This is a genomic window from Subtercola sp. Z020, assembly GCF_002931235.1.
Lineage (GTDB): Bacteria > Actinomycetota > Actinomycetes > Actinomycetales > Microbacteriaceae > Subtercola.
This window is the reverse complement of record NZ_PSTT01000003.1, coordinates 1-42,680: the sequence shown is the minus strand read 5'-3', so window position 1 is coordinate 42,680 and position 42,680 is coordinate 1. Positions and strand designations below refer to the sequence as shown.

General features: G+C 68.3%; 43 protein-coding genes. 22 read left to right on the top strand and 21 right to left on the bottom strand.

Features of this window, described 5'->3' with window-relative positions; all coding sequences use genetic code 11:
• The first annotated feature begins 61 nt into the window (after positions 1 to 61).
• Complete coding sequence (locus C5B96_RS00295; protein ID WP_104241795.1) at positions 62 to 1,165, top strand: BMP family protein; 1,104 nt, start codon at positions 62 to 64, stop codon at positions 1,163 to 1,165.
• 64 nt (positions 1,166 to 1,229) lie between these two features.
• Positions 1,230 to 2,096, top strand: coding sequence for a helix-turn-helix transcriptional regulator (locus C5B96_RS00290; protein ID WP_104241793.1), 867 nt, complete (start codon positions 1,230 to 1,232; stop codon positions 2,094 to 2,096).
• Between the two features lie 45 nt (positions 2,097 to 2,141).
• On the opposite strand, the gene poxB is transcribed toward C5B96_RS00290, so the two are convergent.
• From poxB to alsS, 3 genes are read right to left on the bottom strand one after another with little or no spacing between them, the layout of a single operon-like run.
• Positions 2,142 to 3,866 (bottom strand): ubiquinone-dependent pyruvate dehydrogenase, encoded by a 1,725-nt coding sequence (gene poxB / locus C5B96_RS00285; RefSeq protein WP_104241791.1) that lies wholly within the window; start codon positions 3,864 to 3,866, stop codon positions 2,142 to 2,144.
• Between the two features lie 46 nt (positions 3,867 to 3,912).
• Positions 3,913 to 4,653 (bottom strand): acetolactate decarboxylase, encoded by a 741-nt coding sequence (budA, locus tag C5B96_RS00280; RefSeq protein ID WP_104241789.1) that lies wholly within the window; start codon positions 4,651 to 4,653, stop codon positions 3,913 to 3,915.
• Positions 4,650 to 6,329, bottom strand: a complete 1,680-nt coding sequence (gene alsS / locus C5B96_RS00275; RefSeq protein WP_104241787.1) for an acetolactate synthase AlsS — start codon at positions 6,327 to 6,329, stop codon at positions 4,650 to 4,652. The genes budA and alsS overlap by 4 nt, the downstream gene beginning before the upstream one ends.
• A gap of 214 nt (positions 6,330 to 6,543) precedes the next feature.
• Between alsS and C5B96_RS00270 the strand changes: the two genes are divergently transcribed.
• The 3 genes from C5B96_RS00270 (at position 6,544) to C5B96_RS00260 (ending at position 9,119) form a co-directional block, all read left to right on the top strand.
• Complete coding sequence (locus C5B96_RS00270) at positions 6,544 to 7,704, top strand: helix-turn-helix domain-containing protein (protein WP_146078044.1); 1,161 nt, start codon at positions 6,544 to 6,546, stop codon at positions 7,702 to 7,704.
• Positions 7,705 to 7,824: 120 nt separating this feature from the next.
• Positions 7,825 to 8,274 carry an alpha/beta fold hydrolase gene (locus C5B96_RS00265; RefSeq protein ID WP_104241783.1) on the top strand — a complete coding sequence of 150 codons (450 nt, stop codon included), beginning with the start codon at positions 7,825 to 7,827 and terminating at the stop codon, positions 8,272 to 8,274.
• The gene (locus tag C5B96_RS00260; RefSeq protein ID WP_104241781.1) at positions 8,271 to 9,119 is read left to right on the top strand and encodes an aquaporin; all 849 of its coding nucleotides are present in this window, start codon (positions 8,271 to 8,273) and stop codon (positions 9,117 to 9,119) included. Before C5B96_RS00265 ends, C5B96_RS00260 begins: the two co-directional genes overlap by 4 nt.
• A gap of 92 nt (positions 9,120 to 9,211) precedes the next feature.
• Here C5B96_RS00260 and C5B96_RS00255 read toward each other — a convergent pair whose 3' ends face one another.
• On the bottom strand, positions 9,212 to 9,637 hold the full coding sequence (locus C5B96_RS00255) for a VOC family protein (RefSeq protein ID WP_146078043.1): 426 nt from the start codon (positions 9,635 to 9,637) through the stop codon (positions 9,212 to 9,214).
• A complete protein-coding gene (locus C5B96_RS00250; protein WP_104241777.1) occupies positions 9,630 to 11,213 on the bottom strand; it encodes an MFS transporter in 1,584 nt (527 codons plus the stop codon). The genes C5B96_RS00255 and C5B96_RS00250 overlap by 8 nt, the downstream gene beginning before the upstream one ends.
• A gap of 145 nt (positions 11,214 to 11,358) precedes the next feature.
• Here C5B96_RS00250 and C5B96_RS00245 point away from each other — a divergent pair, with 145 nt between their 5' ends.
• Positions 11,359 to 12,066, top strand: a complete 708-nt coding sequence (locus C5B96_RS00245) for a YafY family protein (RefSeq protein ID WP_104241776.1) — start codon at positions 11,359 to 11,361, stop codon at positions 12,064 to 12,066.
• 76 nt (positions 12,067 to 12,142) lie between these two features.
• Positions 12,143 to 12,523: a VOC family protein gene (locus C5B96_RS00240; RefSeq protein ID WP_104241774.1), complete on the top strand. Its 381-nt coding sequence runs from the start codon at positions 12,143 to 12,145 to the stop codon at positions 12,521 to 12,523.
• A gap of 43 nt (positions 12,524 to 12,566) precedes the next feature.
• Here the strand turns inward: C5B96_RS00240 and C5B96_RS00235 are convergent, their stop codons facing one another.
• Positions 12,567 to 13,325, bottom strand: a complete 759-nt coding sequence (locus C5B96_RS00235) for an SDR family NAD(P)-dependent oxidoreductase (RefSeq protein WP_104241772.1) — start codon at positions 13,323 to 13,325, stop codon at positions 12,567 to 12,569.
• Positions 13,326 to 13,426: 101 nt separating this feature from the next.
• Here C5B96_RS00235 and C5B96_RS00230 point away from each other — a divergent pair, with 101 nt between their 5' ends.
• The gene (locus C5B96_RS00230) at positions 13,427 to 14,020 is read left to right on the top strand and encodes a TetR family transcriptional regulator (RefSeq protein ID WP_104241770.1); all 594 of its coding nucleotides are present in this window, start codon (positions 13,427 to 13,429) and stop codon (positions 14,018 to 14,020) included.
• A gap of 3 nt (positions 14,021 to 14,023) precedes the next feature.
• Here C5B96_RS00230 and C5B96_RS00225 read toward each other — a convergent pair whose 3' ends face one another.
• On the bottom strand, positions 14,024 to 16,279 hold the full coding sequence (locus C5B96_RS00225; RefSeq protein ID WP_104241768.1) for a lamin tail domain-containing protein: 2,256 nt from the start codon (positions 16,277 to 16,279) through the stop codon (positions 14,024 to 14,026).
• Positions 16,280 to 16,443: 164 nt separating this feature from the next.
• Here C5B96_RS00225 and C5B96_RS00220 point away from each other — a divergent pair, with 164 nt between their 5' ends.
• Complete coding sequence (locus C5B96_RS00220) at positions 16,444 to 17,214, top strand: hypothetical protein (RefSeq protein WP_104241766.1); 771 nt, start codon at positions 16,444 to 16,446, stop codon at positions 17,212 to 17,214.
• Positions 17,215 to 17,373: 159 nt separating this feature from the next.
• Positions 17,374 to 18,345: a hypothetical protein gene (locus tag C5B96_RS00215; RefSeq protein WP_104241764.1), complete on the top strand. Its 972-nt coding sequence runs from the start codon at positions 17,374 to 17,376 to the stop codon at positions 18,343 to 18,345.
• A 60-nt stretch (positions 18,346 to 18,405) separates the two neighbouring features.
• Here the strand turns inward: C5B96_RS00215 and C5B96_RS00210 are convergent, their stop codons facing one another.
• The 3 genes from C5B96_RS00210 to C5B96_RS00200 all read right to left on the bottom strand — a co-directional run bounded on the left by C5B96_RS00210 (position 18,406) and on the right by C5B96_RS00200 (position 21,086).
• Positions 18,406 to 19,182, bottom strand: coding sequence for an LppX_LprAFG lipoprotein (locus C5B96_RS00210; RefSeq protein ID WP_158507087.1), 777 nt, complete (start codon positions 19,180 to 19,182; stop codon positions 18,406 to 18,408).
• Between the two features lie 88 nt (positions 19,183 to 19,270).
• Positions 19,271 to 20,488: a hypothetical protein gene (locus tag C5B96_RS00205; RefSeq protein ID WP_104241760.1), complete on the bottom strand. Its 1,218-nt coding sequence runs from the start codon at positions 20,486 to 20,488 to the stop codon at positions 19,271 to 19,273.
• A gap of 70 nt (positions 20,489 to 20,558) precedes the next feature.
• The gene (locus tag C5B96_RS00200) at positions 20,559 to 21,086 is read right to left on the bottom strand and encodes a MarR family winged helix-turn-helix transcriptional regulator (protein WP_104241758.1); all 528 of its coding nucleotides are present in this window, start codon (positions 21,084 to 21,086) and stop codon (positions 20,559 to 20,561) included.
• Positions 21,087 to 21,131: 45 nt separating this feature from the next.
• Here C5B96_RS00200 and C5B96_RS00195 point away from each other — a divergent pair, with 45 nt between their 5' ends.
• The 4 genes from C5B96_RS00195 (at position 21,132) to C5B96_RS00180 (ending at position 23,357) form a co-directional block, all read left to right on the top strand.
• Positions 21,132 to 22,010: an EamA family transporter gene (locus C5B96_RS00195; protein ID WP_104241756.1), complete on the top strand. Its 879-nt coding sequence runs from the start codon at positions 21,132 to 21,134 to the stop codon at positions 22,008 to 22,010.
• Positions 22,011 to 22,051: 41 nt separating this feature from the next.
• Positions 22,052 to 22,372 (top strand): hypothetical protein, encoded by a 321-nt coding sequence (locus C5B96_RS00190; protein WP_104241754.1) that lies wholly within the window; start codon positions 22,052 to 22,054, stop codon positions 22,370 to 22,372.
• Positions 22,373 to 22,502: 130 nt separating this feature from the next.
• The gene (locus C5B96_RS00185; RefSeq protein WP_104241752.1) at positions 22,503 to 22,742 is read left to right on the top strand and encodes a hypothetical protein; all 240 of its coding nucleotides are present in this window, start codon (positions 22,503 to 22,505) and stop codon (positions 22,740 to 22,742) included.
• Between the two features lie 24 nt (positions 22,743 to 22,766).
• Positions 22,767 to 23,357: a cupin domain-containing protein gene (locus C5B96_RS00180; RefSeq protein ID WP_104241750.1), complete on the top strand. Its 591-nt coding sequence runs from the start codon at positions 22,767 to 22,769 to the stop codon at positions 23,355 to 23,357.
• A gap of 23 nt (positions 23,358 to 23,380) precedes the next feature.
• On the opposite strand, the gene C5B96_RS00175 is transcribed toward C5B96_RS00180, so the two are convergent.
• Positions 23,381 to 23,971: a TetR/AcrR family transcriptional regulator gene (locus C5B96_RS00175; protein WP_233188896.1), complete on the bottom strand. Its 591-nt coding sequence runs from the start codon at positions 23,969 to 23,971 to the stop codon at positions 23,381 to 23,383.
• A gap of 123 nt (positions 23,972 to 24,094) precedes the next feature.
• On the opposite strand from C5B96_RS00175, the gene C5B96_RS00170 reads away from it, so the two are divergent.
• The gene (locus C5B96_RS00170) at positions 24,095 to 25,165 is read left to right on the top strand and encodes a zinc-binding alcohol dehydrogenase family protein (RefSeq protein WP_233188895.1); all 1,071 of its coding nucleotides are present in this window, start codon (positions 24,095 to 24,097) and stop codon (positions 25,163 to 25,165) included.
• Positions 25,162 to 25,809, top strand: a complete 648-nt coding sequence (locus C5B96_RS00165) for an NAD(P)-dependent oxidoreductase (protein ID WP_104241746.1) — start codon at positions 25,162 to 25,164, stop codon at positions 25,807 to 25,809. Before C5B96_RS00170 ends, C5B96_RS00165 begins: the two co-directional genes overlap by 4 nt.
• A gap of 21 nt (positions 25,810 to 25,830) precedes the next feature.
• On the opposite strand, the gene C5B96_RS00160 is transcribed toward C5B96_RS00165, so the two are convergent.
• Entirely contained in the window at positions 25,831 to 26,550 is a 720-nt protein-coding gene (locus C5B96_RS00160) for an SDR family oxidoreductase (protein WP_104241744.1), read from the bottom strand.
• Positions 26,551 to 26,635: 85 nt separating this feature from the next.
• On the opposite strand from C5B96_RS00160, the gene C5B96_RS00155 reads away from it, so the two are divergent.
• Positions 26,636 to 27,199: a TetR/AcrR family transcriptional regulator gene (locus tag C5B96_RS00155; RefSeq protein ID WP_104241742.1), complete on the top strand. Its 564-nt coding sequence runs from the start codon at positions 26,636 to 26,638 to the stop codon at positions 27,197 to 27,199.
• Between the two features lie 44 nt (positions 27,200 to 27,243).
• On the opposite strand, the gene C5B96_RS00150 is transcribed toward C5B96_RS00155, so the two are convergent.
• Positions 27,244 to 27,966, bottom strand: coding sequence for an endonuclease/exonuclease/phosphatase family protein (locus tag C5B96_RS00150; RefSeq protein ID WP_104241740.1), 723 nt, complete (start codon positions 27,964 to 27,966; stop codon positions 27,244 to 27,246).
• 89 nt (positions 27,967 to 28,055) lie between these two features.
• Complete coding sequence (locus tag C5B96_RS00145) at positions 28,056 to 28,334, bottom strand: GlsB/YeaQ/YmgE family stress response membrane protein (protein ID WP_104241738.1); 279 nt, start codon at positions 28,332 to 28,334, stop codon at positions 28,056 to 28,058.
• Positions 28,335 to 28,476: 142 nt separating this feature from the next.
• On the opposite strand from C5B96_RS00145, the gene C5B96_RS00140 reads away from it, so the two are divergent.
• On the top strand, positions 28,477 to 29,154 hold the full coding sequence (locus C5B96_RS00140) for a response regulator transcription factor (RefSeq protein ID WP_104241736.1): 678 nt from the start codon (positions 28,477 to 28,479) through the stop codon (positions 29,152 to 29,154).
• 59 nt (positions 29,155 to 29,213) lie between these two features.
• Here the strand turns inward: C5B96_RS00140 and C5B96_RS00135 are convergent, their stop codons facing one another.
• From C5B96_RS00135 to C5B96_RS00120, 4 genes are all read right to left on the bottom strand, one after another.
• Positions 29,214 to 30,449 (bottom strand): EAL domain-containing protein, encoded by a 1,236-nt coding sequence (locus C5B96_RS00135; RefSeq protein ID WP_158507086.1) that lies wholly within the window; start codon positions 30,447 to 30,449, stop codon positions 29,214 to 29,216.
• Between the two features lie 26 nt (positions 30,450 to 30,475).
• Positions 30,476 to 31,387, bottom strand: a complete 912-nt coding sequence (locus tag C5B96_RS00130) for a formate/nitrite transporter family protein (protein ID WP_104241732.1) — start codon at positions 31,385 to 31,387, stop codon at positions 30,476 to 30,478.
• A gap of 94 nt (positions 31,388 to 31,481) precedes the next feature.
• Positions 31,482 to 32,267 carry a hypothetical protein gene (locus tag C5B96_RS00125; RefSeq protein WP_233188894.1) on the bottom strand — a complete coding sequence of 262 codons (786 nt, stop codon included), beginning with the start codon at positions 32,265 to 32,267 and terminating at the stop codon, positions 31,482 to 31,484.
• A 92-nt stretch (positions 32,268 to 32,359) separates the two neighbouring features.
• Complete coding sequence (locus C5B96_RS00120) at positions 32,360 to 32,929, bottom strand: TetR/AcrR family transcriptional regulator (RefSeq protein WP_104241730.1); 570 nt, start codon at positions 32,927 to 32,929, stop codon at positions 32,360 to 32,362.
• A gap of 120 nt (positions 32,930 to 33,049) precedes the next feature.
• Between C5B96_RS00120 and C5B96_RS00115 the strand changes: the two genes are divergently transcribed.
• Positions 33,050 to 33,934 (top strand): SDR family oxidoreductase, encoded by an 885-nt coding sequence (locus C5B96_RS00115; RefSeq protein WP_104241728.1) that lies wholly within the window; start codon positions 33,050 to 33,052, stop codon positions 33,932 to 33,934.
• Here C5B96_RS00115 and C5B96_RS00110 read toward each other — a convergent pair.
• From C5B96_RS00110 to C5B96_RS00100, 3 genes are all read right to left on the bottom strand, one after another.
• Positions 33,906 to 34,427, bottom strand: a complete 522-nt coding sequence (locus C5B96_RS00110) for a GNAT family N-acetyltransferase (protein WP_104241726.1) — start codon at positions 34,425 to 34,427, stop codon at positions 33,906 to 33,908. The genes C5B96_RS00115 and C5B96_RS00110 overlap by 29 nt on opposite strands.
• 41 nt (positions 34,428 to 34,468) lie before the next feature.
• Complete coding sequence (locus C5B96_RS00105) at positions 34,469 to 35,320, bottom strand: polysaccharide deacetylase family protein (protein ID WP_233188893.1); 852 nt, start codon at positions 35,318 to 35,320, stop codon at positions 34,469 to 34,471.
• A gap of 202 nt (positions 35,321 to 35,522) precedes the next feature.
• Complete coding sequence (locus C5B96_RS00100) at positions 35,523 to 36,389, bottom strand: AraC family transcriptional regulator (RefSeq protein WP_158507085.1); 867 nt, start codon at positions 36,387 to 36,389, stop codon at positions 35,523 to 35,525.
• A 92-nt stretch (positions 36,390 to 36,481) separates the two neighbouring features.
• On the opposite strand from C5B96_RS00100, the gene C5B96_RS00095 reads away from it, so the two are divergent.
• The 3 genes from C5B96_RS00095 (at position 36,482) to C5B96_RS00085 (ending at position 42,581) form a co-directional block, all read left to right on the top strand.
• The gene (locus C5B96_RS00095) at positions 36,482 to 39,922 is read left to right on the top strand and encodes a DUF5107 domain-containing protein (RefSeq protein ID WP_104241720.1); all 3,441 of its coding nucleotides are present in this window, start codon (positions 36,482 to 36,484) and stop codon (positions 39,920 to 39,922) included.
• On the top strand, positions 39,919 to 40,959 hold the full coding sequence (locus tag C5B96_RS00090; protein ID WP_104241718.1) for a substrate-binding domain-containing protein: 1,041 nt from the start codon (positions 39,919 to 39,921) through the stop codon (positions 40,957 to 40,959). The genes C5B96_RS00095 and C5B96_RS00090 overlap by 4 nt, the downstream gene beginning before the upstream one ends.
• A gap of 77 nt (positions 40,960 to 41,036) precedes the next feature.
• Complete coding sequence (locus C5B96_RS00085) at positions 41,037 to 42,581, top strand: sugar ABC transporter ATP-binding protein (RefSeq protein ID WP_199176502.1); 1,545 nt, start codon at positions 41,037 to 41,039, stop codon at positions 42,579 to 42,581.
• Positions 42,582 to 42,680: the final 99 nt, after the last annotated feature.

Below are 42,680 nucleotides of genomic sequence, written 5' to 3'. Positions count from 1 at the left end.
CCCGCACCCGCACCCGCATCCGCACCACCCGACCGCATCACTCACCCCCAGGAGGAATTCCATGCACCAGACCACCCGCCGTCTCACCGCCGGAGCCGCCACCCTCGCTGCCGTCTCCCTGCTTCTCGCCGGCTGCGCTTCGGCCCCCGCCTCGTCGAACACGACCGGCCCCGCCTCCGCCGGCGGTACGGCGCTCCCCGTCTCGAACGGTTTCAAGCCATGCATCGTCTCCGACTCGGGCGGGTTCGACGACAAGTCGTTCAACTCGCTCGGCCTGCAGGGCGTGACCGATGCGGCGACCGCTCTCGGTGTCGACTACGTGAAGGTGCAGTCGGAAGGCGAGAGCGACTACCAGCCCAACATGGACAGTCTCGTCGCCCAGGGCTGCACGACCATCGTCGCGACCGGTTACCTGCTCGCCGATGCGACGAAGGCGGCCGCAACAGCGAACCCCGGCGTGAACTTCCTGATGATCGACGACACCTCCATCAGCCTGCCGAATGTGAAGTCGATCGTCTTCGACACCTCTCAGTCCGGTTACCTCGTGGGGTACGCGGCGGCCAGCTACTCGAAGTCGGGCATCGTGGCGACCTACGGCGGGGCACAGATTCCGCCCGTGACGCTGTACATGGACGGGTTCGCTCTCGGCGTCGCCAAGTACAACGCCGACAAGAGCGCCGACGTGAAGCTCCTCGGGTGGAACTTCGACACGCAGCAGGGCAGCTTCACGGGCAACTTCACCGACACCAATGCCGCAAAGGTGCTCAGCCAGGGCTTCATCGAGCAGGGTGCCGACCTGATCCTGCCCGTCGGCGGGCCCATCTACCAGGGCACGGTCGCCGCCATCCGCGACTCGGGAAAAGGCGAGGCGCTGCTCGGCGTCGACACCGACATGGCGGTCTCCGACCCGACAGATGCAGACCTGTTCCTGACCTCGATCGCCCGCGACATGCCCCTCTCGATCTCGTCGGTGATCGAAGACGACGCGGCGGGCACCTTCGACAACGCCCCGTTCGTCGGTACGCTCGCCAACAAGGGAGTCGCGATCTCTCCCTTCCACGACTTCGCCGACAGGGTCGACCCTGCCCTGCAGAGCGAGATCGACGCCCTGCAGGCGCAGATCATCGACGGCACCGTCACCCTCGACAGCCCTTCCGCACCATGACGCCTGCGCAGAGAACGGTGTCGCGCATCCACACCCCGCCACTCGCTCGGGTAGGGGCCGTTCGATGACCTCCGGTTCGGAGACGATCGCGCAGTTCCTCCGGATGCGTCGCTCCCTGCTGGACCCGGCAGAGCTCGGCTACCCGAGCGAGAGAAGGCGGGTGAGCGGCCTCCGGCGGGATGAGCTCGCCGAGCTCGCGAGCATCAGTGCGGACTACTACATCAAGATCGAGCAGGGCAGAGGTCAGCGCATCTCCGACCAGGTACTGGCCTCTCTCGCGCGGGCTCTCGACCTCGACGACCACCTGCGCAACTACTTCTACCGGCTCGCCCGGCCGACCGCGACCCTGCCGGCGCAATCGTGGGAGGCGCGACCGGTGAGCGACATCGTGCTCTCTCTGCTCAAGGCCAACGTGCAACAGCCCGTGTTCGTCTTCGACAGCAATCAGGACATCGTCGCCATCAACGAGATGGCGGACTTCCTGCTCCCGCACTATGCGATGTGGGGAGACAACATCCTCCTGACGACCTTCGCCGTCCCCCGGGAACTTCAGCAGGCGTCCGAGAACTGGCAGGAGATCGCGCGGCGAGCTGTTGCTGCACTCCGCTTCCACGGCGACCCCGGGCATCCTCGGTTCCAACAGATCGTCAGTCAGCTCTCGAGCACCAGCGAATACTTCCGGCAACTCTGGGCCGAGCATGACGCACGCCCGCACACGTCGGGACCGACCTGGATCGGAGTGGACGGATTCGGGCCGGTGGAGTTCACGAGTGTGGCGCTCGACATCCCGGATGGGTTCTTCATGGTGGTACTGCCCGCCGAACCGGGTACTCCCGCATTCGACGTGCTCGAACACTTCCGCACGAACCGGGTGACCGGCCGAGCCGTTCGCGGTCCCCTCGCCGGCTGGCCCAGCACAGCGTCACGCTGAGCGAGGTGCCGATCGCGAACAGCGCTCTTCAGTGTTCCCCGGGTCTCAGATGAACTGGCGGAAGTTGGTCGACGCCAGGTCGAGCAGCTCGTCTCCACGGCCGCTCAGAACGGTGCGGATGGCGTAGAGCGTGAAACCCTTCGCCTGCTCCAGCGTCACGTTGGGCGGCATCGAGAGTTCCTGGCGGTCGGAGCGCACCGACACCAGAGCCGGCCCGTCGTGGGCGAGAGCCTTCGCCAGTGCATCCTCGAGTTCATCGGAGTGGTCGACCCGAAAACCCGCGATGCCGATGGCTTCGGCAACGGCTGCGAAGTCGGGGTTCTTCAGCTCGGTGCCGAAAGACACGAAGCCCGCCGCCTTCATCTCCAACTCGACGAAATTCAACGACGAGTTGTCGAACACCACGATCTTCACCGGCAAGTTGTTCTGCACAATCGTGATCAGTTCACCGAGCATCATCGTCAGGCCGCCGTCGCCGGCCATCGCGACGATCTGTCGATCAGGGAAGGCCGTCTGGGCACCGATCGCATGCGAGACCGCGTTCGCCATCGAACCGTGAACGAAAGAACCGATCAGGCGCCGCCTCCCATTCATCCGCAGATAGCGAGCCGCCCAGATCACGGGAGAGCCGACGTCAGGGATGAAGATCGCGTCGTCGTCGGCGAGACGGTCGAGCACCCGGGCGATGTACTGCGGATGCAACGGCTTCTGCCGCGAGGAGGGCACGGCCAGGTCGTCGAGCTTCTCGCGGGTCTTGCCGTAGTGCTTTCGGGCCTCTTCGAGGTGGTGACTGTGTCGTGAACCCTCCAGCAGCGGAATCAGGGCCAGGGCCGTGTCCTTCACGGTTCCGACCAGGCCGATGTCGACCGGGTGCCGCTTGCCGAGCTGTTCACCACGGATGTCGACCTGGATGTGTTTCGCCCGAGCGGGGTAGAACTGCTGGTACGGAAAGTCCGTGCCGAGCATGAGGACGACGTCCGCATCCTCCATCGCCCGATAGCCGGAGGTGAAGCCGAGAAGCCCCGTCATGCCGACGTCGTAGGGGTTGTCCCACTCGATGTGCTCCTTGCCGCGGAGGGTGTGCACGATCGGCGCCTGCAGGCGCTCAGCGAAAGCAACGACCTCGTCATGAGCCCCCTGAACTCCTGCGCCCGCCAGAATCGTCACCCTGCCTGCGTGATTGAGCAGGTCGGCGGTTCGCTGAAGCTCGTCTGCTGACGGGATGATACGAGGCAGAGCCTGCTCGATCAGAACGGTGCGGGGGTGTTCTGCCTCGGCGAGCAGAACATCACCGGGGATGACGAGCACCGCGACGCCCCTCTTCTCCACGGCTGCGCGCATCGCGATCTCGAGGAGCCGGGGCATCTGCGTTCTGTCGGCAACGTACTCGACGAAAACGGAACACTCGCGAAAGAACTCCTGCGGGTGGGTCTCCTGGAAGTAGCCGGAACCGATCTCGGCGGTCGGGATGTGCGCCGCGATCGCCAGCACCGGAACACGCGATCGGTTCGCGTCGTACAGGCCGTTGATCAGATGCAGGTTGCCCGGGCCGCAACTGCCCGCGCACACGGCCAGGTCGCCGGTGAGCTCTGCGGCCGCGGCGGCGGCGAAGGCGGCGGCCTCCTCGTGCCGCACGTGGACCCAGCTGATGGTGCCGTCTCTGCGCAACGCATCAGTGAACCCGTTCAGGGAATCGCCAGGCAGACCGTAGATCCGTTGAACGTCATTCGCTCGGAGAGTGGCGACGATCGTCTCTGCGACGGTGGACATCGGTTCCTTTCATCATGCTTGTCACTGGAGGGTCTCTGAGCCCTGCTCAGGAGGTGGTACCTTCGGCTCGCTGCTCCTGCTGGGCCAGGTCGGCGAGGTCGATGTCGGCTTTTCGGTACTCCGGGGTGTCGGGCAGCACGAGCCGCAACTGTGTGATCGGGGCGATCGAGACGCGGCCCGCCGCAACGGTGAGGTCGAGCACGTGGCCGCCATGCGCCCGGGCGTCGTCGACGTAGTGCAGGTGGTAGCCCGCGACCGAGATCGCAGCCTCGAACTGAGGTGTGCGGAATCCGGCCACGGTGCCCTGCGTGGTCTCGAGTGTGTTGATGGTCTCGTGCGCCGAAGCATCCGTCAGTGGGGGGTAGGGCTTCTGCTGCTCCCCCACTGTGCGGGTCTTCAGGCCCGAGAACGTTCCGTCGATCCGCACGGCGACCGGGAGGTTGTCGCCGCCGGTCACGTCGTCGATCTGCTTCGTGAGCTGCGCCAGGGTGACAGGTTCGGTGATGTCGAACCCTCGGGCGCTCCTGAAGTGCGTGACCGCTGCGAAGGGGGTCTTATCCGTTCCCGAAGCGATCCGCACGCTGCCGTCGTTCCGCAGGTGGTAGCAGACCCCCTCGAGTACGATCATTTCGCCATCGAGATGATTGAACGTACCCACCCCGAAGTCGCCGTGGGTGAGGAGCTGCTGCACGGTGACGTCGCCGTCGTAGAGTCCGGTGAGCAGCGCCGCCATCGTCGAGGTCTGGTAGACGGTGTAGTCGTCCCCGGTGTCGACCGATGCACTCATTCGAAGGACTCCTCGTCGAGGTGGGCGGCGATGTCGCCATTGCGGCTGTAGTCGACGGCGACATCGATGATGGAGACCCCGTCTTCGGCGAGGGATGCACGCAGGGCCGACTCGAATTCCTCGTACCCGGTGACGCGGCGGCCCTTCGCTCCGAACGCCTCGGCGAAGGCGACGGAGTCGTAGTCGCCGAGTTGGATGCCCGAGGTGCGGCCGTACTTCAGCTGCTCCTGGAAGGCCACCATGTTGTAGGTGTTGTCGCGCATGATGATGTGCGTGAACGAGACCCCGAGCCGCTTGGCGGTCTCGAGCTCCTGGGCTGAGAACAGGAACCCGCCGTCGCCCGACACCGACACGACCTGGGTGCCGGGCCGCACGAGAGCGGAAGCGATGCCCCAGGGAAGCGACACGCCGAGCGTCTGCTGCCCGTTGGAGAACAGGAGGTGACGCGGCTCGTACACGCGGAAGTGGCGGGCCATGAAGATGTAGTTCGAGCCGATGTCGCAGGCGACCGTCGCGTCGTCGTCGAGAATGTCGCGCATCAGGAGCACGAGGCGCGCAGGGTCGACAAGGCCCGGCGCAGCGTCGGCCGTTCGGGCGGCGTCGTCGATGCCGGCGAGGTCCTGGCGGCGCTTCGCCGCGCTGGCGGCAGCAGCCTCGGAGAGCTTCAGGCCGGAGATCGCGGGTCGGAGTGCGTCGACGGTCGAGGCGACGTCACCCCGCAGTTCGAGGGTGGGGCGGTAGTGGTTGTCGTACGCCGCGGGCACAGAATCGATGTGGATGACCCGGCGCTCGACGTCGGAGTTCCAGATGACGGGGTCGTATTCGACGGCGTCGTATCCCACTGCGATCACGAGATCGGATTCGTTGAGCGTGATGTCGGCGGGCTGGTTCTTGAAGAGTCCGACGCGACCGAGGTAGTGGTCTTCGAGCTCGCGAGAGATGAGGCCTGCGGCCTGGAATGTCTCGATCACCGGCAGTTCGGTCTCGCTGATCAGCGCACGCAGAGCGCGAGTGCTGTCGATGTCGGCGCCACGCAGACCGACGAGCAGAACGGGTCGCTCGGCGGTTCGGATGAGGCCGGCGGCGGCGTCGACGTCGGCCGGGGCGGCGGGCCCCAGTTTCGGCACGGCCAGTGCCCTGCCCCCGGCAGAGACGGCGGTGGTCGCTGCCGCCATGACGCTGGCGGAGAGAACCACGGCCGCGGCACCCTTGGGCTCGGTGGTCGCAGCTCGGAAGGCGTTGACGACGGCTTCGGACACGTCGTCGGGGTCGGTCGACTCGACGGTCGACTTCGTGACGGTCGCGAGGAAGGCGGCCGCATCCATGGACTGGTGGGTGCGCTTCAGGCGGTCGGACAGCTGAACGGCGCCGCAGAGGGCCACGACCGGATCCTGCTCGGTGTTGGCGGTGAGGAGGCCGGTCGCGAGATTCGTGGTGCCGGGGCCGGAGGTGACGAGTACCACTCCGGGCACCCCGGTCAGTCGACCGACCGCAGCGGCCATGAATGCTGCGTTCTGTTCGTGCCTGCACACGATGAGCTCGGGACCCTCGTCGTTGGTCGCATCGAAGATGGCGTCGACCTTCGCTCCCGGTATACCGAAGATGTACGGGACTCCGGCAGAGGACACGATGTCCAGAACGTGGTTGGCGCTTCGGGGCTGTTCGATCGCGGGCATCCGTTTCTCCTTGGTCGAAGGGGCGCCGGCTTCGCCCCTGTTGCCCCGAACCTACGCAGACGGATTCGAGTCGTCACTGAACCGGATGCGGAACCGGTTGCGCACTTTGTCGAACATCACGGTCTCGTCGTCACCCGAGCGCTGAGCGCTGCAGTGGGTGGGTGTGAAAGGGCTACGCGCCCACCGCATCCCTGCACCTAACGTGAGCCTCATCATGAACGTTCAGGACATCGTCGATGAGCTCGCCACGGTTCTCGGTCGATCAGTCGTCATCAACGACCTGCGCTACCGGCCGATTGCGGCGAGCGCTCAGGGCGAGGTGATCGACGCCCTTCGGGCAGCGAGTCTCCTGCAGCGAAAGACTCCCCCTGAAGCCCGTGCATTGGTCGAACGGCTGCAGATCGCCCAGGCACGGCAGCCAGTGCACGTCGACATGAGTGAACTGAATGCGCTCGATCGGCTGGCGATCCCCATCCGAGACGAAGGCGGCCCTCTCGCGATCATGTGGCTCATCACGGGCGGGCTACCACCTCTGACACCCGCTCATTTCAGCGCCATCGACGCAGCGGTTCTCCTCACGAAGGAGGAACTGTCCCGCCAGTCCCCCGGTGCAGGAGGATCAGCGCGGATCGCGGTGATGGGCCGACTGCTCGCCACCGACGCTGCCGTCTCCCGACGGGCGTTCAGCGACGCCGTCTCGAACCTCTGGCTGGAACGAGGCGACGGCACTCTCGTGATCGCCGTCAGGGTCGATCCGGACGTCGGTGCCATCCAGAGGGTGGCCTTCGGACGGTATTTGGATGCCCGCCGCACCAAGGGGATCTTCTATCTCGGGGAACGCGGCACCACCCAGCTCTTCGTCGTGCGCGCACCCGACACGGGGCCTGTGCTCGACGACATCCGAGCGGAGGCCCGGGACCACTCTGTCCCGATCTGCGCCATCGGCACCGCGCGGCAACAGCGCCATTCCGACGATCTGCACACCGCCGTCGAGCAGGCCGTGACCGCCGCCGAGACGGCGCTCCTCCTCCCCGATCTCGACGGGGTCGCCGACATCAGCGAGCTCGGAACCTGGTTGATGCTGTCGTCGGTGTTGGCGGACACGACGCAGATCGCCCTGTTCTCGCCGGCGGCGTACGCGCTCTGCGTCGACGGCGATACGACGCAGAGGTCGACGGTCGAGACCTACCTCGACGTGCGCTCCCAGGTGAAGGAAGCCTGCGACCTTCTGCACATCCACCGAACCACCCTCTACTACCGGCTCGAGAACATGCCGCCTGTCGTGAAGGCCGCTCTCGATGACGGGATAGCGCGGAGCACTCTGCACCTCTGTCTGAAACTGATGCGCCTCTGGCAGACGAAGGGCCGGCTCTGACCCCAGTGGCCCGGCCTTCGACAATGGTTGTACGAGGTATGGACGCATGGTCGTAGGCAACGTCGTCGCCGCGCCCGTACGGTCGGGGAACTGATCGCCCTGAACCGTGGAGGAGAACGCATGCCCTACATCACGACCCGCGACGGCACGGAGCTCTACTACACCGACCAGGGCGACGGTCAGCCCGTTCTTCTCAGCCACGGCTGGCCGTTGTGCTCGGATGCCTGGTCCCGCGAGCTCACGCTGATAGCCGACGCCGGCTTCCGGGCTGTCGCGTACGACCGCCGGGGGCACGGTCGATCGTCGAATACCTCCGACGACAACACCGTGGACACCTACGCCGCCGATCTGAACGAACTGGTTCTGACCCTCGATCTGAACGACCTCATCCTGATCGGGCATTCTGTCGGCGGCGCCGAGGTGGTGCGCTATTCCGCCCGCTACGGCAGGGAACGGGTCGCGAAGATCTTCACCATCGGGAGTTCTGCTCCCCAGCTGGTGAAAACGGAGGATTCGCAGGGAACCATGCAGGAGTTCTGGCGCGAAGCGCAGAGTGTGAGTGGCGCATGACGAATCCGCAGCAACATCCGTTCCCCGCACAGTCGCGACGTTCGTCGCGATCCGCCGCCGAATTCGCCGGCACGTTCCTGCTTGTCTTCGGGCTGATAGGTGCGGCCCTGCTGACCTCACCAGACGACAACGGGCGTGCCCCGCAACCCGGAACCGGCCTGCTCGGCGTCGCACTCGCCCTCGGCCTCGCCGTCACCGCGGGCGGGTTCGCGTTCGGCCCCGTCTCGGGCGGCCACTTCAACCCAGCGGTCACACTCGGAACAGCCATCGCTCGTCGACTCCCCTGGCGACTCGTGCCCCTCTACGTTCTCTCCCAGGCCCTCGGCGGCCTCGCGGGGGCAGCCGCCGTCTTCGGCCTGGTCTCCGGCGCCCCCGGCGACACCGTCGGCAAGGCGGTCGCTGCCGGCTTCGCCTCGAACGGATTCGACGGCCAATCGCCCGGACTCTACGGTCTGCTCCCGGTCGCCGCCGTCGAGACGGTCGCCACCGCCATCCTCGTTCTCGTCGTGCTCGCAACCACACACCCCACCAAAGGCACGCCCGTGGCGCCGCTGGTCATCGGGCTCACTCTCACGGTCATGTTGTTCGTCGCGCTGCCCATCGACAACGCATCGCTGAACCCTGCCCGCTCGCTCGCAACGGCTGCCTTCGGCGGGCCGCACTGGCTCGCGCAGCTGTGGGTCTTCATCGTCTTCCCTCTGCTGGGCGCGGCGATAGCCGCCCTGCTCTATCCGCGACTGTTCGCCCCTCACGATGACGCGCCCGCGCCAGCGGCCCCAGTCAGCCGGAGAACGTCGCCCGGGTCACGATCGCAGAAGTCTGTCGCACCGTCTCCCGACGAATGATGCAGGCTTCGACGGACCGTGTCTCGTTTCCCGAGAACGGAAGGCAAGTGGCTGATCGGTCGCCGCACGGTCCACGCCCCGGGCAGCAACCACTAGGCACCCTTCGGCGCCTCCCTCACGGAGAAGAGGTTGCCGAACGGGTCCCGCAGTTGGCAGAGCCGCTCGCCGGTGAACACGGTCTTCGGGCCGCGGTGGGCGACCGCACCGTTCGCCGTCCACTCCTCGACGAACCTGTCGACATCGGGGACGGTCCAGTACGGGCTCGTTCCGGCGGGCCCCGGCGTGTTGAAGTCGTCTGAGCGGTGTAGAGTGAGTCTCGTGCCGTTCAGATCGAACGCGACGAGAGCGCCTCCCCGCTGCACGGGCTGCCTCTGCAGCCTGGCCGTGTACCACTCGACGGCAGCATCCAGGTCGTCGATGAAGTAGAAGACGTTCCCGACGCCGGTGAACTCTGCCCCGGCCACGCCCGGGCTCTCGTGGGCGTCACGCGGGGGAACCGCAGACGTGGCGTCAGACAAAGTAGTGCTCCTCGGTCGGTTGGCCTGAAACGTGGGTGAGAGCCGCCGCCCGCATCTCGCGATCGCGGCCCGTCAGCCGCTGCGTCTGCTGCCGGCGGTACTCCCCCCACGACGCGACCATGAACGATTCCATGAGGAGGTTCTGGTCGTCGCCGCTCCGGAAGAGACCCCACCGGTACCCGCCGGTGCGCCGGCGCGACCCCTCGACGAGTCTCATCGCAGTGCGAAAGTCGGAGACGGATTCCGCCGGCACGGTATACGAGATCTGGATGAGCACGGGGCCGTCGGTCGGATCCGGATCGAACACCAGGGCAGGCGTGGCCCAGGTCGCCGTGACCGTTCGGTCCACCGTGCCCGTGCCGGCCAGGAGCGGCAGCAGACGCACACTCGACGCCACCACGAGCAGCAGCACGGCAGCTGCCGCCAGCGCAGCGGATGCTCCGAACGGCTGCGCCACGAGGCCCCAGCCCAGCGAACCGACGGCCATGGTTCCCATGAACACCAGGATGTAGACGGATGCTCCGCGCGAGCGCACCCACTGCGGAAGGGTGAGTTGCAGGGCTGCGTTCAGCACGGTGAGAGTGCCGATCCACGCCAACCCGGCCAGCACCAGCAGCACCAGCGTGGGGACGAACGGGAGGAAGGCGGCGGCCACCGTGCCGACGGCGAAGAGCACCGCACTGATGGCGATCACCACGTTGTCGGAGAGCCGCCGGCGGGCCACCGGCAGCAGGAAGATGCCCACGACCGCACCCACGCCGAGCGCGCCGAGGAGGAGCCCGTACCCGCTGGAGCTCAGCGAGAGCCGGCTGGCCGTGACCGGCAGAAGCGCCCACAGCGCACTCGCGGGCAGGGCGAAGAGGGCCGAGCGGAGCAGTATCCGGCGAATGAGATGGGCGGATGCCACGTACCGCACCCCCGCGCGGAGGGCCGGCGCGAAAGCCTCCCGGTCTGCGAGCCCGGGCTGCGGTGGCCGTTTCCACCACCACAGTGCGATCACGGCGCCGACGAAACTGAGGGCGTTGATGCCGAAGACGACGGGGGCTCCGGCCAGCGACAGAATCACCCCGGCGAGCGCAGGCCCCACGGCCCGGGCCCCGTTGACCGTCACCCCACCGAGGGCGGAGGAGGCGCCGATGAGGGCGCGGGGCACGAGTTCGGGTTGGATCGCCTGCCAGGCCGGTGAGGTCAGTGTCGACGTCGCGCCGAGGAAGAAGGTGAACGCGAGGATCGTCCACGGCGTGAGCGCGTTCAGTGCGGCGATCACGGTGAGCGCCCCGGCGATGACGGCGCTGACGGCGGAGCCCCAGATGAGCAGTTTGCGGCGATCGAGGGAATCGGCCAGCACGCCTGCGGGCAACGAGAACAGCATCGCCGGTGCAAGGCTCGCCGTCTGCACGAGAGCGATGACCGTCGCGCCGGCGGCGGCATCGACGAGATACCACTGCGCCCCGACGGTCTGCATCCAGGTGCCGATGTTGCTGCCGAGCTGGGCGAACCACAGCACGCGGAAGGCCGAGATGGCCATCGGCGCCCACGCTGACGCCGACGACGTCGGCGAGACGGTGGTTGCCATCGGACTCCTCCCGGGCTTGAAGCAGCTGACCCTCACCGTATGCGCAGCCGGAGACAGCGAAACAGACCCCGCCAGGGACAGGCACGCCGATCTCGTCGACACCGCCCGGGGCCGAGGCCACGCCTCGCAGAGCTAGTGTCGAGGGGTGACTCGAACCGACCGGCTCTACGCACTCGTCGAGGAGCTGCGCGCCGTGTCGCCTCGGCCGAGGAGTGCCCGGTGGCTCGCCGAGCGGTTCGGCGTCAGTTCGCGAACCATCGAACGCGACCTGTCGGCGCTGCAGCAGAATGGGGTGCCGATCTGGGCGGAACCGGGCCGCACCGGCGGCTACTGCCTCAACGCGGCGCACACACTCGCGCCTCTCGGCTTCACGGTCGATGAAGCCCTCGCCGTGACGGTCGCTCTCGGCACGCTCACGACGAGCCCATTCGGCGCCTCCGCGACATCCGCCCTGCGAAAGATCGTGGCGGTCTTGGATGCTCGGAGCCTCACGCAGACAGCAGAGCTCGCCACCCGCATCCACCTTCTCGAAGACGACGGATCGGGCGGCGCGACCGACAACCTGGCCGCCGCCCTGCGAACGGGCCGGGTTCTGCGCCTCTCGTACCTCGATCGCGAGGGAGCGGCGACCGTGCGGGATGTCGAGCCGATGGGGTTCGTCGGCAAGGGTGGCACCTGGTACCTGATCGGGTGGTGCCGGCTTCGAGATGGTCTGCGGGCGTTCCGCGGCGACCGCATCGCCCAAGCGGAACCGCTCGCAGAGCGCTCACCCCGTCGACCGCTCGAAGCCTCTGATCTCGGCATCGTCGAGGGGCGGATGCGCGCGGTCGGGCTGGGTGAGAACCCGCGGTAAACACCGACACGACGGTGTCGCCGGGTGGGTGCACCATGGAGTCGTCTGGCCGCGCGGCCAGACGGAAGGGAAGACCATGAACCTCGCATCGATCCGCATCATCACGAACGACGTAGACCGGCTCACCCGCTTCTACGAGCGGGTGCTGGTAATCACGGCCACGCGGCCTGCGCCGGTGTTCGCCGAACTGCGAACGGCCGCGGGCGAAGTGGCGGTCGCGGTCGCGAGCACCGAGACCGTCGCGATGCTCGGCGACTCCGCGCCGCGTCCGGCCAGCAACGATTCGATCATCATCGAGTTCGTCGTGACCGACGTCGACGCAGAATTCGCACGCCTGCAGAATGTGCTCGACGACATCGTGCTGCCGCCGACGACCATGCCGTGGGGAAACCGGTCGACACTCTTTCGCGACCCCGACGGCAACCTCGTCAACCTCTTCTCCCGTCCGGCCCCGTGACCGCTCATCGCCTTCGTGGCGATCGGCAGCGAGGTGAACGGGGTCACCAGGGTGCGCGGGTGCCATCCCAGGACCAGAGTGCTCCCGTGGGCCCGTCGTCGGGGAGGAGCGCGAGGCGAACGACGCCTGTGGCCGCCTCTGTCGGGTCTCCCCCGACGGTCATACCGGCGACGAGGTTGGTGCGGCGAAGGCCCGGGGCGAGGGCGTTGACCTTGAAGGCGCTGCCGAGCGCCTGAGCGGTGAGCAGGGTGACGGCGTTGACGGCGGTCTTCGAGCTGCGGTAGGCGAGTCCGCCGCCCTGTACGCGTTCCCAGTCGAACTGCGGGTTGGGGCCACTGTTCCAGGCCAGAGAGCCGGTGCCGCTCGACACGTTGACGATGCGGGGGTGGGTCGAGCGTCGCAGCGCAGGGAGGAAGCCCTGTGTCACGCCGATGAGGCCGAAGACGTTGGTCTCATAGGCGGCGCGCAGTTGCTCGAGCGATGTGGCGGTGATGTCTTCGCCGCCGGGGTTCACGCCCGCGTTGTTCACAAGAATGTCGAGCCGGCCGACTGTCGCTGCCGCCGCTGCCACGGATGACGGGTCGGTGACGTCGAGCTGCACGGCATGCGCGGCCGGGCCGAGGTCGCTGGCGGCACGCTCGCCGTTGGCGAGATCGCGCGAACCGATCCACACGGTCACCCCGTGTTCGAGCAGTTGCCGAGCGACGGCGAACCCGATGCCGCTGTTGGCCCCCGTGACCAAGGCAACCGTGCCGGGCTCGGGCGAGCGGGATTCTGCAGCGAGACGATCCGTCTGTTCCATGTGGATTCCACCTTTTCTCCAACTCCAACGATGTAGTTGGTAGCTGGTACCTTACTCCCCACGAAGCTGATTCCAACCGCAGCGTTGGTAACCTGTCTTGCATGGCATGGGATACCGAAGGAACGCGCCGCAGACTCCGCGAGGCGGCGCTGGCGGAGTTCGCCGCCCGGGGCCTCGACGGAACGACCGTGGGATCCATCGCCGAGCGCGCCGGAGTGAACAAGGAGCGGCTGTACAGCTACTTCGGCGACAAGAGAGCTCTCTGGGAGCTGGTGCTGGCCACCGAATTGGAGCGCCTCGCGTCTGCCGTGGCGCTCACCGGGGTGAGCCTGTCAGACATCGGCGAGTTCGCCGGTGCGACCTATGACTACCACGCCGCCCATCCCGAGCTCGGCCGCCTCCTGCAATGGGAGGGGCTGCAGGGCGGCCCGCCCGTTGACGCTCTAGGGCGCACAGCGCACTACCGCGAGAAGGTCTCCCGTTTCGCCGCCGCCCAGCTGGAGGGCCGCCTCGACGCCGACCTCGACCCGGCGCATCTCGTGTTCGCACTGATCGCCCTCGCCGCGTGGTGGCAGACCGTGCCCCAGCTCGCCGAGATGGTCACCGGTGCCGCACCAGACGACCTGCGGGAACGCGACCGGCGACGCCGGTTCGTCGTCGATGCGGCTCGGCGGCTGGCCTCGCCGACAGCCTGACGCTCAGGCTCGGCGGCGAGAGCGGCGGAGCAGCGCGGTGGCGGCGCCGAGCAGCATCAGCGCGGCTCCGAACGCGAGCCAGGGCAGCGGCGCCGTACCGGTCGAGGCGAGGCCGGCCGGTGACGAGCCGGTGCCAGCGGGGGCCGATCCGTTGCCCGCCGGGGCGGAACCGGCGCCCGGCGGGGTCGACCCGCCACCCGCCGGGGTCGAGGGGCCGGGCGTGGGCGTGGGGGTCGGCGTCGGCGTACCGGGCTGCGGGTCGACCGGCGGCACCGGTCCCTGCGCGCCGAGCGCGAGGTCGCACGAGAGGGTGCCCGACCAGAGCGAGTGACCGCCGTTGTTGCCGTCGTCGGAGCGGATGACCTCCCTGACACCGTCGACGCAGGTCGAACTCGGCGCGACGGCGAAGCCCTCGTTGTTGTTGTCGGGCAGACCGGTCGGCCGGTCGTAGATGCGGTCGACCACGATCGCGCCGTCGGCACTGATCTTCAGCAGGGTCGCCGAACCGGCCGAGGAATTGTCGGCCACGGCCCAGATGCGCTGCAGGTCGGCATCCCACTGCGTCTCCTGCACCATCGGCAGGCCGGTGTCGACCGAACCGACCCGGTGGAAGGTGCCGTCGGCGTTCAGGGCGTACGCGTAGAGGTGGCCGTTCTTCTCCAGCGCGGCGAAGTAGAGGCCCGTGCCGTGATCGGGGTAGTCGGTGGGATCGTAGGCCGAGCCAGTGCTCTGGTCGACGAAGGCATTCGCGGTGAGGTACGCGTCGGGAACCCACGTGATGCCCTCGAAGCCCAGGTTGGCGTCGGCGCTCCCCTCGGTGCTGATCACGTCGGAGAGGTCAGCCGTGAGCACCCACTGCGCGGTGGGGTGCAGGGTCGTTCCGGCTTCGCTCGGGTCGAAGCGCAGCACGCTGTCGAGCGGGATGCCGCTGGCCGCGTTGTCGCGCTCGGTGGTGACGTAGAGCGAACCGTCGGGGCCGACGGTCACACCCTCCGAGTCGGGCTGGCCGCCGCCATCCGGGAACACGAGCACCTTCCCGGCAGCCCAGTCGTTCGCGGTGTCGGGAACCCAGAGACCGGCATCCGTCTTGACGAGCCGGTAGAGGTGGCTCTTGTTCTTCACGGCCCACATCACCCTCGGTGCGCTCGGGTCGATGTCGAGGCCCGAGACATCCTGACCCGAGAGAGGCGTCACGAACTCGCACTCCTCGTCGGAGACGGTCGCGGTCTGGCTGCCGGGCCACGCCAGGCCGCCGGCGATCGCCGGGCCGCTGCCCGAGGGCAGCTCGGTCTGGCAGTCGACCGGGTCGACGGGCGTGCTCGGCGGGATGATCTGGCCGGCGCAGGCGGCGGCGTTCGACGCGCCCCAGCTGGCTTCGGCGGTGTGCACCCAGGTTCCGGTGGCGTCGGCGCAGCGCGACCACGATCCGGGTTGCGCGTCGTTGTCGCCCCAGCTGGCGGTGTCGACGATGGTGGAACCGTCGGCGAGGTAGAGCTTGACCGAGTCTCCGCCCGAGCTCAGCCCCTGGTTCGAGAGCAGCTCGAGGTAGCCGTGGGCGGGCACGACGGTGCCGTTCGGCGCATCGATCGGAGCCGGGTTGCTGCTGCTGTCGGTCTGCTGCCAGCCGGCCACGTCGACATCCACATCGCCCGTGTTCGCGAGCTCAAAGGCGTCGTGGTGGGGGTCGTCGTTCGCCGAGGTGATCTCGTTCAGCGTGATCGACTTCCACGCGTCGCCCGGGTCGGTGGGGTCGGTCGGGTCGGTGGGGTCGGTGGGGTCGGAGCTCGGCTCGGGGTTGAGCTCGCCCTTCGAGGGCGCGGCCTGCTGCACGAAGTCGCCGGTACCGTTCGGCTCGCGGCCGAAGGTGTCGAGGTGCGCGTCGCCCCACTCGTAGGAGTCGAGCAGCGTCGCTCCGTCTGCGGCGTACAGGCTCAGCAGGTCGTTCTTCTTCAGCTTGAAGTCGCCGCCCTCGGCCACGTACACGGCGCCCGCACCGATGACCGTGTCGCTCGGCAGGGTCATCGTGACCTCGTTCGCGCGACCGGTGAGCTTGTAGCCCGAGACGTCGAGCGACTCGGCGCCGATGTTGATCAGCTCGACCCAGTCGGGGCTGCCGTCGGTCTCGATCTCGTTGATGCGCAGCGAGGCGGGTGCCGGATCAGCGGCGGCAGTGGCAGCAGCCGGAACGGCGAACAGACCGACGAGCACGAGAGCGGATGCGGCGGCGAGAGCGAGCGGGCGTGGAGCGGACTTCATCATAGGGTTCAGCCTGCCCTCGTCAGGCGAACAGCAGATGACGGGGTCACTGCCGCGCGGTGAACTCGGGGAAGACCTAAGACCTGTCGCGCAGAAGACCCGCCTCGCGGATGCTCCGCGAGGCCTCCGTAGACTCGTCGGCAGGACGTCTGGGAGGGGGAGAGTCGGTGGAGGCGAACGATGAGGAGATCGAGGCCCTCCGCAGGAGGGCGTACGGCCCAGCTCCCGACCTGCACGACGATCCCGTCGCCTGGCGCCGACTTCGAGACCTCGAGGGGGCGAAGAAGCTCGCCCAGGCGCCGCCCCAGCCCGAAGCGACACCGCTCGCGGTAGCCGAGCATCCCGCACCGCCCACCGCGGCCGACACCGACCCGCGAACCGACCCGGTCGAGCAGGCCCCTAGCCGGCCGCTGAGGCTCTACCGGGCCACGCGCCGGGCTCGTCGGTCGAGCGTGCTCATCGGTGTCGGCGCGACACTCGTCGCGACGAGCGTGCTGGCGGCGGTCATCCTCGTTCCACGGGTGCAGGTCGATCCGTTCCAGGCCGGCGCCAGACAGGTGGCGCGGCTGTCTCTCGACAGCGACTTCACGACCCCCGCCTTCTTCGCCGGGACCGACGACGTGTTCGGTTTCGAGCAGTTCCACGGGCTGCGGGCGGTCGTGAGCAGAACGGGGTTCTTCGCGATGAGCAGCGACGAGAACGACGACTGCCTCAGCATCTACAGCGAAGCGAACATGGTGGCCGCCACCTCGGATTCGTTCTCCGGCCAGGCGGTCGGCGGGTGCGCCGCGGGAGGGTTCCCGGCGATCGTGCAGTTCAGGCCCGATGCCGAAGGCTCCCCCGACGAGCTGCGGTCGGCCTTCCCGGCTCCCGCAGCACTGCAGTTCGTCTACGACCGCACCAACCGGGAGGTCGTCGTCTTCGTCGCGGCCGGCTGACCGCTCCGCGACCGCGCGGCGCGCGGCATCCACTCCCCTTCCCCGAAGCCGATGAACTGCGCGACGCCGATGAACTGCGAGACGCCAGTGACCTGTGCGGAGCGGGTGAACGGTGCGCCGAAATGTACGCTGGTCAGGTGATACTCTCGAGGGCAGAACATGCTCGATGATGTTCTGGCCGCTATCTACCGAGGGCGCCCCGCGACCGTCGACGAGATGGGCACGCTGACGCATCTCAGCGTGCTAGAGACGCGCGCCACGGTGCACGACCTTCGCGCGCGAGGGATGCTCGGCGGTGAGGGCGACGATCTCACCTACGTGAACCCGTCGGTCTGGGTGGCCGGGTTCATCTCGCAGCGTTCGGCCGAGCTCAGACGCGACTCGCTCCGGGCGCTGAGCCAGATGGATGAGACCGTCGACGATCTCCCCGAAATGCTGCGACACTGGTCTGTCGGCGAGGCCACGACCGAGACCCTCCCGATGGTCAGGCGTCACGGGCGCTACGCCAGCGAAGATGTCTGGTACGAGATGGCACGCCAGGGCACGGGCACCCTGAACGGAGTACTGCCCGACGTCGACAGGTTCTCGCTCAGTGAACCCGACCGCGCCGAGCGGTTCGGCCGAGCCCTGGCCGCAAAAGACGCCGTGCGCGTCATCATCCCGACCGGCGCGGCCGACGACGCGCTCGTTCAGGCCCGGATGGATTACTACCGCCGATCCGGCGTGCAGTTTCGCCTGCTGGACTCCCCCGCGAGCTGGTTCTGGGTCGATGGCGACTTTCTCGGCGTGCCCTTCGCGTGGGGTGAGGGCCTGCCCACGGGGGCGCTCGGAGTGCAGAGCGCGGCTCTCGGGGCGATGGCCCTGTCGTACTTCGAATCGCTCTGGCAGCGGGCAGACCCGGCCGAGGACGTCGACACGGTCTGGAGCCCCCTGCTGACACTCATGCGGCAGGGCGTGACCCTCGACACCGCCTCCCGGCGCCTCGGCATCAACCCGCGAACGGGGCGCCGGCGCGTCGCAGCCGCGATGGAGCACTACGGCGTCTCGACGCTGTTCGCCCTCGGTGTCGCCTGGAGCGCCGACCCGCAGGCTCCCGCGCGCCGCGCGGAGGCCGGGAGAGCGGAGAACTAGGCAGGGCCGACGAGTGCCGGCTCTGAGGCGCGGTCAGGTGGCCGATGCAGCCGGTGGCGGCTAGAGACCGGCCATCTGGGTTATCTGGCCCGGGTCGGGTGCCTGCACGGAGACGGGCTCACCCCATTTGCTGTAGTCGAGTTCTTCAGACGTGCCGGCGAGAGTGAAGGTCTCTTTTCGAATGAGGTTGTCGGGGCCGATCCAGTACGTGTAGTCGATCTGGGGCGGCAGGGTCGACGTCGCGGTGGTCGGCAGACCGAGCGCCGAGAGAAGTCCGGAGGTCATGAGCGACACGGTGTACGGAGTGGCCTCGACTCCGTCGAGGGTGACGGGTGCCCCGGCAACCGTGACCGAACTGATCGCTGACTTCACGAGGTTGAAGGCCTTTCCCGGGTCGGCGCTGTCGGCGATGCTCGCAAAGCTCTTCGAGATGGCGTTCGAACCGTTCGCCGGATCGATGGCGACGTACTTGTTCTGCGTCTGCGCCCCGAGGTCGATGTAGATCTTGCCTCCGACGAACCTCATGTCGACGTTCGACATCGTCGGCAGGTTCATCGTCATGGCCATCACCGTGCCCGACGTGGCGTCTCCGTACGAGACGTCGCCGTCGGCCGTGATCGTGTTTCCCGAGGCCGTGATGGTCATGTCGACGTGGGCGGATCGGGCCGCCCCGACAGCGTCGCCGACCACCGAAGGGAACGATGCGGTGGTGAGCACGCTCGTCTGCTGAGACGCGGATGCCGTGGCGATCGCACCCTGGCCGGAACTCGAACATCCCGCCAGCGTCGCGACGGCGACAGCCGACAGGGTCACGGCTGCAAGAAGACGAGGTTTCATTGTGCCAACGTATCGGCACGGCATCCCGCCTTTCGCGGCGAAATGGTGAGCGTGTTGACAGACTGCGTGCCGGCAGAGTCGCGACGGGTCAGTAGGAGGTCGCGGTGATGCTGATTCCGCGCGGTCCGCCGCTGATGGCGAGGAGTTTCAGCGGGCCTCCGGTGCGCAGTTCGAGGGGGCCCGCACGATCCTTGCCGGTGTAGCCCTGACTGTTCCAGGATGCGACGATGCTGTTGCAGGCCGGGTCTGCGGTGTCGGCGATGTCGAAGATCGGAATGGTGACGCTGCCCTGCACCTGGGTTCCCGATCCCGCACCACAGGCCGACGACTCGATGACCGGCGTGCCGTGGATGCCGGCGAGGTCGCCGGCTTCGTCGAGGATCGCACGAACGAGATCCTCATTCCTCGCACAGACTGACGCCCGGATCGCGGGGTCGAGTTCCGGCCCGGGTACGGGCGCCAGGTCATCCGGTTCCGGGGCTCCGTGGGGCAGCCCGAGATAGCCGTCGATGGGCGACCCGGTCTCGTCTGCCTGCGAGAAGACCGTGTACGCCGCTCGTGGCGCGCCCGCGGCAGGAGCAGCGTCGGCGTCGGCAGAAAAGGCCGAGAGTAGCCGCGCGACCACATTCTTCGCGGCGGACTCGGTCGCGCTGACGGCGATGGTGGGGCGCCAGTCGCCTCCCGAGCCACGGGGGCGGAGGGGATCGTACGAGAAGGACGCCACACCGGGTTGACCGGCGATGGCCGCGAGCCCGGTCAGAGTGCCTTCATCCGGCGCCGTCTCGTCGACGACGATGGTGCTGAGAACCAGGTCGCCACCCACGGGATCCGAGGTGTTCAGGGTTACGGACTCGAGGGCACCGGTTCCGAATGCGGGCAGCGCCCGGAGGGAACGCGCGGTGCTGGCCCACTCGCCCGGTGAAGCGATCGTGACACTCGGCGGTGCGGTGAGCGACATGTCGACAGAATGCGCCCCGGGCACCGCCCTCAGCAGAAGGCCAGCCTCGACGAGAGCCGGTGTCGTGGTGCTGGCGTCTCGGTCGTCGAGGTCGAACGTCGTGTCGGCGTACCCATCGCCGGTGAGGGTGAGAACCGCCGTGGTGATCGCGACGTGATCAGCCGCGTCAAGCTCCCTCTGCAGAGTCTTCGCAGCGGTGCGGACTGTGTCGGCGCCGACGCCGGGCTCCGCCGTCACTGCGGCGGAGATGCGCCATGAGGTGCGGCTGTCATCCGATCCCCCGTCACCGTATCCGGCCGGGCGCACACTGACGGTGACGCCGGCGACTCCGTCAGTGTCGTCGAGCACGGCCTGAACGGTGGATGCCTCGTCGGTGACGGTCTGCGGCGGAGTCGGGTCGTCGAAGAGGGCGACCGGTCTAGGAGGTCGCCGCGGGGGCGGGTGTCGCGGAGGGGACGGGGGAGGGCGCCGCCCCCCGAAGCAGGCGGTCGAGCAGGGCGTTGAGCTGCGTTCGCTCTGTCGCATCCAGTGCCGCGAGGAAGTTCTCCTCAGCGGCGATGTGCGAGGGCAGGGCGCGGTTCGCGAGCTTCTTGCCCTGGGCCGTCAGCGTGACGATGCGGCCGCGACCGTCGACAGGGTTCGGTTCACGGCTCACCAGCCCGGCCTCGACCAGGCGATTGAGGCGCTGGGCGACGGCGGCGGTGCTCACCATGCTCGACGCGGCCAGCTCGGTCGGCGACAGCGCGTGCGGCACCCCGGCGCGCAGCAGCGTGAAGAGCACGTCGAATGACCCCCCGTCGAGGTTCCATTTCGCGTAGTCGGCAGCGAGCTGGGCGTCGAGGGCGACGGCGACGCGGGACAGCCGGCCGACGGTGGCCATCGGCGAGACATCCACATCGGGTCGCTCGCGATTCCAGGCCGAGAGGATGTCATCGATCGCGATCATGGGGCCAGCCTAGACGATGACTAAGCGCTTAGATAAGATGCCTAAGTGCTTAACCATCTGATCGTCCCGCGCACCGCGCTCGCCCCTGCCCTCTGGGGAACGACCTATCTCGTCACCTCGACGCTGCTTCCGGCCGACTCTCCGCTTCTGGCCGGAGTGCTGCGGGCGCTGCCGGCGGGGATGCTTCTGCTGCTCGTCACCCGCACGCTGCCGCACGGTTCGTGGTGGTGGCGATCGCTGGTGCTCGGCGCGCTGAACATCGGCGTGTTCTTCCCCCTTCTCTTCGTCGCGGCGTACCACCTTCCGGGCGGGGTCGCCGCGACCCTGGGTGCCGTACAGCCGCTCATCGTGCAGACCATCGCGGTGCGCCTCGTCGGCGAACGCCTCCGCCCCAGCGCGCTGATCGCGGGGGTCGTCGGGCTCGGAGGAGTCGCCCTGCTCGTTCTGCAGGCGCGTGCCGCGCTCGACCCCGTGGGAATCGCGGCGGCGCTCGGCGGAACGTGCTCGATGGCCTTCGGGATCGTGCTCAGCAAGCGCTGGGCGACGACCATCCCTCCGCTCGTGTCGACGGCCTGGCAACTCGTGTGGGGCGGGCTGCTGATCGTGCCCGTTCTCCTCCTCGTGGAGGGGCTGCCCGAACAGCTCACCTTGACCAACATCGCGGGGTTCGCGTACCTCGGCATCATCGGCGGCGCGATCGCCTACGCCCTCTGGTTCGCTGGCCTTCGTCGCCTCCCCACGGTCACGACTGCCTTTCTCGGCTTTCTCAGCCCCCTCGTCGCGACTCTGCTCGGCTGGCTGGTGCTCGCCCAGCAGTTCACTGTCGGCCAGGCGATCGGGGCGGCCCTGGTGCTCGGCGCCCTCGTTTCTGTCACCGTGCGCCGCCGGCGGCCCGAAGAAACGGCTCGGCCGTGGGGTGGGTAAGCACCCAACGCAGACCGCCCGCATCTGAGATGATTCCTTCCATGGGAAAGCTCTTCTACGGTTCGAACGGAACCTCAGCCACCTTCGACGATCGGTGCCTGGCGCACGTGCGAACGGTCATCGTCTCGAAACTCCGCCGCGATGAGAAGTTCATGTTCAGCTGGGAGCACGAGTCGGGCCGTGGGGAGGCCCGTTGCAGCGTGTGGTTGCATCCGGCCATCGAGATCCAGTTCGCGTTCGACAGCGCCGAGCGCATCCCGCTCAACCGGGCCTGGATCGAGGCGATGATGGATACGGCCAACAGCGGCGACGGGCTGCGTGTCGTACCCGAGCCCGTGCCGGTGGCGGCAGCTCGCCGCTGACGAATCGACGCGCCCCGCCTGGCCGTCGACACACCGAAGCCTCGGCGTCAACCCGGTGTCGCCACCCTCGTACTCCGCCGTAGGGTCAGGGTCACCCAACCATTGGAGAGTCGTGCCCTGCCGCCTGTCAGTGAACGTCCGTGAGTTCGTGCTCACCGACGAGCACGCCACCACCGTCTCCGACCAGATTCTCGATGCCACCCGCGCCGGCGGGGGGTACGTACATCTCCGGCCCATCAGCGCTCCCGAGGCCGACGTTCTCATCACGCCGGGCACGACCGTGACCTTCGAGCGGTTGAGCTCGGTGCGGCCGCAGATCACTGCGTCGGAGGAATCCTGGCTGATCGACGGCTGGCCTGACGAGTTCTAGCCCCGTGGCGGAGAGAATCGACAGATGACCGAACCCGTCGTGAGAGTCTCCCTCCTGCAGCAACCGCTCCCCGTGAGGGCCATCGGAGGCGTGCAGGTGCGGCGCATCACGCTGGCACCGGATGTCGCGGGCGGGCCGCACCATCACAATGGGGCTGTGTTTGGAGCCATCGAGGCCGGTTCTGTTCACTTCCAGGTCGACGGCGCACCCTCGACGGTTCTTCGCGCGGGCGACGTCTTCTACGAACCCGCGCATGTTCTGATCGACCGGTTCGACGCGACGTCGGAGGGCGTGACGTTCCTCGGCTATTTCCTGGTCGGTCCCGGCGAAGCCCCCGAACTGACTCCCGGACCGCCGGTCGTCGACGGCGGGGAGGCGTACGGACTCCCCCGGTTCGCCGGCGAGGAGGCGCTGACCGGCTGGACGGATCATTCGGACATCGCGCTCCGAACCGTACGCGTCTTCACCCGCGGCAGTGTCACCGCCACCGTCATCGCGCATCCCGGCGTCTGGGATCTCATCGTGAGCGATGGTCGCGGCTCGATTCGCTACTTCGCACTCGACCCGGCGGAGATCGCGCCGACGCTCGGCGGGCTCGATTCGCCGCTGCCCTGATTCTCCTGGTTTTCCGAGCGGGTTCAGCCGAGGGGCTCGGCAGCGCTCGGGCGGAGGGAGAGCGAGAGGTCGCCAAGGCGGTGCATCACCGCGTCGATGACAGCCGTCATCGGTGGGGCGTCGGGGTCGGCGGCCCATTCGTCGAGGGAGACCTGGAAGACGAGGATGCCGAGTTCGGCGACGACGGTGGCGGTGAGCGGGGGCTCGCCGCGCTCGATGAAGGCGGCGCGGACGGCGCGCACCATGTCGTCGCGTTTGCGAGCATCCCGGTCTCGCAGGGAGTCGTTCGCATGGATCAGGGTGCGGATCTCTGCTGTCTGCTCATGGTGCCCCTCGAACTGCTCCTGCGCGACGCGGTGCAGAACGAGGCGGATGACCTCCATGTGGGCGAGCTCGGCGGGGGCGGCGGCGATCATGCGGGCCGCCCGCTCCGGGATCTCGTCGCCTCCGAAGATCACTTCGCGCTTGTCGGCGAAATGACGGAAGAACGTGCGGGTCGTGAGCCCTGCGCGTGCCGTGATCTGCGGAACGGTCGTGGCCGCGTAGCCCTGCTCGGAGAACAGGTCGAGGGCCGCTCCCTGGAGTCGGCCGCGTGCATCCGGAGCCCATCGCATCTGCCCAGTGTATGCCATGACACGACGTGACATCAGATAGGATGACACGAAATGTCATGACGATGAGGAGTCGACAATGGGATCACCCACCAGCACCAGCCGAACGAAGACACCGGTGCGATCGTGAGCGGTACGAACGAGGCGCTCTGGCTTCTCGACAGCGGTGGGCGGTTCGAGGTGCGGAGCTCGGTGCGGCCGACACCAGCGACCGGCGAGGTCGTCATCGGCGTGCGGGCCGTGGCGGTCAACCCCGTCGACGCGATTACGGGCCCGCTTCGTCGACTGGTGACACCGTGGGTGCGATTCCCGACGGTGCTCGGTTCCGATGTCGCCGGCGTGGTCTCGGCGGTCGGTCCCGGGGTGACGCGGTTCGCGGTGGGCGACCGGGTCGTCGGGTTCGCCGCCGGTCAGGAGCGACTGCGGAACAGCCCGGAGGAAGGCGGCTTCCAGCGGTATGTGACGGTGCTCGAACGCGTGTGCGCAGAACTGCCCGACGCCGTGACGTTCGAGCAGGCCGCCGTTCTCCCACTCGGCGTGTCGACCGCAGCGGCAGGCCTCTACGAGAAGGACCAGCTCGCGCTGCCCCTCCCCACCTCGTCGCCTGTGGCGCGCCGGGAGGTCGTCATCGTCTGGGGCGGCTCGACGAGCGTCGGCAGCAACGCCGTGCAACTCGCCCGAGCGAGCGGTTTCAGTGTGATCGCCACGGCCGGCCGCCGCAATCACGACTACGTGCGTTCCCTCGGGGCGGAGGCGGTCTTCGACTACGCCGACCGCGACGTCGACCAGCAGATCGTCGAGGCTCTGGCGGGCCGCCACCTCGCCGGCACGCTGGCCATCGGAAGCGGCGCACTCGGCCACGCCCTCCGCATCGTGCGCCGAACCATCGGCTCGAAGCGCATCGCGTCGGCGTACCCCGACCCGCTCACCCGGATCCGGTCCGTCATGGCCCGCACCCGCGGCATCCGGATCAGCAGCATCTGGGGCGGAACCCCCGTGCAGACGGAGGTCGGGCCGGCCATCTTCCGGGACTACCTGCCGGCAGCCCTCGCCGGCGGTGGGTTCCGGCCGGCACCCGAACCGCGCGTCACAGGCGCCGGGCTGCAGCACATTCCCGACGCTCTCGCGACCCTTCGTGCAGGCGTCTCCGCAGCCAAGATCGTCGTCACCATCCCCGCAGAGAGCCGAGACCAGTGAACGCCCAGAAGACCTACCTCGTGTTCGGTGCGACCGGCCAGACCGGAAAGCACTTCACCGCGCGCGCCCTGAGCGACGGGCACCGGGTGCGGGTTCTCGCCCGCAACCCGGGGAAGCTCGACGGAACGACCCCGAACCTCGAGATCCACCAGGGCTCGATCACCGACTCGCCCGACCTCGACCGGCTGCTCGACGGTGCCGATTTCGTCGTCTCGCTCCTCGGCGACGCGGCGCAGCAGAAGACGCAGAAGATCAACACGGCGTTCGTGCAGAAGCTCGTGCCGGCGATGCGACGCAGCGGGGTGTCGCGATTCCTCTACCAGGCGGGCGGGCTGAGCGCCCCACCGAACCGGCGACTGTCACCGACCCTCTGGGCGATCAGGAACACCATCGCCCGCAGCTACATCGGCCAACACGAAGACAACGAGGCCGTGATGCGGTACCTCTCCGACGAGGCCAGGGACATCGAATGGATGGTGCACCGCGCCGGGATCGGCTCCGACGGCCCGTCGAAGGGTGAGCTCCAGCGTTCGAGCCGGGCCGTGAGCATCGCACCCTTCCGGGACTGCGCGGCCTACGACTACCGCCTCCTCTCCGACGCCTCCGCCATCCACACCTGCGATCTCAGTGCCTATCGCAGGTAGCGGCCGAGACGCCGGGCCCGGTCAGCTCGCCGACAGGGCGGAGAACAGCTGCGCATAGCGTTCGGTGGGGCCGAGCGGCAGCCCGGACTTCACCAGACGCGCCCAGTCGTCTGCCAGCACCTCATCGAGGCCTGACTCGATGGCATCCAGACCGGCGACAGCCAGTGCGGTCGGCGAGAGCTTCGGCGCCTGCATCCCTGCGGCCATGTCGGTGTCGACGAGGCCCATGTGCACGCCGACGACGTGGGTGCCCTGGTCGGCGAGTTCGAGGCGCGTGCTGTCGGTGAGCTGCCAGGCCGCTGCCTTCGACGCTGCGTAGGCACCGGCGCCCGGCATGGTGAACCAGGAGAGAGCCGAGACGACGTTCAGGATGGCGCCACCGCCGTTGGCCTTCAGGATGGGGGCGAAGGCCTGCGTCATGAGCAGGGGGCCGAAGAAGTTCGTCTCCATCTCCCGCCTGATGTCGGCAACGTCGCCCGAGACGAGCGATGTGCCCGTCGAGATGCCCGCGTTGTTGATCAGAACCTGCACGTCGCCGGCCTTCTCGGCGACGGCTCGCACCTGTGCGGGGTCGGTGATGTCGAGCGAGATCGGCTCGACGCCGGCCACATCGAGCTCGATCGGGGTACGCGAGGCCGCATAGATCTTTGCAGCCCCCCGCGCCTGGAGCTGTGCGACGAATTCTCTGCCGATGCCGCGATTGGCTCCGGTCACCAGCACGACGGCGTTCTTCAACTGCATGGGATTCTCTTTCTGTAGCGTTCACTATGGATTGCAGTCTGAAACGTATCACATTCCGTAGCGAGCGCTACGGTATGCTGGGAGCATGGCTGGCAGACCCCGGAGTTTCGATCGTGATGAGGCGCTGGCCGCCGCCGTCGAGCTCTTCTGGCGCGTCGGCTACGACGAGACGAGCATCTCGATGCTCACCTCGGCGATGGGTGTGACGCCGCCGAGCCTCTACGCGGCGTTCGGCGACAAGAGCACGCTGTTCGACGAGGCGTCGACGCTGTACTTCGACCGGATCTGCGAGGGCGTCGACTCCGCCGCCGCCCGTCCCACCGCGCGCGAGGCCATCACCGTGATGCTGAGCGAGACCGCCCGGGCCCACACCGACACGGGCACCCCGCTCGGCTGCCTCATGCTGACCGAACCGCGCCTCGCGGCCCAGCGGGAGGCCGTGAACGCCCGGCTGACGCGCCGCATCGAGCAGGGGGTCTCTGACGGAGACCTGCCGCCGACCATTCGACCGCACGAGCTGGCGTCGTTCCTGATGGCTGTGATGCGGGGCATGTCCGGATGCGCGCGCGACGGCGGCTCCCCGTCAGACGTCGCGGCGATCGCCCGCCTCGCCCTGGCCGCCATACCCGATCCGCCGGCCGCGACGTAGCAGCAGGCATCCCCCGGTTCCGCTTTCGTGCTACTGCTGCTGGCTCATCCGGAGTACTCGAAGGTGAAGAGCACGGGGCGATGGTCGGAAGCCCCGCGGGCGAGCACATCGGCGCGGCTGACGTCGAGCCCGGAGATGGTCGCGAGATCGAACTTGCCGCGCACCAGGCTGCGGTTCTTGTGAAACGTACTGGTGGCCGTGCGCGCGACCGTGAAACCGCGGCGCTTCAGGTGGCGACGGAGCATGCTGAGCAGAACGGGATGGTTGTAGTCGCCGGCCATCACCGTGGGCAGGCCCGGCCCGAGTCTGCGAAGCGCCTCGTGCGCGTCGTCGACCTGCAGGCGCCGGAACGCGTTGGAATCGGTGAACGGCGTGCCGTGGAACGACCCGAGCACGAGGCGCCGCCCGGTCTGCCTGTCGTTGACCCGTGCGGTCACCAGTCGGTGTTCGGTGCCGCCGACGAGTCGATCGTGCCGCGAGAGGGAGAGCCTGACCTTGCCCGACGCCTCGACCACGAAGCGCTCCGAGCGCACGTAGAGCGCCACAGCCAGACGGTTGCCGGTCGTACCGGAGGCCAGCACCAGGTCACCGAGCCGGTTCGGCAGGCTCGAGGAGTAGGCCTCCTGAACGCAGAGCACGTCGGGCGAGTGCGTCGTGATGAGCGACTCCAGTTCGCGCTGGGCACGACCGTGCCACAAGTTGTAGCTGAGCACCTTCAGCACAGCGAACCCCTGCCCATCCCGGTCTTCGTGACCCGTGTCGACCATCCCGCACGCGTCGGGCTCCTCCGAGCGTACGATATGGCGACGGTCACGGTGACAGGGCTGGCGTCAGAGCCGTTCGCTCTGGATGCCGATCAGCGGTTGACCGAGCGGCGACCGGTAACGCTGGTGTAGATGACGAGCACGATGATCGCACCGATGATCGAGCCGATGATGCCTGCAGGCTGAAAGAAGCCGTCCATCGGGTCGTGCTGGAAGAGCAGGAATCCGAGGAATCCGCCGACGAACGATCCGACGATGCCGAGCACGATGGTCATGACGATCGAGATGTTCTGCTTGCCGGGAACGATGAGCCGGGCGAGTGCGCCGGCGATCAGGCCGACGACGATGAGGCTGATGATGAGACCGAGCATGGGTGCATCCTTTGTTCTGGTCACGCGAGGCGTGCCTGCCGCCCCGGAGTGGGCGACTGGTGTCAGCTAAGCAGCCCCAGAGGTGTCGCGGGACACCCCTAGGGGTGGTATCTGGTTCGGTGCGGTGGTGTACTTTCGACACATGACCGTGAACGCGAAGACAGGCAGCGCACCGCTTCGCATCGCGCTCGTCGACGATTACGACGTCGTGCTCGCCGGCCTCGCGCACATGTTCGATCGCTACCGCGACCGCGTGCTGGTCTGCGAGATCGACGCTCAGACCCAGCTCAGCGACGAGGTGGACATCGTTCTCTACGACTCCTTCGCGCAGCCGGAATCCGACCAGCAGGAGCTCGCCGAACTCGTTCGCAACCCCCGGGCCAGCAAGGTGGTCGTCTACACCTGGAACTTCCAGCCCGAGCTGGTGCAGAGCGCCCAGCAGCAGGGCATCCACGGCTACCTGTCGAAGACGCTGCCCGCGCGCGAACTGGTGGCTGCCCTCGAGTCGGTGCACGCCGGCGAGACCATCATCAGCTCGGCGCCGAAACGGGCCGGCAGCGCGCTCGGGCTCGACTGGCCGGGCCGCCACGAAGGGTTCACCGACCGCGAGTCGGAGATTCTGGCGCTCATCACCCAGGGCAAGAACAACGCCGACGTCGCGACCCTCACCTATCTGAGCCCGAACACGGTGAAGTCGTACATCCGCAGCATCTACCGCAAGATCGACGTCGAGAGTCGCACGCAGGCTGTGCTCTGGGGCGTGGCGCACGGCTTCACGCCCGACCACCACCGCATCGACCACTGGCTCGGCGGGCCCTGACCCCCGCCAGGTGCTCTTCGCTCACCCGGGGTGGATGCCGCGCCGCGGCCGCTGAGGCGTCAGAGGCGGCCGGCGAGCGCGATGGCGGCGCGGGTGACGAGGCCGCGGTCGTGGGTGAGGATGTACTCGAACGAGTCCCCCGTCTCGCGGGCGTCGGGCGCATCGCCCGCGTCGGGCGTCTCGCGGGCGGAGAGCATCGCGCAGTAGCGCGAGTTGAGCACGATCACCGACCACTCGGCGGCGAGCGCGTCGTCGCTCTCGAACGTGACCATCCGAACGTCGCGCACCGATCCCAGACCGGCCTCCTGCTCGGTATCGGCCTGCACGAACGCGGCGACCAGGCCGGCGCGCGACGCGAGCATGGTGTAGCGGCCGAGCATCCGGGCGTTGAAGTTCGCGTTCTGCTGGAAGGTCGAGAAGACCAGGGTCGTCTCGTCGCAGTCGAGCGCCGAGGCCTCGAGGAACTTGCTCACTTCGATCAGCAGCAGTTTGTTCGACGGGGTCGGAAGGCGTTCGGCCGCCGCCACCGCGAACGGTGTCGCAGCGAGCGGCCGGCTCGTCGGAGCACGGAAAGGAGGGCGCACCGACGCCGCATCCGGCTGCGGGAGGGGGCGGCCGAAATACCAGCCCTGGCCGAGCGTCGCTCCCAGCGCCCGGGCTTTGACGAGGTCTTTGGCGGTCTCCACACCCTCCGCCAGAACCACTGTGGGGAAGTGTTCGGCGTAGGTGCTGACGGCATCCATCACCCGGGCCGCGTTCTGGCTCGGCCTGTTCCGCAACAGGCTCATGTCGAGCTTGATGATGTCGGGCTGCAGCAGGGGCATCAGCGCCAGCGAGGCGGGATCCGACCCGACGTCGTCCATCGCGATCAGCATCCCGGCCGCCCGGAGGGCCGCAACGGAGCGCAGCAGCTCTCCCGGGTCGGTCATCAGGTTGCGTTCGGTGACTTCGATCACGACCGGCCAGCTCGGCGGGGTCGACCCCAGGTGCCGGATGGTCTCGGCCTCGACGTTGAGGAACAGCGAGAACGGCGCCGTCAGACCGTGGCCGGTCGCGGCGCGGAGCGACGCCTCGATGCAGGCCCGATCCAGTTGCACGGTCAGGGCACTCTCGGCGGCGCTCGGGAAGAGGGCGTCGGGCATCTCCAGCGGCGACCCTGCCGGGCCCCGACTCAGGGCCTCGTAGGCCACGAGCTGCCCGGTGCGGAGGTCGACGATCGGCTGGAAGAGCGTGGAGACGTCGCGGTCGGCGATGATGCGCCTGAGCTCTGGCTCGACCGTGCCTGTTGCCGTCATCTGCATCCCCGCTGTCTCACGCGAGTCTACGGACCCTCGGAGCCGTCTGCGACGTCGCCGTCGGCAGCGCCCGCGGTGGGGCCGTCGGCAGCGCCTTCGCCCGTCTTGTCTGCGTCGCCGCTCGGACGGCGCCGGTTGCTGTCGGCGCGGGAGCTGAAGAGTTCCTTGGTGCGCAGCAGACGCAGGGCGGTGACGAGCACCAGGCCGCCCAGCATGTTGAACAGCAGGGTGTAGCCGAACCATCCCAGCCAGTCGAGGTAGCTGATCGGCCCGCCGGCCTGGATCGCCCCGAAGATGAGGAGCGAGTCGAGAATCGAATGGAACAGCTGCAGCCCGGCGAGCAGGAACCCGCCGATGACGGTGGCGACGATCTTCGCCGGGTCGGACTCGGTGCCCTGCTGCATGCGGGTCATCAGGGTGATCGTGCTGCCGCCCAGAACCGCGAGCACGACGCTCTGCAGCCCGAACGGCGCGTCGGTGTAGTGCAGCGCGGACTCGATGAGCGTGTCGTGCCACTGCGGGAACGCCTGAACGACCAGCCACATCAGAATCCACCCGCCGAGCAGGTTCGTGACGAGGGTGCCTCCCCAGAGCTTGGCGAGCTGCCCCACGTTCCCTTCGCGGGCGACGACGGCGGCGACGGGCATCAGGAAGTTCTCGGTGAACAGTTCGCTGTGCGCGAGGAACAGCGCGATGAGCCCGGCGCTGAAGGCGAGCCCGGCGAGCAGATGGTCACCGGTCTGGTGCAGCACCGCCAGATAGGCCATGACACCGAGCCCGACCTCGAGCCCGCCGAAGAAGCCGGTGATGAGGATGCCGCGCCACGTGCGGTGCAGGCGCTCGGCGCCTTCGGAGATGGTGGCGTCGAACGACTCGGCGAGTTCGTCTTCGACCGGTTCGTCGGTGTCGCCGATCTCCCGGCGGCGGCTGTCGCTCACCGGTGCCCCGCCAACAGCGCGAAGGAGCGCCTGCGGCCCATCGGCCCGTGATGCTGGTCGAACCCCATGTCGAACTCCTTCTCTCGTCTTCCCACTATCGCAGCCGGGCGGCCCGCCGAGTGCGTACACGGGCACCGGTCCCCGTGTGCCTGCGACTGAGCGCGAACACGCAGGCAGCGATCGCGAGGGCGAGCACGAGGCTCACCGGCCCTGTTCCGATTCCGACTCCGCCACGATCGGGGCCGACCCCCAGCCAGTCTGCGAACGATGCTCCGACAGGGCGGGTGAGAATGTACGCCGCCCAGAACGTGGCGACCGCGTTCGCACGGAAGACGACGTACGCTGCAGCAGGAATCAGGATCGCGGCGGTGAAGAGCAGCCCTGACGGCAGGTAGCCCAGCCCCAGCGTGGAGGCGGTGAGATCGCCCGTCGCGGTGCCGAGGGCGAAGGAGGTGAGCACGGTCAACCAGTAGAAGACCTCCCGCCGCGGGCTGTCGACGGCATGGATCGACAGCGTTCCCTCGACACGGCGCCAGACCACGAAGATCACGGCGAGAACCACGGCGAAACCGATCGCCGAGACCGCATAGGCGACCCCGAACTGCACGTGCACCACATCAGCCGCCATCGTGCCGAACACGCTGACGAGAACGACGCACATCCAGTACACCCACGGCGTGTACCGGGGCGACCGGAACTGCAACATCAACCCAGCCACCAGCAGCACGAAGGTGACACCCACCCCGATCACCGGATCGATCGTGGTCACGACGAAGTCGGAGGTCGTCTCCCCCATTCCGGTCGTCAACACCTTCGTCACCCAGAACAGTGCGGTGACCTGGGGAACCTTGCTGACTGCCGATCGGATGCTCGAGTGCACGTGGCTCCTTCAGGTCGCCTGTGCATCGTACTCGGAGCCTGCGGGCGTCTCGTTCGGCGATACGCACCCCGTCGAGTGGGATGTTCGGTGGGTCAGGTGAGCTGGGAGAGTGCCTCGCGCAGTCTGTCGAGAGCGGCCAGGGCCAGCGGGGCGAGCTCGTCGCCGTCGCCGTCGGACCAGGCGGCGAAGGCCTCCTTGAAGGCGAGGATGCCGAGTTCGGCCGCCGTGCTGGCGACAGCGTCGGCGACGCCTCTGCTGCGGAGGGCGTCAGCCAGCGCGGCAGCCATGCCCACCTTCTTCAGCAGGGCACGCTCCTGCAGTTCGGAGCTCGTCGCGATGACCGCCTCGAGCCGGGGCCCGAGGTCACGGTTGAAGGGGGTCATCGCCGCCGAGGCCGCAGTGAGGCCGGCGGCGACCGCTTCGAGCGGAGACGCGGTCGGTGGCGCCGCCGCGACGCCGGCGGCCAGGAGCGCCGAGAGCGTCTCCTGGCCGGCAGCCAGAACATCGCGCTTGTCGGGGAAGTACCGAAAGAAGGTGCTCCGGGTGAGCCCGGCCCGGCTGGCGATCTGGGCCACGGTCGTCTCGTCGTACCCCTGCTCGGTGAACAGGTGCAGAGCAGCGGAGACGAACCGCTCGCGGGCGTCGGGCTCCCAGCGTGGCATGCGTCGAGTCTACACGATGCGACATGAGTCCCATCGGAGTGCTACGGTGATGAGACAGTGATCGCATCACGTCGCCAGGCTGGCTTGACGTCGCCGATCCACGAGCGAAGGACTGAGCACATGCGCGTATTCATAACGGGAGCACCGGGCACCATCGGCCGGGCCGTCACCGAAGAGTTGGTCTCGCACGGTCACCGGGTGGTGGGGCTGGCGCGGTCCGAGGCATCCGCCCAGCGGGTCATGGATGCCGGCGGCGAGGCGGTTCGCGGAGACCTCGGCGACACCGCGTTGCTGGGCACCCTGGCCGGCGAGGCGGACGGCGTCATCCACCTGGCCTTCAGCAACGACTTCTCCGATCTGGAACGCAGCATCGCGGAGGAGGGTGCAGCGATGGATGCGATGGGCGGCGCTCTGGTCGGCACGGGAAAGCCCTTCGTCATCGTGTCGGGCACGACCTTCTCCGACGGGGCGGTGGCGACCGAGCAGGACGCCCTCTCCACCACCGGTCCGGTCGGCGGCCGCGGCATCAACGCCGCTCGCATCCTGGGCCTGGCGTCACGAGGCGTTCGAACCTCGGCGGTGCGGCTCCCCCGGTCGGTGCACGAACGGTACGTCGCCTACGGTTTCGCGGGCATCCTGATCCAGGCTGCCCAGGCCTCGGGAGTCTCGGCGTACGTGGGCGACGGCAGCCAGCGCTGGCCGGCGGTGCACCGCCGCGACGCCGCGTCGCTCTTCCGGCTCATGCTCGAGGAGGGTGAGGCAGGCTTCTCGGTGAACGCTGTCAACGACGAAGGTGACACGATGCTCGAGATCGCCACGGTGATCGGCGAGCAGCTCGGGCTGCCCGTCGAGCAGGTACCGACTGAGACCTTCGGGCCGCTCGGACAGATCTTCGCGATGGACCAGCCCGCGTCGAGCGCGTGGACGCGCGAGACCTACGGCTGGGAGCCCGCGCATCCCCGGCTTCTCGACGACCTCAGAGCGGGCGACTACCCCGCCCGATGAGCGCGACCATCTGCAGCCGCGGCCCGAGGCGGTCGAGCCCGGCAGCTGCCTCGGCGTCGACGAGCGAGCGGTGGAAGGCGGTCTGCGGAGCCTCTTCGACAAAGCCGGCGGTCTCGTAGAACGGCGCGTTCCACGGCACGTTCGCATAAGTGCGGAGAGAGATCCGGCGGTAGCCGCGTGAGGCCGCCTCCCGCTTGGCGGCCTCGACGAGCTTCCTCCCCCAGCCCTGTCGCGCTGCGTTCCGTGCCACCGATACCTGCTCGAGGTGGCAGAGGCCGTCGACCTCCAGCACGTGCACGAAGCCGGCGAGGCGGGCGTCGTCGAGTTCGGCGACGAGCAGAAAGCCGGGTTCGGATGCTCGAGCTGCCCCCGACGGCGCCGCCATCCACGAGTCGGGTTCGAGCTCGTCGATCAGGAGCTGGTCGGCATCGTTCTCGATGTGCTCGATGGCGTCGAGGTCAGACGACCGGGCGGGGCGGATGGATTCTGCCATGACAGAGAGCGTAAGGGTTGGGGCGGGCGGGCCGGCGGATGTCAGTGGGTGAAGACGTCGTTCAGGGTCACCGTCGTGAGGCCGCGGTCGATGATGAGGCGGTGCAGCTGGGGGAACACGTTCGTGACCGGCAGGTAGTTGAGGTGACCGATGACGATGTGTGCGGGCAGGAACCACTGCGTGGCGAAGTCGACGACCTGTTGCTCGGTGATCAGGCCCGAGTCGGAGAGCGACCCGTACCAGAGCACCGGCGTGGTGTACCCGATCGAGGCCGCGAGCGCGTCGGTGTGGTGGTCGCGGTAGCCGAACGGTGGCCGGTAGAAGGGCCGGGGGTCGACTCCGAAGGTGTCGACGATGAAGTCGTGGTTGCGCTGCAGCTCCTCGATCGCCTCGACATCGCTGAGCGAGGTGAGGTCGGCGTGCGACCAGGTGTGGTTGCCGAGCTGGATCTGCCCCGACTGCACGAGGGGCTTCAGCAGGTCTGCGTGGTCGGACCATCCCGGGTACGTCCCGTTCAGAAAGAACGTGAGCCGCGTGCCCGTGGCTTTCGCGAACTCGGCGTAGAGCCGGATGACCTCGCTGTTCGACCCGTCGTCGACCGTCCACGCCAGCAGGTTCGCCTCCCCCGGAAGGTCTGTCATGACGCCGCCCGGGATCGGCACCTTCGCCAGCTGCGGCAGCGGGAACGCGGGTGTCGGTGTGGGTGTGGATGTGGGGGTCGGGGTGGGCGAGGGTGTCGCCGTCGGCGTGGCTGTCACGGCGGGTGACGGTGCCGCGACCGCCGTGACCGGAGGGCCGACGGAGGCCGGCGAACTGCAGGCCTCGAGGCCGATGGTGGCACCGCCGGCGGCGATCAGGGCAAGAAAGGCACGGCGCTGCACAGAGTTCCTCACGGTTCGGGTGGAGCGTCGTTCACGACAGACCTCCCCCGTCTGGCGTGAACGACGCTGGCGGGCCCCCGATGACAGCGACCCGCGAGCACAGCTTGGCCTACCCGGCCCCACCCCCGCAGTCCACCAGAAAGAGGACATCCTCGCAGCAGGCGCAGGCGCAGGCGCCGCCTGAGCACGTTGGCCCGAGGGGCGGCCCGGCCCGCTAACCCTTGTGCTGGGCCCGGTAGCGCAGCGCGGTTGTTCCGTGCACCGCGCGGAACTGCCGCGAGAAGTAGAACTCGTCCCGGTAGCCGACCGTGTTGGCGATCGTGGCGACCGGCAGGTCGGTGGTGTCGAGCAGTTCGCGGGCCCGCGCCATGCGCAGCTGGGTCTGGTACTTCAGAACGGGAAAGCCGACCTGCTCCCGGAACAGAGCCGCGAAGTGCGAAGGGCTCAGCTTCGCCCTGTCGGCGAGGTGCGCCACGGTGATGCGCTCGGTGAGGTGCGAGCGCAGGTAGTCCCGTGCGTCGTCGATCACCGAGATTCGCGAGCGCCCCGAGGTCGCGCTCGAGGCGAGCACCGCGAGCAGGTGCCAGGCGGCACCGGATGCGGCGAGCAGGCTCGCCGTCGAGATGTCGCGTTCCATCTGCTGCAGCACCTCCTCGACGAGGGAGACGACCCGGTAGGTGTCGGCCAGGGTGCGAACGGGCGCCGAAGCGGTCATGCGGGCGGCGACCAGGAATTCGTGCAGATCGCGGCCGTCGACGTGCAGCCACCAGAGCGTCCACGGGTCGGCCGAATCGCTTCCGTACGCGTGCGACGTGCCGGGAGGGATGACCACGACCTGGTTCTGCTCGACGCTGTGGGTGGCGTCGTCGATGCGACACCAGCCGCGACCGCTCGTACAGATCAGCACCACGGCCTGGTCGATGGGCGCGGGACGCGACATGGCGTGTGCGCGGGCTTCGGGAAAGTAGCCGCAGTCGGTCGCCACGAGGTGGGAGGTGCCGGGCTGCGAGAGCGCCTCGACGATCATCGGCCGCGGCAGAACGCGCAGCCTCTGGCCCGGGAATCCTTCGGCGATCGCCATGGGCCCATCCTGCGGGCAAACCGTCGTTTTGTCCATTTTTCCCATGGGATCGGCCATTCCGGGGCGACCCGGTCGGCGCATACGGTTGCTCCATGCTCAATGACGAGGCTCCGGCCGCTTCCCGGATCGCACTCCCTCCCGTTCCGGAATCGCTCCGAGGCGACGGGGTGGCCTGCTGGAGCGAGCCGCTGAGCATCGACTCCTACCTCCCCGGCGACCCGGACCAGCTCCCCGCCTTTCTGGAGCAGCGCGTCTACCAGGGGTCGAGCGGACGGGTCTTTCCCCTGCCCTTCCACGAGCGCATCAGCCAGACCAAAGAGCCTCACGAATGGCAGGCCGTTCACCTCGAGAACCGCTGGTTGCGGGTCGTCGTGCTGCCCGAGCTCGGTGGCCGCATCCATATCGGCTACGACAAGGTGGCCGACTACGACTTCTTCTATCGCAACAACGTCATCAAGCCGGCGCTCGTCGGCCTCGCCGGCCCGTGGATCTCGGGCGGCGTGGAGTTCAACTGGCCCCAGCACCACCGGCCGGCGACCTTTCTGCCCACCGATGTCGAGATCGAGCACGAAGCCGACGGATCGGTCACCGTCTGGTGCTCCGACCACGATCCCTTCGCCCGAATGAAGGGGATGCACGGCATCCGCCTGCGCCCCGACAGCGCCGTGATCGAGGCCCGCGTCAGGCTCTACAACCGCACCCCCGAGACCCAGACCTTCCTGTGGTGGGCCAACGTCGCTGCGGCGGTCGACGACGAGTACCAGTCGTTCTTCCCGCGCGATGTGGAGTTCGTCGCCGATCACGCCAAGCGGGCGATCGCCACGTTCCCGGAGGTGGACGGCTCGTACTACGGCGTCGACTATCCGGCCCGCCGAACCGCGGAACGCCCCGACGGCGACCGGCTCGACTGGTACCGCAACATCCCTGTGCCCACGTCGTACATGGTCACCCGCACCTCCGACGACTTCTTCGGCGGGTACGACCACGGCCGCGAGGCCGGGTTCGTGCACTGGGCCGACCGCCACATCGCCCCGGGCAAGAAGCAGTGGACGTGGGGGAACGCCCCGTTCGGCTGGGCGTGGGATGCGAACCTCACCGACGACGACGGACCCTACGTCGAGCTCATGGCGGGCGCCTACACCGACAACCAGCCGGACTTCTCGTTCCTCGCCCCCGGCGAGACGAAGACGTTCAGCCAGTACTGGTACCCCATTCAGAGGATCGGGCCGGTCGACCAGGCCACACTCGACGCGGCAGGGCGGCTCGATTCCGCCGTCGATCCGGATTCCGGGACGACGTCGATCACCGTCGGCGTCGCTGTCACGGCACCCCACAGCACGCTGGCCGTGCGGGTCGAGACCCTCGGCGGCGAGGTGCTGTACTCGGGCACCTCCGCGCTCGAGCCCGGCGCACCGCTGCTTCAGACCGTGAGCGTTCCCGGCGTGCACGCGGCGGAGACGATGGTTCTCGTGGTCGCCTCCCCCGAGCGGGAACTGCTCCGCACCCGGCCCCACGCGGGCGCCGGGCTCTCGACTCCCCCGGAGTCGGCCACCGAACCGCCCCAGCCGGCCGACGTCGCATCGATCGAGGAGCTCTTCTACATCGGCCAGTACCTCTACCAGTACCGCCATGCGACCCGGCTGCCCGAGCCCTACTGGCGCGAGGCGCTGCGTCGCGACCCGAACGACACCCGGTCGAACGTCGCGCTGGCCGAACGGCTGACCTGGTCGGGGGCGTTCGACGACGCCGAGGTGCTGCTCCGCCGCGCCGTCTCCCGGCTCACCGCACGGGTGCCCAACCCCGCCGACGGCGAGGCGCACTACCGCCTCGGCCTCGTGCTGGTGTTGCAGGGGCGGGATGCCGAGGCCGAAGAGTTCCTGCAGAAGGCCACCTGGAACGCCGCATGGCGGGTCGCGGCCTCCTTCGCGCTCGCCCAGCTGGCTGCCCGTGCCGGTCGCCGGCAAGCGGCGGAGCAGAGTGCGCGGGCTGTGCTCCGCGTCGACGGTGAGCATCTGCAGGCCGCCGCACTGCTCGCGACCCTGCTGCAGGAACGGGGCGCAGACGACGAGGCCGCCGAACTGCTGCACCGCACGCTGGCCACCGACCCGCTCGACCAGTGGTCGCGCATCCTGTCGGGCCGGGAGTACACCGCCGATGCCCCGACACTGCTCGATGTGGCGCTGGAGTTCACGGCGATGGGGTCGCCCGAGCAGGCGCTCGACGTCTTCGACCGCGCCGCTGCCGCCGCGAAGAGCACCGCCCTCGGCCAGGTGCAGGTGGAGCCGCTCGTGCACTACCACCGGGCGTCTGTTCTCGACCTCTGCGGCCGGCCCGACGAGGCTGCCGCCGCCCGCGCCGCGGCCAGGCACGCAGACAGGCGCTACAGCCAGGCGTCGCGGCACGCAGACGTCGCCGTGCTGCGCGAGGCGCTGGCCGCCGACCCGCTCGACGAACTCGCCGCCGTGCTGCTCGGCAACTGGCACTACGACAAGCGCCGCTACACCGAGGCGATCGGCTTCTGGGAGCAGGCGATCGCCTCGGGCGAGCAGGGCGCGCACGCCGACGCAGCCGTCTCTGCGACGCTGACGATGGCGCACCGCAACCTCGGCATCGCCGCCTACAACGTTCTGGCCGACGGAGACCGCGCCCGCTCGCACTACGCATCAGCTCTCGGCCTGTCCGCCAGTGTGGCGAAGCTCTGGTTCGAGAACGATCAGCTGGCCGAGCGCCTCGGCGAGTCCGACCAGGCACGGGTCGCTGTTCTCGAACAGAGGATGGATCTGGTTCAGCAGCGCGACGACCTGAGCGTCGCCTTCGCCGAACTGCTCACCCGAACGGGCAGGGCAGCCGACGCCCACCACCTGCTCTCCACCCGCCTCTTCCAGCCCTGGGAGGGCGGCGAGGGTCGTGCACTCGCCGCGTGGGAGAACGCGAACGTCGCGCTCGCGTACGCTTTTCTACAGGCGGGCGACCTGCGTTCGGCAGCGATGCACGTCGAGAGCAGCATCCACACCCCTGCCTCTCTCGGAGAAGCCCGCCACGACCTCGCCAACTCAGCCCGGCTGCACCTTCTGAAAGGCGATGTGGCCGACGCCCAGGGAAACACAGAGGATGCCGTTCACGCCTGGCAGAGAGCCGCATCGTTCACGGGCGACTTTCAGGGGATGAGCACCCGCACGTTCAGCGACCAGACGTACTTCAGCGTGCTGGCGCTTCTGCGACTCGGCGAGGTGCAGGAGGCCGACCGGCTTCGCGCCGGCCTCGAGCAGCACGTGTCGGAGATCGCGCTCGAGCCCGCGACCATCGACTACTTCGCGACCTCGCTGCCCACCATGCTGCTCTTCACCGACGACCCCCAGACCCTCCGGAACAGGGAGATCGACCTTCTGCGCGAGCAACTCGCGCTGCTCGGCGAGGAGTTCTCTGCGCGCGTCGACCACGCATTCCACGAGACCATCCCGGCTGCACCACAGCCATTCCCACGGCAGGCGACGGCGCCTGCCGTACTACACACAGAAAAGGGCACACCATGAGAAGAATCCTCACCCGCCGAAGCACCAGGGGTGTGGTGATCGCGGCCGCATCGCTGGCCCTGATCCTCGGCACCTCGGCCTGCACCTCGGGCCAGGAGACGGCGCCCGCCGCCTCCGCCGCCGGGCCGAAGAGCGGAAAGCTCACCATCGCCTACCTGCAGAAGCAGGGCGACCAGCAGTACTTCGTCGATGAGGCCAACGGTGCCAAGCAGGCGGCCGAGACCCTCGGAGACGTCGACGTCAAGGTCGTCAACCTCGGCACCGACGCCAACAAGGCGATCAGCGAGGTCGATTCCGTGATCGCCCAGAAGGTCGACGGCATCATCATCGTGGTACCCGACCAGCAGATCGGCCCGCAGGTCATCCAGGCGGCGACCGCTGCCGGCATCCCGATCATGGCCTCCGACGATGTCATCAAAGATGCCAGCGGCGCCGAGGCAGCGTTCGCCGGCTTCGACGGAACGGCGATGGGCGAAGCGGTCGGCACGAAGGCGGCTGAGCTATACAAGGCGGCCGGATGGTCGGCAGCAGACACCCGCATCCTGAGCGGTTCGAAGCAGGACCTCTCGGCCTGCACGCAGCGGGTGACCGGCGCGAAAGACGCGTTCACGAAGGCGATCGGCAGCGACATCCCGAACGTCGTCGAGATCGGCACCGACAACTCGGCGACCGACGCCCAGAACAAGGCGGGCGCGGTCATCACAGCGAACGCGGGCGTGAAGAACTGGGTCGTCTGGGGCTGCAACGACGAGACCGAGACCGGCATCGTGACGGCACTGCAGAACTCCGGTGTGGCCCCGGCCAACATCATCGGAGTCGGACTCGGCGCCTACCTGACCTGCAAGGACTGGGCCGCCGGGCAGGACACCGGCAACAAGGCCGCCCTGTTCATCTCGGGTGTCGAGGTCGGAAAGGCCGCCCTCACCTCGATGGTCGGCCTCGTTCGCGACGGCACGGCGCTGCCTCCCCAGTCGATCGCGAAGACGGCCATCGTCGACGCGTCGAACTGGCAGGCCGAAGGCGTCGTCTGCACCTAGCACGACTCGGGGGGAGCACCGCACCGGTGCTCCCCCACCGCCCCATCCCCACTCTTCGACCCGACGGGAAAACCACCGTGAACGCGACCACCCGAACTGACAACCCCACAGAGCCCGGCGGCGTCGTGCTGAGCGCCCGCCAGATCGGCAAGCACTTCGGCCCCGTCGTGGCGTTGACGGGTGTCGACCTCGAACTGCGCGCCGGTGAGGTCACCGCGATCATGGGCGAGAACGGCGCGGGTAAGTCCACGCTGCTGAAGATCCTGACCGGCGACTACCAGCCGGACTCCGGCGAGCTGCGCCTCGGCGGTGAGGTGATGAACTTCACCGACCCGGCCCAGTCGCGCGCCGTCGGGCTGCGGGTCATCGCGCAGGAGCCCGAGATCGTTCCGCACGTCTCCGTCGCCGAGAACATCTACGTGGGCGCCATCGGGCACCAGGGCCTGCTCTTCAACCGCGGCAAGCTCGAGCGACAGGCCGCGGCCGACCTCGCCGCCTATGGCTTCGACCGCATCGTCTCACCCGAGACGATCGGCAGCCAGCTCTCTGCGGCGCAGCGACAGGTGGTCGAGATCATGCGTGCCGTCATCGACAAGCCGCGGGTGATCTGCTTCGACGAACCGACCTCGTCGCTCGGAGACGAAGAATCCGCGCTGCTGTTCGCGCTCATCAACACGCTGCGCTCCGAGGGCGTGGCCGTCGGTTACGTCTCGCACCGCATGAACGAGATCTTCCGGCTCGCCGACCGCATCACCGTACTGCGCGACGGCAAGCTCGTCGGAACCAAGGCGAGAGCCGACACCGACCACAACGACCTCGTCAAGATGATGGTCGGCCGCGATCTGTCGCAGCTGTTCTCCCGCGAACGCCAGGTCGCCGGCGACCCGGTCATCGAGCTGCAGGATGTCAGCACCGACGATGTCTCGAACATCGACCTGACCGTGCGGGCCGGTGAGGTCGTCGGCGTCGCGGGGCTCGTCGGCGCCGGGCGGAGCGAGCTCATGAAGGCGATCGTCGGAGACCTGCCCGTGACCAGCGGAACGGTGCTCGTGAAGGGCAAGCCCGTGCGGTTCCACAGCCCGGCCGACTCGATCGCCGCCGGCATCGGCTTCGCGCCCGAGGAACGGAAGGCCGAAGCGCTCATCATGCAGCGCACCGTTCGCGACAACATCGTGCTCGCCATTCTGCCGAAACTCGCCCGCGGGTTCTTCGTCAGCGAGAAGCGCGAGAAGACGGTGGCCAAGACCTATGTCGACCAACTGCGCATCCGCACCCCCTCCACCGAACAGCTCGTCAAGAACCTCAGCGGTGGCAACCAGCAGAAGGTCGTGCTCGCCCGCTGGCTCGCACACAGCCCGGCGCTCCTCGTTCTCGACGAACCGACGCGTGGTGTCGATGTGGGCGCCAAAGCCGAGATCTACTCCATCATCGATGAGCTGGCGCAGCAGGGCGTCGGCATCCTCGTCGTCTCCAGTGAGCTGCCCGAGGTGCTCGGCCTCTCCGACCGCATCTACGTGATGGCGGGAGGCCGTATCACCGGCACCCTCGATCGCTCCGAAGCGACCGAGGAGTCGATCCTTGCCCTCGCCATGACGGACACCCGGGCATCCGCAGCCCTCTGACCCGCCCCCCCACACCTCAGCCCCCCCCCCCCCCCTCGAAAAGACCCCCCCCGGTTTTTCTTCCAACCCCCACCGCCCCGAAAACCCCCCTGCCCCACA

Bases quoted from the DNA above. Each gene is read 5' to 3' on its own strand.
- C5B96_RS00175 (WP_233188896.1), bottom strand. From the start codon at position 23,971: ATGCGATGGGCTCCGGATGCACGCGGCCGACTCCAGGGAGCGGCCCTC.
- C5B96_RS00150 (WP_104241740.1), bottom strand. From the start codon at position 27,966: ATGGTCGACACGGGTCACGAAGACCGGGATGGGCAGGGGTTCGCTGTG.
- C5B96_RS00110 (WP_104241726.1), bottom strand. From the start codon at position 34,427: ATGGCAGAATCCATCCGCCCCGCCCGGTCGTCTGACCTCGACGCCATC.
- C5B96_RS00295 (WP_104241795.1), top strand. From the start codon at position 62: ATGCACCAGACCACCCGCCGTCTCACCGCCGGAGCCGCCACCCTCGCT.
- C5B96_RS00270 (WP_146078044.1), top strand. From the start codon at position 6,544: ATGAACGTTCAGGACATCGTCGATGAGCTCGCCACGGTTCTCGGTCGA.
- C5B96_RS00140 (WP_104241736.1), top strand. From the start codon at position 28,477: ATGACCGTGAACGCGAAGACAGGCAGCGCACCGCTTCGCATCGCGCTC.
- poxB (WP_104241791.1), bottom strand. From the start codon at position 3,866: ATGTCCACCGTCGCAGAGACGATCGTCGCCACTCTCCGAGCGAATGAC.
- C5B96_RS00250 (WP_104241777.1), bottom strand. From the start codon at position 11,213: ATGGCAACCACCGTCTCGCCGACGTCGTCGGCGTCAGCGTGGGCGCCG.
- C5B96_RS00235 (WP_104241772.1), bottom strand. From the start codon at position 13,325: ATGGAACAGACGGATCGTCTCGCTGCAGAATCCCGCTCGCCCGAGCCC.
- C5B96_RS00190 (WP_104241754.1), top strand. From the start codon at position 22,052: ATGGGAAAGCTCTTCTACGGTTCGAACGGAACCTCAGCCACCTTCGAC.
- C5B96_RS00215 (WP_104241764.1), top strand. From the start codon at position 17,374: ATGCTCGATGATGTTCTGGCCGCTATCTACCGAGGGCGCCCCGCGACC.
- alsS (WP_104241787.1), bottom strand. From the start codon at position 6,329: ATGCCCGCGATCGAACAGCCCCGAAGCGCCAACCACGTTCTGGACATC.
- C5B96_RS00100 (WP_158507085.1), bottom strand. From the start codon at position 36,389: ATGGCGATCGCCGAAGGATTCCCGGGCCAGAGGCTGCGCGTTCTGCCG.
- C5B96_RS00160 (WP_104241744.1), bottom strand. From the start codon at position 26,550: ATGCAGTTGAAGAACGCCGTCGTGCTGGTGACCGGAGCCAATCGCGGC.
- C5B96_RS00210 (WP_158507087.1), bottom strand. From the start codon at position 19,182: ATGAAACCTCGTCTTCTTGCAGCCGTGACCCTGTCGGCTGTCGCCGTC.
- C5B96_RS00225 (WP_104241768.1), bottom strand. From the start codon at position 16,279: ATGATGAAGTCCGCTCCACGCCCGCTCGCTCTCGCCGCCGCATCCGCT.
- C5B96_RS00265 (WP_104241783.1), top strand. From the start codon at position 7,825: ATGCCCTACATCACGACCCGCGACGGCACGGAGCTCTACTACACCGAC.
- C5B96_RS00120 (WP_104241730.1), bottom strand. From the start codon at position 32,929: ATGCCACGCTGGGAGCCCGACGCCCGCGAGCGGTTCGTCTCCGCTGCT.
- C5B96_RS00180 (WP_104241750.1), top strand. From the start codon at position 22,767: ATGACCGAACCCGTCGTGAGAGTCTCCCTCCTGCAGCAACCGCTCCCC.
- C5B96_RS00260 (WP_104241781.1), top strand. From the start codon at position 8,271: ATGACGAATCCGCAGCAACATCCGTTCCCCGCACAGTCGCGACGTTCG.
- C5B96_RS00090 (WP_104241718.1), top strand. From the start codon at position 39,919: ATGAGAAGAATCCTCACCCGCCGAAGCACCAGGGGTGTGGTGATCGCG.
- C5B96_RS00095 (WP_104241720.1), top strand. From the start codon at position 36,482: ATGCTCAATGACGAGGCTCCGGCCGCTTCCCGGATCGCACTCCCTCCC.
- C5B96_RS00200 (WP_104241758.1), bottom strand. From the start codon at position 21,086: ATGATCGCGATCGATGACATCCTCTCGGCCTGGAATCGCGAGCGACCC.
- C5B96_RS00115 (WP_104241728.1), top strand. From the start codon at position 33,050: ATGCGCGTATTCATAACGGGAGCACCGGGCACCATCGGCCGGGCCGTC.
- C5B96_RS00145 (WP_104241738.1), bottom strand. From the start codon at position 28,334: ATGCTCGGTCTCATCATCAGCCTCATCGTCGTCGGCCTGATCGCCGGC.
- C5B96_RS00230 (WP_104241770.1), top strand. From the start codon at position 13,427: ATGGCATGGGATACCGAAGGAACGCGCCGCAGACTCCGCGAGGCGGCG.
- C5B96_RS00240 (WP_104241774.1), top strand. From the start codon at position 12,143: ATGAACCTCGCATCGATCCGCATCATCACGAACGACGTAGACCGGCTC.
- C5B96_RS00290 (WP_104241793.1), top strand. From the start codon at position 1,230: ATGACCTCCGGTTCGGAGACGATCGCGCAGTTCCTCCGGATGCGTCGC.
- C5B96_RS00155 (WP_104241742.1), top strand. From the start codon at position 26,636: ATGGCTGGCAGACCCCGGAGTTTCGATCGTGATGAGGCGCTGGCCGCC.
- budA (WP_104241789.1), bottom strand. From the start codon at position 4,653: ATGAGTGCATCGGTCGACACCGGGGACGACTACACCGTCTACCAGACC.
- C5B96_RS00135 (WP_158507086.1), bottom strand. From the start codon at position 30,449: ATGACGGCAACAGGCACGGTCGAGCCAGAGCTCAGGCGCATCATCGCC.